43 protein-coding genes (2 of these 43 only partly in view) are annotated in these 57,671 nt (G+C 60.1%); 22 read left to right on the top strand and 21 right to left on the bottom strand.

Features of this window, described 5'->3' with window-relative positions:
* From J1G33_RS01895 to J1G33_RS01905, 3 genes are all read left to right on the top strand, one after another.
* Positions 1–332, top strand: partial view of an RNA polymerase sigma factor gene (locus J1G33_RS01895; RefSeq protein ID WP_032877628.1) — the 3' portion only. 247 nt of this gene lie to the left of the window's left edge; the window shows 332 of its 579 coding nt (coding positions 248–579); its start codon lies off the left edge, out of view; it ends in the stop codon at positions 330–332.
* Positions 329–1,306, top strand: coding sequence for a FecR family protein (locus J1G33_RS01900; RefSeq protein WP_078820358.1), 978 nt, complete (start codon positions 329–331; stop codon positions 1,304–1,306). The genes J1G33_RS01895 and J1G33_RS01900 overlap by 4 nt, the downstream gene beginning before the upstream one ends.
* 149 nt (positions 1,307–1,455) lie before the next feature.
* Complete coding sequence (locus tag J1G33_RS01905; protein WP_223017624.1) at positions 1,456–3,696, top strand: TonB-dependent receptor; 2,241 nt, start codon at positions 1,456–1,458, stop codon at positions 3,694–3,696.
* 136 nt (positions 3,697–3,832) lie between these two features.
* Here J1G33_RS01905 and J1G33_RS01910 read toward each other — a convergent pair whose 3' ends face one another.
* Together J1G33_RS01910 and yejK are read right to left on the bottom strand one after the other, a co-directional pair.
* A complete protein-coding gene (locus J1G33_RS01910) occupies positions 3,833–4,183 on the bottom strand; it encodes a glutaredoxin family protein (RefSeq protein WP_032877625.1) in 351 nt (116 codons plus the stop codon).
* Positions 4,183–5,187, bottom strand: coding sequence for a nucleoid-associated protein YejK (yejK, locus tag J1G33_RS01915; protein WP_003171997.1), 1,005 nt, complete (start codon positions 5,185–5,187; stop codon positions 4,183–4,185). The genes J1G33_RS01910 and yejK overlap by 1 nt, the downstream gene beginning before the upstream one ends.
* Positions 5,188–5,583: 396 nt before the next feature.
* Here yejK and J1G33_RS01920 point away from each other — a divergent pair, with 396 nt between their 5' ends.
* Positions 5,584–5,865 carry an HU family DNA-binding protein gene (locus J1G33_RS01920; protein WP_005785131.1) on the top strand — a complete coding sequence of 94 codons (282 nt, stop codon included), beginning with the start codon at positions 5,584–5,586 and terminating at the stop codon, positions 5,863–5,865.
* A gap of 78 nt (positions 5,866–5,943) precedes the next feature.
* Here the strand turns inward: J1G33_RS01920 and rlmF are convergent, their stop codons facing one another.
* The 5 genes from rlmF to J1G33_RS01945 all read right to left on the bottom strand — a co-directional run bounded on the left by rlmF (position 5,944) and on the right by J1G33_RS01945 (position 12,579).
* The gene (gene rlmF, locus J1G33_RS01925) at positions 5,944–6,963 is read right to left on the bottom strand and encodes a 23S rRNA (adenine(1618)-N(6))-methyltransferase RlmF (RefSeq protein WP_005785132.1); all 1,020 of its coding nucleotides are present in this window, start codon (positions 6,961–6,963) and stop codon (positions 5,944–5,946) included.
* A gap of 203 nt (positions 6,964–7,166) precedes the next feature.
* Complete coding sequence (locus tag J1G33_RS01930; RefSeq protein WP_032877623.1) at positions 7,167–10,013, bottom strand: valine--tRNA ligase; 2,847 nt, start codon at positions 10,011–10,013, stop codon at positions 7,167–7,169.
* Positions 10,014–10,225: 212 nt separating this feature from the next.
* Positions 10,226–10,600 carry a hypothetical protein gene (locus J1G33_RS01935; protein WP_005785135.1) on the bottom strand — a complete coding sequence of 125 codons (375 nt, stop codon included), beginning with the start codon at positions 10,598–10,600 and terminating at the stop codon, positions 10,226–10,228.
* Between the two features lie 8 nt (positions 10,601–10,608).
* Entirely contained in the window at positions 10,609–11,037 is a 429-nt protein-coding gene (locus tag J1G33_RS01940) for a DNA polymerase III subunit chi (RefSeq protein WP_005785137.1), read from the bottom strand.
* 51 nt (positions 11,038–11,088) lie between these two features.
* Positions 11,089–12,579: a leucyl aminopeptidase gene (locus J1G33_RS01945; protein WP_032877622.1), complete on the bottom strand. Its 1,491-nt coding sequence runs from the start codon at positions 12,577–12,579 to the stop codon at positions 11,089–11,091.
* A gap of 284 nt (positions 12,580–12,863) precedes the next feature.
* Here J1G33_RS01945 and lptF point away from each other — a divergent pair, with 284 nt between their 5' ends.
* The 10 genes from lptF (at position 12,864) to tadA (ending at position 23,373) form a co-directional block, all read left to right on the top strand.
* On the top strand, positions 12,864–13,982 hold the full coding sequence (gene lptF, locus J1G33_RS01950; RefSeq protein ID WP_032877621.1) for an LPS export ABC transporter permease LptF: 1,119 nt from the start codon (positions 12,864–12,866) through the stop codon (positions 13,980–13,982).
* The gene (gene lptG / locus J1G33_RS01955) at positions 13,975–15,054 is read left to right on the top strand and encodes an LPS export ABC transporter permease LptG (RefSeq protein ID WP_032877620.1); all 1,080 of its coding nucleotides are present in this window, start codon (positions 13,975–13,977) and stop codon (positions 15,052–15,054) included. The genes lptF and lptG overlap by 8 nt, the downstream gene beginning before the upstream one ends.
* Before the next feature lie 151 nt (positions 15,055–15,205).
* Complete coding sequence (gene lepA, locus J1G33_RS01960) at positions 15,206–17,005, top strand: translation elongation factor 4 (RefSeq protein ID WP_223017625.1); 1,800 nt, start codon at positions 15,206–15,208, stop codon at positions 17,003–17,005.
* A gap of 5 nt (positions 17,006–17,010) precedes the next feature.
* Entirely contained in the window at positions 17,011–17,865 is an 855-nt protein-coding gene (lepB, locus tag J1G33_RS01965; RefSeq protein WP_032877618.1) for a signal peptidase I, read from the top strand.
* Positions 17,866–18,017: 152 nt separating this feature from the next.
* Entirely contained in the window at positions 18,018–18,707 is a 690-nt protein-coding gene (gene rnc / locus J1G33_RS01970; protein ID WP_005785145.1) for a ribonuclease III, read from the top strand.
* Positions 18,700–19,602 carry a GTPase Era gene (gene era, locus J1G33_RS01975; protein ID WP_005785147.1) on the top strand — a complete coding sequence of 301 codons (903 nt, stop codon included), beginning with the start codon at positions 18,700–18,702 and terminating at the stop codon, positions 19,600–19,602. The genes rnc and era overlap by 8 nt, the downstream gene beginning before the upstream one ends.
* A 157-nt stretch (positions 19,603–19,759) precedes the next feature.
* On the top strand, positions 19,760–20,449 hold the full coding sequence (gene recO / locus J1G33_RS01980) for a DNA repair protein RecO (protein WP_005785148.1): 690 nt from the start codon (positions 19,760–19,762) through the stop codon (positions 20,447–20,449).
* Between the two features lie 51 nt (positions 20,450–20,500).
* The gene (gene pdxJ / locus J1G33_RS01985; RefSeq protein WP_148853384.1) at positions 20,501–21,244 is read left to right on the top strand and encodes a pyridoxine 5'-phosphate synthase; all 744 of its coding nucleotides are present in this window, start codon (positions 20,501–20,503) and stop codon (positions 21,242–21,244) included.
* A 249-nt stretch (positions 21,245–21,493) separates the two neighbouring features.
* Positions 21,494–22,876: a multicopper oxidase family protein gene (locus J1G33_RS01990; protein ID WP_032877616.1), complete on the top strand. Its 1,383-nt coding sequence runs from the start codon at positions 21,494–21,496 to the stop codon at positions 22,874–22,876.
* Positions 22,876–23,373 carry a tRNA adenosine(34) deaminase TadA gene (gene tadA / locus J1G33_RS01995; protein WP_078820361.1) on the top strand — a complete coding sequence of 166 codons (498 nt, stop codon included), beginning with the start codon at positions 22,876–22,878 and terminating at the stop codon, positions 23,371–23,373. Before J1G33_RS01990 ends, tadA begins: the two co-directional genes overlap by 1 nt.
* 128 nt (positions 23,374–23,501) lie before the next feature.
* On the opposite strand, the gene cmoB is transcribed toward tadA, so the two are convergent.
* From cmoB to lon, 6 genes are all read right to left on the bottom strand, one after another.
* Positions 23,502–24,458 (bottom strand): tRNA 5-methoxyuridine(34)/uridine 5-oxyacetic acid(34) synthase CmoB, encoded by a 957-nt coding sequence (gene cmoB, locus J1G33_RS02000; RefSeq protein WP_032877614.1) that lies wholly within the window; start codon positions 24,456–24,458, stop codon positions 23,502–23,504.
* Positions 24,455–25,198 carry a carboxy-S-adenosyl-L-methionine synthase CmoA gene (gene cmoA, locus J1G33_RS02005; protein ID WP_223017626.1) on the bottom strand — a complete coding sequence of 248 codons (744 nt, stop codon included), beginning with the start codon at positions 25,196–25,198 and terminating at the stop codon, positions 24,455–24,457. The genes cmoB and cmoA overlap by 4 nt, the downstream gene beginning before the upstream one ends.
* Positions 25,199–25,233: 35 nt before the next feature.
* Positions 25,234–25,890 carry a lysoplasmalogenase gene (locus tag J1G33_RS02010; protein ID WP_103733385.1) on the bottom strand — a complete coding sequence of 219 codons (657 nt, stop codon included), beginning with the start codon at positions 25,888–25,890 and terminating at the stop codon, positions 25,234–25,236.
* A 1-nt stretch (position 25,891) separates the two neighbouring features.
* Positions 25,892–26,281, bottom strand: a complete 390-nt coding sequence (locus J1G33_RS02015) for a protease inhibitor I42 family protein (RefSeq protein ID WP_223017627.1) — start codon at positions 26,279–26,281, stop codon at positions 25,892–25,894.
* A gap of 337 nt (positions 26,282–26,618) precedes the next feature.
* Entirely contained in the window at positions 26,619–27,029 is a 411-nt protein-coding gene (locus J1G33_RS02020; protein WP_148853380.1) for a hypothetical protein, read from the bottom strand.
* Between the two features lie 147 nt (positions 27,030–27,176).
* Positions 27,177–29,597, bottom strand: coding sequence for an endopeptidase La (lon, locus tag J1G33_RS02025; RefSeq protein WP_032877610.1), 2,421 nt, complete (start codon positions 29,595–29,597; stop codon positions 27,177–27,179).
* Between the two features lie 312 nt (positions 29,598–29,909).
* Between lon and J1G33_RS02030 the strand changes: the two genes are divergently transcribed.
* A complete protein-coding gene (locus J1G33_RS02030; protein ID WP_032877608.1) occupies positions 29,910–32,246 on the top strand; it encodes a GGDEF domain-containing phosphodiesterase in 2,337 nt (778 codons plus the stop codon).
* A 35-nt stretch (positions 32,247–32,281) separates the two neighbouring features.
* Here the strand turns inward: J1G33_RS02030 and J1G33_RS02035 are convergent, their stop codons facing one another.
* The 4 genes from J1G33_RS02035 to J1G33_RS02050 form a co-directional block, all read right to left on the bottom strand.
* Entirely contained in the window at positions 32,282–33,706 is a 1,425-nt protein-coding gene (locus J1G33_RS02035) for a pyridoxal-dependent decarboxylase (RefSeq protein WP_223017628.1), read from the bottom strand.
* 34 nt (positions 33,707–33,740) lie between these two features.
* A complete protein-coding gene (locus J1G33_RS02040) occupies positions 33,741–34,586 on the bottom strand; it encodes a 2OG-Fe(II) oxygenase (protein WP_032877604.1) in 846 nt (281 codons plus the stop codon).
* Positions 34,587–34,829: 243 nt separating this feature from the next.
* Positions 34,830–37,247 carry a glucose/quinate/shikimate family membrane-bound PQQ-dependent dehydrogenase gene (locus J1G33_RS02045; protein WP_223017629.1) on the bottom strand — a complete coding sequence of 806 codons (2,418 nt, stop codon included), beginning with the start codon at positions 37,245–37,247 and terminating at the stop codon, positions 34,830–34,832.
* A 372-nt stretch (positions 37,248–37,619) separates the two neighbouring features.
* Positions 37,620–39,638, bottom strand: coding sequence for a TonB-dependent receptor (locus tag J1G33_RS02050; RefSeq protein ID WP_223017630.1), 2,019 nt, complete (start codon positions 39,636–39,638; stop codon positions 37,620–37,622).
* 171 nt (positions 39,639–39,809) lie between these two features.
* Between J1G33_RS02050 and J1G33_RS02055 the strand changes: the two genes are divergently transcribed.
* On the top strand, positions 39,810–40,043 hold the full coding sequence (locus J1G33_RS02055) for a VF530 family protein (RefSeq protein WP_003188882.1): 234 nt from the start codon (positions 39,810–39,812) through the stop codon (positions 40,041–40,043).
* Positions 40,044–40,047: 4 nt separating this feature from the next.
* Entirely contained in the window at positions 40,048–40,671 is a 624-nt protein-coding gene (locus J1G33_RS02060; RefSeq protein WP_032877598.1) for a Pr6Pr family membrane protein, read from the top strand.
* 1 nt (position 40,672) lies between these two features.
* Here J1G33_RS02060 and J1G33_RS02065 read toward each other — a convergent pair whose 3' ends face one another.
* The gene (locus J1G33_RS02065; protein WP_223017631.1) at positions 40,673–41,440 is read right to left on the bottom strand and encodes a siderophore-interacting protein; all 768 of its coding nucleotides are present in this window, start codon (positions 41,438–41,440) and stop codon (positions 40,673–40,675) included.
* Complete coding sequence (locus J1G33_RS02070) at positions 41,437–41,946, bottom strand: PadR family transcriptional regulator (protein WP_005785185.1); 510 nt, start codon at positions 41,944–41,946, stop codon at positions 41,437–41,439. The genes J1G33_RS02065 and J1G33_RS02070 overlap by 4 nt, the downstream gene beginning before the upstream one ends.
* A gap of 493 nt (positions 41,947–42,439) precedes the next feature.
* Here J1G33_RS02070 and J1G33_RS02075 point away from each other — a divergent pair, with 493 nt between their 5' ends.
* The 5 genes from J1G33_RS02075 to J1G33_RS02095 all read left to right on the top strand — a co-directional run bounded on the left by J1G33_RS02075 (position 42,440) and on the right by J1G33_RS02095 (position 48,138).
* On the top strand, positions 42,440–42,937 hold the full coding sequence (locus tag J1G33_RS02075) for a CS1 type fimbrial major subunit (protein WP_032877593.1): 498 nt from the start codon (positions 42,440–42,442) through the stop codon (positions 42,935–42,937).
* A 108-nt stretch (positions 42,938–43,045) separates the two neighbouring features.
* On the top strand, positions 43,046–45,568 hold the full coding sequence (locus J1G33_RS02080) for a CS1-pili formation C-terminal domain-containing protein (RefSeq protein WP_032877591.1): 2,523 nt from the start codon (positions 43,046–43,048) through the stop codon (positions 45,566–45,568).
* 19 nt (positions 45,569–45,587) lie between these two features.
* Complete coding sequence (locus J1G33_RS02085; protein WP_032877589.1) at positions 45,588–46,832, top strand: hypothetical protein; 1,245 nt, start codon at positions 45,588–45,590, stop codon at positions 46,830–46,832.
* A gap of 59 nt (positions 46,833–46,891) precedes the next feature.
* Positions 46,892–47,650, top strand: coding sequence for a pilus assembly protein (locus J1G33_RS02090; RefSeq protein WP_032877587.1), 759 nt, complete (start codon positions 46,892–46,894; stop codon positions 47,648–47,650).
* Positions 47,651–47,655: 5 nt separating this feature from the next.
* Complete coding sequence (locus tag J1G33_RS02095) at positions 47,656–48,138, top strand: CS1 type fimbrial major subunit (RefSeq protein WP_032881089.1); 483 nt, start codon at positions 47,656–47,658, stop codon at positions 48,136–48,138.
* Here J1G33_RS02095 and J1G33_RS02100 read toward each other — a convergent pair whose 3' ends face one another.
* Together J1G33_RS02100 and J1G33_RS02105 are read right to left on the bottom strand one after the other, a co-directional pair.
* Positions 48,139–53,319: a DUF6543 domain-containing protein gene (locus J1G33_RS02100; RefSeq protein ID WP_223017632.1), complete on the bottom strand. Its 5,181-nt coding sequence runs from the start codon at positions 53,317–53,319 to the stop codon at positions 48,139–48,141.
* Positions 53,320–53,526: 207 nt separating this feature from the next.
* On the bottom strand, positions 53,527–57,671 hold the 3' portion of the coding sequence (locus J1G33_RS02105; protein WP_223017633.1) for a DUF6543 domain-containing protein. It continues 934 nt past the right edge of the window; the window shows 4,145 of its 5,079 coding nt (coding positions 935–5,079); its start codon lies off the right edge, out of view; it ends in the stop codon at positions 53,527–53,529.

The raw sequence follows: 57,671 nt of genomic DNA on the forward strand, positions 1-57,671 counted from the left end.
CCATTGACCATTTGCGCACTGAAGGCGCCCGAGTGCGCAGCAATGAAGGCTGGTTGCCGGAGCAACAAGACAACCAGAGGTGCGAGCCCCAGGCGGCGCTGGAGGCCGGCAATGATCTGCGCCATGTCGAAGCCGCCTTGCGCAGCTTGCCCGAGCGCACCCGGCAGATTTTCCTGCTCAACCGCATCCACGGTCGCAAATACGCGGAGATCGCCAAGGCCATGGGGTTGTCCCAAAGCGCCGTGGAAAAACATATGATGCGCGCCCTCGAAGCCTGCAAGGCCAGCCTTCGCGAACCGCCGCCTCCACGCACGCCAGGGAAAGCACCGTGAACGTTACGCCCACACCCGCCCAGGAACAGGCCGCGCTGGCCTGGCTGAGCCTGTTGCATGACCAGCCCAGCAGCGGCGACCAGGCTACTTTCAGCCGCTGGCTGCGCGCTGATCCCGCGCATGTCGAGGCCTACGCCCAGGCCCAGGTGCTGTGGGAGTTGAGCGAAGTGCCGGCACGCCAGCTGGCTGATGAGGATGCGCTGGCCTTGCAGGGCTACCTCAATAAGATCAACACCTCCAAGCATTCACGTGGGGTGCGTTGGTCCGGCGCCCTGGCGATGGCCGCAAGCCTGCTGTTGATGGTGGCGATGGGCGCCGGTTGGCAGCCGTCGCGCTGGGTTGATGAGTTAGGTGCCGATTACGTGACGGCGGCGGGGGAGGTGAAGACCTTTACCCTGGCAGATCAATCCCAGGTCACCCTCGATGCCGACAGCGCGATTGCCGTGGATTTCAGCCATGGCGAGCGGCATATCCAACTGCGTCGCGGTGCGGGATTTTTCAGTGTGACCCACACGGGTCAGCCCTTCGTGGTGGAGGCGGGCGGTGGTGAGGCGCGGGTGCTGGGTACCCAGTTTGAAGTGCGCCTGCAACCTGCCGGGGCAGAGGTCACGGTGTTATCCGGACGGGTTGGCGTGACGCCATCCAAACAGGGCCTGCAACAGGTACTGGCTGCAGGTCAGCAAGTGGCCTATGCCGACGGCGTAGCCGACACCCTGCACGCTGTCGACAGCCAGTCCCGCCTGGCCTGGCGTGACGGCTGGCTCAATTACTACAAGGCGCCGCTGGCGGATGTGGTCAAGGACCTGAGCCGTTATTACCCGGGCCGCATCGTGTTGCTTAACGATGAGATGGGCGCCAGGCGCGTCAGCGGCAGCTTTCCAAGCAAGGATCCGCAGGCGGTGTTGAATGCGCTGCAAGCGGTGCTCGGCTTTGAACAACACTCGCTGCTGGGGCGCATGATCGTGTTGCGCTAGGCGCGCTTCACCAAACCTTCATCGCAATCGCCAAAACCTGTCACCAAACGGTTACACGTGCCGTGGATCATCCCTGGGTTCCTGAACAAGTGGTCAGGAAGAGCACCTCTGCCCCATACAACACAACAATGTCAGTAAGGGATCTACACGTGAACTACAACACTCTTTATGCCCTGCTTATGGCATCGGGCCTGGGCGGCTTTGCGCCGCTGGTTCTGGCCGATGACACACAGGATGTGGGGTCGGTGAACGTTACCGGCAAGCAGACCCTGGGCAACGGCCATATGATCCGCGAAGAAAGTGCCAAGGCGCGTTCCACGGTCACCAAAGAAGCCATGGATGAAATGTCGGGCACCGCCAACGCCATCGACAAGCTCAAGTACACCCCGGGCATCAACGTTTCCAGTGATGACGCCAGCGGCACCAGCGGCACCACCTTCACCATGCGCGGCATGAGTTCGGACCAGGTCGGGGTTTCGGTCGACGGCGTGCCGATCAACGACTCGGGCAACTACAGCGTGTATTCCAACCAGCTGGGTGACCCGGAAAACCTCGCCGAAGTGTTCGCCACCCAAGGCTCTTCCGAGGCAGACGGCCCGCACATTGGCTCCAGCGGCGGCAACATCGGCATGATCACTGTCCGGCCGACCAAGGATGCCGGGGTATTCGCCAAGCAGATCGTAGGTGCCAACGCCCTGCGCAAGACGTTTGTGCGGGCTAATACCGGCGATTTTGGCGGCCTGAAAACCTGGGTCTCGGCGTCGCACCTGGAAGGCGACAAGTGGCGCGGCAAGGGCACTCTGCGCAGCGACAAGATCGAGTGGAGCAGCTTGTTCGAAGATGACAACGGCAATTCCACACTGGCCACGGTCAAGTACAACAAACAGGAAAACTACAACTACAACAGCCTGAGCAAATCACAGTTTGACACGGAGGGGCGGCGCAAGGACTACGCCGAAAGCCCGGTGTACAAGGCAGGTCTGTTGTCTGCGTCCTACAAGCTCAACCGCAACCCCTTCGAAAGCGTAAACGCCACGCTGACCCAGCGCTGGCAATTGCAAGACAACCTGTCGCTGACAGTCACGCCGTACTACTACTGGTCCAACGGCGGCAGCTTCAGCGGCCAGACCGCCTCCAACCTGGGGCCAAAGTCTGACAAGGCCGGCAACTACGACCTGAGTAACCTGCAATCGGCCAACTATTATCGCCCTTCATGGACCGAGACCTGGCGCCCGGGCGTCACGGCCAAAATGAAGTGGGACATCAACGAAGCGCACAGTCTGGACTACGGCTACTGGTATGAACGCGCACGCCAGCGCCAGACCCAGCCATTTATCGGGATCAACGGCGAGGGCGCACCCGATGATGTGTGGGGCGATTACAACAGCGGCGGGCAGGTGGTCGACAAGAATGGCGCCACTGTACAAGGCCGCCACTATTACACCGTCACCCCGGCGCAGAAACTCTGGGTACAGGACAACTGGCAAGCCACGCCGGACCTGAGTTTTGTCGCGGGCCTGGCCTACCAATACGTCGAGCGCGACGGCAACAATCTCGGCAGCCTCTACGACAAAGCGGAAAAACGTAACACCCGTTACCATCAGTTCCTGCCCAACTTCAGCGCCAAGTACCAGGTCGACGAAAGCAACCAGGCGTTCTACAACGTCACCCGCAATATGCGCACGCCTCCCAACTACGTGCTGTACAACAAGGGCGACTCCGTCAGCCTCAAGTCCGAATTGAGCTGGAACCAGGAACTGGGCTGGCGCTACACCGATGACGACATGGCGCTGAGTGCGACCTTGTTCTATATCAGTTTCAAGGATCGCCAGGTGTCGACTACCGACGCCAGCGGTGACTACATGGTGCTTAACGTCGGCAGCGTCGATAACAAGGGCCTGGAGCTGGAGTGGAGTGGCTTGTTGCCGCACAACTTCAACTACTACGCGTCGTACACCTACACCCAGTCCGAGCAGAAGGACGACCTGCTCAGTAAGAATGTGCTGCTGCCAACCTCGGGCAAGCAACTGGCCAACGTGCCGGAAAACATGTTCAACCTGGTGTTCGGGTACGACGACTCGCGGTTCTACGGCAACGTCGCGGGCAAGTATGTCGGCAGCTTCTATGGTGATTTGACCAACAAGGAGAAGATCGAAGGCCGTACGGTGTTTGACCTCAATGCCGGTATTTACTTGCCGGTGGACAAGAGGGTCATCAAGTCGGCGACCCTGCGCCTGTCGATGCTCAACGTCTTCGACAAGGAATACTTGAGTTCGGCGCGTACCGTGGCGTTCAACTCGGCGCCGGTCAACGGGTTGGGGGCGAGTACGGCGTATTACAACGTGGGCGAGGAGCGTACAGCGATGGTGTCTCTAGAGGCCAACTTCTAAGACCACCACAAAACCAAATGTGGGAGGGGGCTTGCTCCCGATAGCGGTGAATCAGTCATCATTTTCATTGATTGGCACACTGCTATCGGGAGCAAGCCCCCTCCCACATTTGATCCACGGTGTTTCAGGAATCAGGTTATTTCAGCGCCGCCATGATCGCATCCGGGTTGTAGTCGCGGATCAATGTGCCATTGACGTCCACAAATGGAATCCCACCCCCACCCAGCGCCTCATACGCCTTGCGCGCCTGGGCATCCTTCTCGATATCGACGGCCTGGTACGGGATACCTTTTTGGTCCAGAAAACGCCGGATCTGCTTGCAGTACCCACACCACTCGGTGGCATAGAGCACCACACGCGCCGAGGCGCGTACCTGCTCCGGCACCACCTGGGACGGGTTGAACACCCGCTCGATCTTGCCCCAGTTCTGGATCGCGACCACCACCAGCAACACCAGCAGGACTTTCTTTAAAACCCCGCCCAGCATCAGTTACGGCGCTTGAGCTGATCGGTCAGTTGGGTCGGCAGGCCCTTGATGATCAAGGTGCCGGCGGCTTCGTCGTATTCGATCTTGTCGCCCAGCAGGTGCGCTTCAAAGCTGATGGACAAGCCCTCGGCGCGCCCGGTGAAGCGGCGGAACTGGTTGAGGGTGCGTTTGTCGGCCGGAATCTCCGGCGACAGGCCGTAATCCTTGTTGCGGATATGGTCGTAGAACGCTTTTGGCCGATCTTCATCGATCAGGCCGGAGAGTTCTTCCAGGCCCATGGGTTCGCCGAGCTTGGCCTGGCTGCTGGCGTAGTCCACCAGAGTCTTGGTCTTTTCGCGGGCGGATTCGTCAGGCAGGTCTTCGCTTTCAACGAAGTCACTGAACGCCTTGAGCAGGGTGCGGGTTTCGCCCGGGCCGTCGACGCCTTCCTGGCAACCGATAAAGTCGCGGAAGTACTCCGAGACTTTCTTGCCGTTCTTGCCCTTGATAAAGGAGATGTATTGCTTGGACTGCTTGTTGTTCTGCCACTCGGAGACGTTGATGCGCGCCGCCAGGTGCAACTGGCCCAGGTCCAGGTGGCGCGAGGGCGTCACGTCCAGCTCGTCGGTGACCGCCACGCCTTCGCTGTGGTGCAGCAGGGCGATGGCCAGGTAGTCGGTCATGCCTTGTTGGTAATGGGCAAACAGCACATGGCCGCCGGTGGAGAGGTTGGACTCCTCCATCAGCTTCTGCAGGTGTTCCACCGCAGTGCGGCTGAAGGTGGTGAAGTCCTGGCCACCGTCAAAGTATTCCTTCAACCAGCCGCTGAACGGATGCGCGCCGGACTCGGCATGGAAGAAACCCCAGGCCTTGCCTTGTTTGGCGTTGTAGCTCTCGTTGAGGTCGGCAAGCATGTTCTCGATGGCGGCCGACTCGGACAGTTCGGAGTCGCGGGCATGGAGCACTGCGGGGGTGCCGTCGGGTTTTTTGTCGATCAGGTGGACGATGCAATGACGGATCGGCATAGGCTTCTCGGCTGGTTGAAGGGGGAGGGGGCGGCCTCCCCGAAAAGTCGCCCAGTGTACCGCACCCATTGGCCGTGACGTGCCCCGAAGGCATTTTGGATGCCCTCCGACTGCCCATATGCCTTTTTTTCACGGTTTAGAGCGATAAAGCTGACCAAATGGGTATGTTGAGGCGGATATTTCCCCGTCTCTGTGCTAGTTTTGCCCCGTCTTACGCCAAGTCTCGGCGTTAAGCGTGCATTCAGCATTTGTCAGGTCGAACCAATCCCCGTTTCAAGCATCTATAACCCCGATCTCCGTGGTTATAGCCGGGGATGCCAGGCCATGACGGTCGGGCTCGACGGCTGACACTGCACTCTGCAATCCATATGAATTTGATAGGGAAGGAACACCACAATGGCTTTGACTAAAGACCAACTGATCGCTGATATCGCTGAAGCTATCGACGCGCCAAAAACCACCGCGCGCGCTGCTCTGGACCAACTGGGCCAGATCGTTGCTGATCAGCTGGAAAATGGCGGCGAAATCACTCTGCCAGGCATTGGCAAGCTGAAAGTAACCGAGCGTCCTGCCCGTACTGGCCGTAACCCTTCGACTGGCGCTGCCATCGAAATCGCTGCCAAGAAAGTTATCAAGCTGGTTGTGGCTAAAGGCCTGACCGACGCTGTTAACAAGTAAGACGCAGTAAAAAAAACCGTGCTCCGGAGTGATCCGGGCACGGTTTTTTGTTGCCTGCGGTTTTATTGTGATGAAAGGTTAGTCGCGCACCCAGCGCTGGCGCCAGATCTGCTGCTCATTCTTGGTCTGGAACGTCCAGGCCACAAACCGGCTTTGCTTCTGCCCCTGAGACATCTCTACCACCTGGCTTTCCAGCACGCCGGCTTTTTTCAGCGCGGTTTCGATCGCAGGCAAGTTGGACGCTTTTGACACCAGGGTGCTGAACCACAACACCTTGTGGGCAAAATGCGCGCTCTCGGCGATCAACTGCGTCACAAAGCGTGCTTCGCCGCCTTCACACCACAGCTCGGCCGATTGGCCGCCGAAGTTGAGAACCGGCAACTTGCGTTTCGGATCGGCCTTGCCCAGGGCGCGCCACTTGCGCTCGCTGCCCTTGGTGGCTTCATCCATGGATGCATGGAACGGCGGGTTGCACATGGTCAGGTCAAAGCGTTCGCCCGGCTCCAGCAAACCCAGCAGGATCTGCTTGGGGTTGGGCTGCTGTCGCAGCTGGATAACCTTGCTCAGGTCGTTGGACTGCACGATGGCCTTGGCGGCGCTCACGGCGATAGGGTCGACCTCCGAGCCCAGGAAGTTCCAGCGGTACTCCATGTAGCCAATCAGCGGGTAGACGCAGTTGGCGCCCATGCCGATATCCAGCACCTTGACGATCGAGCCACGCGGGATCTTGCCGTCGTTGACGCTGGCCAGCAGGTCGGCGAGGAAGTGCACATAGTCGGCACGCCCCGGTACCGGGGGGCACAGGTAATCGGCCGGGATGTCCCAATGCTGGATGCCATAGAACGACTTGAGCAACGCCCGGTTGAACACCCGCACCGCGTCCGGGCTGGCGAAGTCGATGCTTTCCTTGCCGTAGGGGTTGATGATCACGAATTTCGCCAGTTCTGGCGTGGTCTTGATCAGCGCCGGGAAGTCGTAACGGCCCGTGTGGCGGTTGCGCGGGTGCAGGGTGGCCTCTTTGCGCGGTACCACGGGCTTGGCCGGGGTAGCGGATTTAGGCTTCTTGCGCGAAGGTTTAGGCGTAGTGGGGGCGGTCATGATGATTCTGGTGTTGGCTCAAAGTGGCGGCCATTGTCACACATCCTGAGCTCAACCCGGTCAAATGTGGGAGGGGGCTTGCTCCCGATAGCGGTGTGACAGTCAAAAATATTGAGACTGATACACCGCTATCGGGAGCAAGCCCCCTCCCACAGAGGCAAAAAAAGAGACCCGAAGGTCTCTTTCTTTACGCGACTCAAGCCTTACAGGCTGGAAATCCGCGCATGTTGCTCGGCCAGTTTGCCCAAAGCCTGTTCAGCTTCGGCCAGCTTGGCGCGTTCTTTCTCGATCACCTCCGCCGGCGCCTTGTCGACGAATGCCGCGTTGGACAGCTTACCGCCCACGCGTTGCACTTCGCCTTGCAGGCGTGCGATTTCCTTGTCGAGACGGGCCAGTTCGGCGCCCTTGTCGATCAGGCCGGCCATCGGTACCAGCACTTCCATATCACCCACCAATGCAGTGGCGGACAGCGGCGCTTCGGCATCGGCAGCCAATACGGTGATCGACTCCAGCTTGGCCAGCTTCTTGAGCAACGCGTCGTTCTCGCCGAGACGGCGCTGATCTTCGGCACTGGCGTTCTTGACGAACACGGCCAATGGCTTGCCCGGCCCGATGTTCATCTCGGCGCGGATGTTGCGCGTGCCGAGCATCAGGGTCTTGAGCCATTCGATATCGCTTTCGGCGGCCTCATCGATGCGCGCTTCATTGGCCACTGGCCAAGGTTGCAGCATGATGGTCTTGCCTTCGATACCGGCCAGCGGCGCCAGGCGCTGCCAGATTTCTTCGGTGATGAACGGCATGAACGGATGCGCCAGGCGCAATGCCACTTCCAGTACGCGCACCAGGGTGCGGCGAGTGCCGCGCTGGCGTTCGACCGGGGCGTTTTCGTCCCACAATACCGGCTTGGACAGTTCCAGGTACCAGTCGCAATATTGGTTCCAGATGAACTCGTACAGCGCCTGTGCAGCCAGGTCGAAACGGAACTGGTCGAGCTGGCGGGTCACTTCGGCTTCGGTGCGCTGCAACTGCGAGATGATCCAGCGATCAGCCAGGCTCAGCTCATAGGCTTCGCCGTTCTGGCCGCAGTCTTCGCCTTTATCCAGCACGTAGCGCGCGGCGTTCCAGATCTTGTTGCAGAAGTTGCGATAGCCTTCGACGCGGCCCATGTCGAACTTGATGTCGCGACCGGTAGAGGCCAGCGAGCAGAAGGTGAAGCGCAGGGCGTCGGTGCCGTAGCTGGCGATGCCGTCGGCGAATTCGTCGCGGGTCTGCTTCTCGATCTTTTTCGCCAGTTTTGGCTGCATCAGGCCCGAGGTGCGTTTCTGCACCAGGGTTTCCAGGTCGATGCCGTCGATGATGTCCAGCGGGTCCAGGACGTTGCCCTTGGACTTGGACATCTTCTGGCCCTGGCCGTCGCGTACCAGGCCGTGTACGTACACGGTCTTGAACGGTACCTGCGGGGTGCCGTCTTCGTTTTTCACCAAATGCATGGTGAGCATGATCATCCGGGCAACCCAGAAGAAAATGATATCGAAGCCGGTGACCAGCACGTCGGTGGAGTGGAATTTCTTCAGGAATTCGGTCTGCTGCGGCCAACCCAGGGTGGAGAACGTCCACAGGCCCGAGCTGAACCAGGTGTCCAGTACGTCGTTGTCCTGTTGCAGCGCGATGTCGGCGCCGAGGTTGTGCTTGGCACGCACTTCGGCTTCGTCGCGGCCTACATAGACCTTGCCCGACTCGTCATACCAGGCCGGAATACGATGGCCCCACCACAGCTGACGGCTGATGCACCAATCCTGGATGTCGCGCATCCACGAGAAGTACATGTTTTCGTACTGTTTAGGCACGAACTGGATGCGGCCATCTTCCACGGCGGCGATGGCAGGCTCTGCCAGCGGCTTGGTGGACACGTACCATTGGTCGGTCAGCCACGGTTCGATCACGGTGCCGGAGCGATCGCCCTTCGGCACTTTCAGGCCGTGGTCGTCGACGCTGACCAGCAAGCCGGCGGCGTCGAAGGCGGCAACGATCTGCTTGCGCGCTTCAAAACGGTCCAGGCCGGCATATTCGGCCGGAATCTTGCCGTCGATGCTGTCGTTCAACGAGCCGTCCAGGTTGAATACCTGGCAGGCCGGCAATACGGCGGCATTCTTGTCGAAGATGTTCAGCAGCGGCAGGTTGTGGCGCTTGCCGACTTCATAGTCGTTGAAATCGTGGGCCGGGGTGATTTTCACGCAGCCGGTGCCGAATTCAGGGTCGCAATAGTCGTCCGCGATGATCGGGATACGGCGGCCAACCAATGGCAGTTCGACGAACTTGCCGATCAGCGCCTGGTAGCGCTCGTCGTTCGGGTTAACGGCCACGGCGGCATCGCCGAGCATAGTTTCCGGACGAGTGGTGGCGACGATCAGGTAGTCGTTGCCTTCAGCGGTCTTGGCGCCGTCGGCCAGCGGGTACTTGAGGTTCCACAGGAAGCCTTTCTCGTCGTGGTTTTCCACTTCGAGGTCGGAAATGGCCGTGTGCAACTTGGTGTCCCAGTTGACCAGGCGCTTGCCGCGGTAGATCAGGCCGTCTTCGTGCAGGCGCACGAAGGCTTCCTTCACGGCTTCCGACAGGCCGTCGTCCATGGTGAAGCGCTCGCGGCTCCAATCCACGGAGGAGCCCAGGCGACGGATCTGACGGCTGATATTGCCGCCGGACTGATCTTTCCATTCCCAGACTTTCTCCAGGAATTTCTCGCGGCCCAGGTCGTGACGGTTCTGGCCGGTGGCTTCCAGTTGGCGTTCCACCAGCATCTGCGTGGCGATACCAGCGTGGTCGGTGCCCGGCTGCCACAGGGTGTCGCGACCCTGCATACGGCGGAAACGGATCAACGCATCCATGATCGCATTGTTGAAGCCATGGCCCATGTGCAGGCTGCCAGTGACGTTCGGTGGCGGGATCATGATGGTGTACGAGTCGCCCGCACCTTGTGGGGCGAAATAGTTCTCGGACTCCCAGGTGTTGTACCAGGAAGTTTCGATAGCGTGGGGCTGGTAGGTCTTATCCATGCGCGGCGGGACCCTAGTTGGCATTTATTCAGGAAAGCCGGCAAGTATAACGGGGGAGGACGAGGAGGGCGAGTTGAAGACGGACTTAAGGCTGATGCAAAACTAATGTGGGAGGGGGCTTGCTCCCGATTGCTGAGTGTCAGCCACCGAATCATCGGCTGATACAACGCTATCGGGAGCAAGCCCCCTCCCACAGGAAATATCAGTGTCGTTTAGGACTGGTACTGGCTGAGCAACCGCTCCATCCGGGCATCCATCCGACGCTTGATCTCGGCTTCAATATGCGGCGCAAAGTCGTCAATCACATCCTGCATGATCAATTGCGCGGCGGCGCGCAGTTCATTGTCCAGGTGCAGGAGCAGGGCATCGGGGGCTTTTTCTGCGGCGGGAGCGGGTTCTGCAACCACAGGTTCCGGCGCGGCAGGCTTGCCGCTGACCATGTCGAACAGCAGCGGGATCTGTACCTCGCCATCGGCCGTTTCGGTCAGCAGCGGCGGTTGCAGGTTGTCATCACCCAGCAACTGACGGATCGACTCCAGGTCGTCCAGCAGGTGGTCGTCTTTTTTCAGCGGGTTGGGAGTGTCCATCGTGTGCTCTAAAGTCGTTGTAGCCGGTGATCCTGCAGAGAATAGCCCTGTTCGCGATAGAAACGGAAACTCTCCCGCGCGGCCTGACGAATAGCCGGGTCTTCCACCACCACTTCCGCCACGCGGGCAAAAGCCTTGGCAAAGGCCGGTACTTTCAGGTCCAGGTTGACCAGCAGGTCATGGTGATCGCCGCAACTGTCGCCCACACCCAGGACTACCAGGCTTTCAGGTTCGGATTCGGCGGGGCCGTGGGGCACGAAGCTTTCGCCCTTGAAGCGCCACAGGCGGGCATCCAGCTCATCGCGTTGGGCGGCATCGCTGCAATGCAGGTAGATGCGGTGGCCCATGCGCCAGGCTTTTTCGGTGAGCTTGCAGGCAAAGTCCAGGCGCGCGAGGGGATCGGCGCTGGGCAATATATAGAAGTCGACTTGGGTCATTGCGGTTCCTGAGACCGGGGCGGCGGGATGGTCGCCCCGGCATCTTCAGTTTCAGGCCTTGGCGCGATCCAGCAGGTATTGGGTCAACAGTGGCACCGGACGGCCGGTTGCGCCCTTGTCCTTGCCGCCGCTGGTCCAGGCGGTGCCGGCGATGTCCAGGTGGGCCCAGTTGAAGTTCTTGGCAAAGCGCGACAGGAAGCAGGCCGCCGTAATAGTGCCGGCTTTCGGGCCACCGATGTTGGCGATGTCGGCGAACGGACTGTCCAGTTGTTCCTGGTACTCATCGAACAGCGGCAGTTGCCAGGCGCGGTCGTCGGCAGCCTTGCCGGCGCTGAGCAGTTGCTCGATCAGTTCGTCGTTGTTGCCCAGCAGTCCCGAAGTGTGGGAGCCCAAGGCAACGATGCACGCGCCGGTCAGGGTGGCGATGTCGATCACGGCCTGGGGCTTGAAGCGCTCGGCGTAGGTCAGGGCGTCGCACAGCACCAGGCGGCCTTCGGCGTCGGTGTTGAGGATTTCCACGGTCTGGCCGCTCATGGTCGTGACGATATCGCCCGGGCGGGCCGCGCCGCCGCTCGGCATGTTCTCGGCACAGGCCAGGATGCACACCAGGTTGATCGGCAGCTTGAGTTCCAGCACGGCACGCAGGGTACCGAACACGCTGGCCGCGCCGCCCATGTCGTATTTCATCTCATCCATGCCCGCGCCCGGCTTGAGGCTGATGCCGCCGGTGTCGAAGGTGATGCCTTTACCCACCAGGGCGTAGGGCTTCTCGGATTTCTTGCCGCCGTTGTATTGCATCACGATCAGGCGTGGCGGCTGGTCGCTGCCCTGGCCTACGGCATAGAACGAGCCCATGCCCAGGTCCTTGATCTTCTTTTCATCCAGCACTTCAACCTTCAAGCCCTTGAACTCTTTGCCCAATGCTTTGGCCTGTTCGCCCAGGAATGTCGGGTGGCAGATGTTCGGCGGCAGGTTGCCCAGGTCGCGGGTGAACGACATGCCGTTGGCGATGGCCTGGGCGTGGGTCACGGCGCGCTGAACTTCAGCCTGGGCAGCCTTGATGGTCAGCAGGGTGATTTTCTTCAGGGCGCGGGGTTCGGCCTTCTGGCTCTTGAACTGGTCGAAAATATAGCCGCCGTCCAGCAGCGACTCGGCCAGCAGGCGGGTCTTGCCGTAGCTGTCACGGCCCTTGATCACGATTTCGTCGAGGGCCAGTGCCGCATCGCTGCCGCCCAGGCCCTTGAGGGTGGTAAGGATGCCGCTGATGATCTTGCGCAATGGACGGTCGCCCAGTTCGGCGTCCTTGCCCACGCCTACCAGCAATACGCGCTCGGCCTTGAGGTTGGGCAGGCTCTGCAGCAGCAGGCTCTGGCCGACTTTGCCGGCCAGGTCGCCGCGCTTGAGGATCGCGCTGATCGCGCCGCCGCTCAGTTCGTCCAGTTGCTTGGCGGCGACGCCGAGTGTGCGGCCTTCGCCGACAGCGACCACGAGGGTGGCGGTTTTCAACGTTTCGGGGCTAACGCTTTTTACAACCAATTCCATGTTCGGGTCCCTTATCAAGGTCTGTGAGCCTGGAGTTTGTACTCAGGCTTGAAGCTCGGCAGCTTGGTAAACCGCCAGCGGACAAAGGCCGCAGTTTGAACCTCGCCGGCGGAGCCTGACAACCCTTGGCGCACGCTTTGTGCGTGCGCATGAGTAAGCTCCGTGACAGGCGCGGTCAATCACAGGATAATGCGCCATCTTTTTAGCCGATCCGTGATAAACGGGTCGTCTCGGTATGCTTGCTTGTTTGGCCGCCTTAGCCTGACAACCCTGGAGTGTCTGGTTTGATCGTCTTCCGTTATCTGTCCCGCGAAGTCCTGTTGACCCTGAGTGCCGTGAGTGCGGTGTTGCTGGTCATCATCATGAGTGGTCGTTTCGTCAAGTTCCTGGCTCAAGCCGCCGCAGGCGCCCTGGATCCGGGGTCGTTGTTCTTGATCATGGGCTACCGGATGCCCGGGATGCTGCAGCTGATCCTGCCCCTTGGCCTGTTTCTCGGCATATTGCTGGCCTATGGCCGCTTGTACCTTGAGAGTGAAATGACCGTGCTGTCGGCCACCGGTATGAGCCAGCAACGTTTGCTGGCCATGACCATGGTGCCGGCCGCCGGCGTTGCCCTGGTGGTGGCCTGGTTGAGCATGAGCCTGGCGCCCCAGGGCGCCATGCAGTTCCAGCTGCTGTTGAACAAGCAGGATGCGATGACCGAGTTCGATACCCTCGAGCCCGGGCGCTTCCAGGCGCTCAGTGACGGTTCGCGGGTCACCTATACCGAAACCATGACCGATGACCGCTCCAACCTCGGTGGCGTGTTCATTTCCCAGAAAAACCTCGGCCAGAACCAGAAAGACCGTGGCATTACTATTCTGGTGGCCGATAGCGGGCGCCAGGAAATACGCCCCGACGGCAACCGCTACCTGATCCTGGAAAATGGCTACCGCTACGACGGCAGCCCTGGTCTGGCGGACTACCGGGCGATCAAGTACGACACTTATGGCGTCATGCTGCCCAAGCCTGAGATCAGCGGCGAGGTCACCGACCGCGACGCACTGCCGACTGCATCGCTGTTCGGCAGCCAGGAACTGCGCTCCATTGCCGAGCTGCAATGGCGTTTGTCCTTGCCGCTGCTGGTGTTTATCGTAACCTTGATGGCCGTGCCGCTGTCGCGCGTCAACCCGCGCCAGGGGCGTTTCCTCAAGCTGCTGCCGGCGATCCTGCTGTACATGGCCTACCTGACCATCCTGATTTCCGCCCGTGGCTCCCTCGAGAAAGGCAAGTTGCCGCCAGCCCTTGGCCTGTGGTGGGTGCACGGGGTTTTCCTGTTGATCGGCCTGGGGCTGCTCTATTGGGAACCTATCCGTTTGAAAATGAAGAGCCGTCGTGGCCTGAAGGAGTTGGCCCGTGGCTAAGCTTGATCGCTACATAGGCAGCAGCGTACTGATCGCCATCCTGGCGGTACTGGGCATCATTCTTGGCCTGGCCTTGCTGTTCGCCTTCATTGATGAAGTGGGCAACGTCACCGACACCTACACGGTCACGGATGTACTGAGCTACGTGGCACTGACTGCGCCGCGCCGCCTCTACGACATGATGCCGATGGCGGCGCTGATCGGTTGCCTGATCGGCCTGGGCACCCTGGCCAGCAACAGCGAGCTGACCATCATGCGCGCCGCCGGCGTTTCCATTGGTCGTATCGTCTGGGCGGTGATGAAGCCGATGCTGCTGCTGATGGCGTGCAGCGTGCTGATCGGTGAATACGTCGCGCCCCCGGCCGAAGCCACCGCCCAGGCCAATCGCGCCCTGGCCCAGGGCTCGGGCGATGCGCAAAGCGCCAAGCACGGCCTGTGGCACCGCCAGGGTGATGAGTTCATCCACATCAACGCCGTGCAGCCAGGCGGCCTGTTGATCGGTGTCACGCGCTATACCTTCGATAAAGAGCGGCACATGCTGTCCTCCAGCTTCGCCAAGCGCGCGCAATACAATGCCGAGCAATGGCAACTGAGTGACGTCACCACCACCTACTTCCGCAATGTGGGCCAGGGCACCAAGGCCAGCACTGAAGTGGTCAATGCACCGACCGAGCAGTGGGATATCGCCCTGAAGCCGGAACTGCTCAACACCGTGGTGATGGTCCCCGAAGCGCTGCCGATCTCGGGGTTGTGGAGCTACATCCATTACCTCAAGGACCAGGGCCTGAACAACGGCCGCTACTGGCTGGCGTTCTGGGTGAAAGTCCTGCAGCCGGTGGTAACCGCCGCGTTGGTGTTGATGGCGATCTCCTTCATCTTCGGGCCGTTGCGCTCCGTAACCCTGGGCCAGCGGGTATTTACCGGCGTGCTGGTGGGCTTTACCTTCCGCATCGCCCAGGATCTGCTCGGGCCGTCGAGCCTGGTGTTCGGTTTCTCGCCGCTGTTTGCGGTGCTGGTGCCGACGGCCATCTGCGCCGTGGCCGGGTTCTGGCTGCTGCGTCGGGCCGGTTGAAGCTGCGCTTATGCACAAAAAATGCCCCGCTCTCGTGAGTGGGGCATTTTTGTTCTGGTCAGCAAAGATGACGTCTGGCCTGAGCATCAGGTACAATTCCCGGCTATTTTTCAGCGGGCAATCTGCCTGCAGCCTTTTTGAGTGTTGATCCGTGAGTGATTTGAGTCATATCCGCAATTTCTCCATCATCGCCCACATTGACCATGGCAAGTCGACGCTGGCCGATCGATTCATCCAGATGTGCGGCGGCCTTGCCGAGCGTGAAATGGAAGCCCAGGTACTGGACTCCATGGACCTCGAACGCGAACGCGGGATCACCATCAAGGCCCACAGCGTTACTCTGTATTACAAGGCCAAAGACGGCATCACCTACCAGCTGAACTTCATTGACACCCCGGGCCACGTCGACTTCACCTATGAAGTCAGCCGTTCGCTTGCGGCCTGTGAAGGTGCCTTGCTGGTAGTCGACGCCGGCCAGGGCGTCGAGGCGCAGTCGGTTGCCAACTGCTACACCGCGATCGAGCAGGGCCTGGAAGTCATGCCCGTGCTCAACAAGATCGACCTGCCCCAGGCCGAGCCTGAGCGTGTCAAGGAAGAGATCGAGAAGATCATCGGCATCGACGCCACCGACGCCGTCACCTGCAGCGCCAAGACCGGCCTGGGTGTCGACGAAGTACTCGAGCGTCTGGTGCACACCATTCCCGCGCCGACCGGCAACTACGAAGATCCGCTGCAAGCGTTGATCATCGACTCCTGGTTCGACAACTACCTGGGCGTTGTCTCCCTGGTCCGCGTGCGCCATGGCCGTGTGAAGAAGGGCGACAAGATCCTGGTCAAGTCCACCGGCAAGATCCACCTGGTGGACAGCGTCGGTGTATTCAACCCCAAGCACACCGCCACCACTGATCTGAAAGCCGGTGAAGTAGGCTTCATCATCGCCGGTATCAAGGACATCCACGGTGCACCGGTGGGTGACACCCTGACCCTGAGCTCCACGCCCGACGTCGACGTACTGCCCGGCTTCAAGCGTATCCAGCCACAGGTCTACGCCGGCCTGTTCCCGGTCAGCTCCGACGACTTCGAGGATTTTCGCGAAGCGCTGCAAAAGCTGACCCTCAACGACTCGTCGTTGCAGTACACCCCGGAAAGCTCCGACGCCCTGGGCTTGGGCTTCCGCTGCGGGTTTCTGGGCATGCTGCACATGGAAATCATCCAGGAGCGTCTTGAGCGCGAGTACGACCTGGACCTGATCACCACGGCGCCGACCGTTATTTTCGAGCTGTTGCTCAAAACCGGTGAAACGATTTACGTCGACAACCCGTCCAAGCTTCCGGATCTGTCGGCCATCGAAGACATGCGTGAGCCAATCGTGCGGGCCAATATCCTGGTCCCGCAGGAGCACCTGGGCAACGTCATCACCCTGTGTATCGAGAAGCGTGGCGTACAGCGCGACATGCTGTTCCTCGGTACCCAGGTGCAAGTGACCTACGATATGCCGATGAACGAAGTGGTCCTGGACTTCTTCGACCGTCTCAAATCCACCAGTCGCGGCTATGCTTCGCTGGATTACCATTTCGATCGTTACCAATCGGCTAATCTGGTGAAACTGGATGTGCTGATCAACGGCGACAAGGTAGATGCCCTGGCACTGATCGTGCACAAGGACAACGCGCACTACAAAGGTCGCCAACTGACCGAGAAGATGAAAGAACTGATTCCGCGCCAGATGTTCGACGTTGCGATCCAGGCCGCCATTGGCGGGCAGATCATTGCACGGACTTCCGTCAAGGCTCTCAGAAAGAACGTACTGGCCAAATGCTACGGCGGTGACGTAAGCCGTAAGCGCAAGCTGCTTGAGAAGCAAAAGGCCGGTAAAAAACGCATGAAGCAAGTAGGTAACGTGGAAGTTCCACAAGAAGCCTTCCTTGCGGTGCTCAGGTTGGATAGTTAGGTCCTATGTCACTAAATTTCCCGCTGTTGCTGGTTATCGCCGTCGCCGTTTGCGGCCTCCTGGCGTTGCTCGATCTGGTGTTCTTCGCCCCGCGTCGGCGGTCGGCCATTGCTTCCTATCAGGGCAGCGTCAGCCAGCCCGATGCGGTGGTGATCGAGAAGCTGAACAAAGAGCCCTTGCTGGTTGAATACGGCAAGTCGTTCTTCCCGGTGTTGTTCATCGTGCTGGTGCTGCGTTCGTTCCTGGTGGAGCCGTTCCAGATCCCTTCTGGGTCGATGAAGCCGACCCTGGACGTGGGCGACTTTATCCTGGTGAACAAGTTTTCCTACGGGATCCGCTTGCCGGTGATCGACAAGAAAGTCATCGAGGTTGGTGACCCGCAGCGCGGCGATGTGATGGTATTCCGCTACCCGAGCGACCCTAACGTCAACTACATCAAGCGTGTAGTCGGCCTGCCGGGCGACGTGGTGCGCTACACCAGCGACAAGCGCCTGTTCATCAACGGTGAATCGGTGGCCGAGAAGCTGCTGGGCGCCGAGCCGAACACCCTGGGCAGCGCCGAGCTGTACCAGGAAAAACTCGGTGCGGTAGAGCACGAGATCCGCAAGGAAATGAGCCGCTACCGCGCAATGCCTGATGGCCAGTGGAAAGTACCCGCCGGGCACTACTTCATGATGGGCGACAACCGCGACAACTCCAATGACAGCCGTTACTGGGATGACCCCAATATTCCCAAGGACCTGCTGGGCATGGTGCCCGACGAGAACATCGTCGGCAAAGCCTTCGCGGTCTGGATGAGTTGGCCGGAACCCAAGCTCAGCCACCTGCCGAACTTCTCGCGGGTCGGGCTGATCAAGTAATACAGGCGGCGCTGTGAACACAGCGCCGAATGCTTTTCTGGGGTTTGGACAATTAACCGTCCGGCCCCATGCAGCACCAACCAGGATGTGAATTTGAACACTGCGTCAATCGTCGATGGCCGCCGGTGCCACCAACTAGATATGGATAAACCGTGACCGTTTCTCTAAGTCGTCTCGAGCGCCAGCTCGGCTACACCTTCAAGGACCCCGAATTGATGGTCCTTGCCCTCACACACCGCAGCTTTGCAGGGCGCAATAACGAGCGCCTGGAATTCCTCGGTGATGCCATCCTCAATTTTGCCGCCGGTGAGGCGCTGTTCGAGCGTTTTCCTCAAGCGCGCGAAGGCCAGCTTTCGCGCCTGCGGGCGCGCCTTGTGAAAGGCGAGACCCTGGCCGTGCTGGCCCGAGGTTTCGGCCTGGGCGAGTACCTGCGGTTGGGGTCCGGTGAGTTGAAAAGCGGCGGTTTCCGTCGCGAATCGATTCTGGCCGATGCCCTGGAAGCCTTGATCGGCGCGATCTACCTCGATGCAGGGATGGAGACGGCCAAGGAGCGCGTGGTCGCCTGGCTGGCTTCTGAAATCGAAAGCCTGACGCTGGTCGACACCAACAAAGATCCCAAGACCCGCCTGCAGGAATACCTGCAGTCCCGCGGTTGCGAACTCCCACGCTACGAAGTGGTGGATATCCAGGGTGAGCCCCATTGCCGCGTGTTCTTCGTGGAGTGTGAAATCACCTTATTGAACGAAAAAAGCCGAGGTCAGGGTGTGAGCCGTCGCATTGCCGAACAGGTAGCGGCCGCTGCAGCACTGATTGCCCTGGGCGTGGAGAATGGCCATGACTGATTCAACCGCAACACGCTGTGGCTATGTTGCCATCGTCGGCCGCCCGAACGTGGGCAAGTCCACGCTGCTCAACCACATCCTCGGCCAGAAGCTCGCGATCACTTCGCGCAAGCCCCAGACCACTCGCCACAACATGCTGGGCATCAAGACTGAAGGCAACGTGCAAGCGGTGTATGTCGATACCCCGGGCATGCACAAAGGCGGTGAGAAAGCCCTGAACCGCTACATGAACAAGACCGCTTCGGCGGCGTTGAAAGACGTCGACGTGGTGATCTTCGTGGTCGACCGCACCAAGTGGACCGACGAAGACCAGATGGTTCTCGAGCGTGTGCAGTACGTCACCGGCCCCTTGATCGTCGCGTTGAACAAGACCGACCGCATCGAAGACAAAGCCGAGCTGATGCCGCACCTGACCTGGTTGCAGGAACAACTGCCGAACGCCCAGATCATGCCGATCTCGGCCCAGCACGGCCACAACCTCGAAGCCCTGGAGCGCGTGATCGCCGGTTACCTGCCGGAAAACGAGCATTTCTTCCCGGAAGACCAGATCACCGACCGCAGCAGCCGCTTCCTCGCCGCCGAGCTGGTACGCGAGAAAATCATGCGCCAGATGGGTGCCGAGCTGCCGTACCAGATCACCGTCGAGATCGAAGAGTTCAAGCAGCAGGGCAAGACCTTGCATATCCATGCGCTGATCCTCGTCGAGCGTGACGGCCAGAAGAAAATCATCATTGGCGACAAGGGCGAGCGCATCAAGCGCATCGGCACCGAAGCGCGCAAGGACATGGAGCTGCTGTTCGACTCCAAGATCATGCTCAACCTGTGGGTGAAGGTGAAGGGCGGCTGGTCCGATGATGAGCGTGCGTTGCGCTCACTGGGCTACGGCGACCTTTAAGAACACCGCAGGTCTGAAAAAATGTGGGAGGGGGCTTGCTCCCGATAGCGGAGGGTCAGTCACTTATTTGTTTAACTGACCCACCGCCATCGGGAGCAAGCCCCCTCCCACATTAGGTTGTGTGGTTTTCAAAATTGCATTCCAGCAGTGAGTTCCCATGTCTCAATCCCCACCTCCCAGCCAACTCGCCTACGTGCTGCACAGCCGCGCCTATCGCGAGACCAGCGCGCTGGTGGACTTCCTCACGCCTCAAGGCCGCCTGCGTGCGGTGCTGCGCAGCGCACGGGGCAAGGCAGGTACGTTGGCGCGGCCCTTCGTGGCCCTGGATGTGGAGTTTCGCGGCAAAGGCGAGCTGAAAAACGTCGGCCGCCTGGAAAGCGTCGGCACCTCTGCCTGGCTTAACGGCGATGCACTGTTCAGCGGCCTTTACCTCAATGAACTGCTGATCCGGCTGTTACCCGCCGAAGACCCGCACCCGGCAGTCTTCGATCACTACGCCGCGACGCTGCTGGCCCTGGCTGAAGGGCGCCCCCTGGAACCGCTGCTGCGCGCCTTCGAATGGCGCTTGCTCGACGACCTGGGCTATGGCTTTGAATTGCACAACGACCTGCACGGCGATCCCGTCGCCGCCGACGGCATGTACCGCCTGCAAGTGGATGCGGGCCTTGAGCGCGTGTACCTGTTGCAGCCGGGGCTGTTCCAGGGCAGCGAACTGCTGGCCATGAGCGACGCGGACTGGAGCGCGCCGGGCGCCTTGTCCGCCGCCAAGCGCCTGATGCGCCAGGCCCTTGCCGTGCACCTGGGCGGGCGACCGCTGGTCAGTCGCGAGTTGTTTCGAAAGCCCTGACATCCCCGTGTATGCTGTGCACCGATTCTTTCCCTTTTCAGGAGCGCTTCCGTGACCACCAGCAATCGCATTCTTCTTGGCGTCAACATCGACCACGTCGCCACCCTGCGCCAGGCCCGGGGCACCCGTTACCCTGACCCGGTCAAGGCCGCGCTGGACGCCGAAGAAGCGGGCGCCGACGGCATTACCGTGCACCTGCGCGAAGACCGCCGCCACATCCAGGAGCGTGATGTGCTGCTGCTCAAGGACGTGCTGCAAACGCGCATGAACTTCGAAATGGGCGTCACCGAAGAAATGATGGCGTTTGCCGAGCGCATTCGCCCGGCGCATATCTGCCTGGTGCCGGAAACCCGCCAGGAACTGACCACCGAGGGCGGCCTTGATGTCGCAGGTCAAGAAGCGCGGATCAAGGCCGCGGTGGAGCGGCTGTCGAAGATCGGCAGCGAAGTGTCCTTGTTTATCGACGCCGACGAACGCCAGATCCAAGCCTCGCGCCGTGTCGGTGCCCCGGCCATCGAATTGCACACTGGCCGTTACGCCGACGCCACCACCCCGACCGAAGTGGCCGACGAGCTGCAACGCATCATCGACGGCGTGAACTGCGGGCTCAACGAAGGCTTGATCGTCAATGCCGGCCATGGCTTGCACTACCACAACGTCGAAGCTGTGGCGGCGATCAAGGGCATCAACGAGCTGAACATCGGCCATGCACTGGTGGCCCATGCGCTGTTCGTCGGTTTCAAGGGTGCGGTTGCCGAGATGAAAGCCTTGATTCTGGCGGCTGCCAGGACCTGAGCAAACACAATATAAGCCACAATGAAGTTCACAATGTGGGAGGGGGCTTGCTCCCGATAGCAGTGTGTCAGTCAGCATGTTTTTAGCTGACCCACCGCCATCGGGAGCAAGCCCCCTCCCACATGTTGATCTTTATCGACATCCACAATTGCGCCATGCGGCAATGCGAAGCCTTACTGTTTAGGCGACGCAGGTGTATCGTATCTGCCCTTTGCGGGCCTTGGCCTGCGGCAGATACGTGAGGTTGCTGTGTCCCAATCGTTTTCCCGTCGACAGATCCTCGGTGGCCTTGCCGGCCTGGCAGTCGTCGGTGTGGGCGCCGGTGGCGCCTATCGTTACTGGCTGGGCAAGGTCGCCGATGCCAACGCAGGAAGCGACTACCAACTGATTGCCGCGCCCCTGGACGTGGAACTGGTACCGGGGCACAAGACCCAAGCCTGGGCATTCGGCCCTTCGGCGCCTGGCACCGAGTTGCGCGTGCGCCAGGGCGAATGGCTGCGGGTACGTTTCATCAATCACCTGCCGGTCGCCACTACCATCCACTGGCACGGCATCCGCCTGCCGCTGGAAATGGACGGCGTCCCCTACGTTTCGCAATTGCCGGTGCTGCCTGGGGAATATTTCGACTACCAATTTCGCGTGCCCGATGCCGGCAGCTACTGGTATCACCCCCACGTAAGCAGCAGCGAAGAACTTGGCCGTGGCCTGGTCGGCCCATTGATTGTGGAAGAGCGCGAACCCACCGGTTTCAAATACGAACGTACCTTGAGCCTGAAGAACTGGCACATCGACGAAGAAGGTGCGTTTGTCGAGTTCAGTATCCCCCGTGAAGCGGCGCGGGGCGGCACTGCAGGGCGCCTCTCCACCATCAACGGCGTGCCCCAGGCGGTCATCGACCTGCCCGCTGGGCAAATCACTCGCGTGCGCTTGCTCAACCTCGACAACACCCTGACCTATCGCCTCAACATCCCCGGCGTCGAAGCGCAGATCTACGCGTTGGACGGCAACCCCATCGAGCCGCGCCCGCTGGGCAAGGAATACTGGCTGGGCCCGGGGATGCGCATCTGTCTGGCAATCAAGGCCCCGCCGGCGGGTGAAGAATTGTCGATCCGCAACGGCCCGGTGCGCCTGGGCACCTTCCGTTCGGTGGCCAATACCGATGCGCCTACCCAGTGGCCACCGGCATTGCCGGCCAACCCGGTTGCCGAGCCGGACCTGGCCAATGCCGAGAAACTCAACTTCAATTTCGAATGGGTCGGTTCGGTGTCGGTCAATGTCGAAAACGGTAAGCCACCCAGCCTGTGGCAGATCAACGGCCAGGCCTGGGACATCACCGACAAGACCTGTGCCGACCGCCCGATTGCCAGGCTTGAAAAGGGCAAGAGCTACATCTTTGAATTGAAGAACATGACCCAGTACCAGCACCCGATCCACCTGCATGGCATGAGCTTCAAGGTGATTGCGTCGAACCGCCACAAGGTCATCCCGTATTTCACCGACACCTACCTGCTGGGCAAGAACGAACGCGCCCGTGTGGCGCTGGTGGCGGATAACCCGGGAGTGTGGATGTTCCATTGCCACGTGATCGACCATATGGAAACCGGCCTGATGGCCGCTATCGAGGTGGCGTGATGCGCCAGATTCGCCCCGGCGCGATTATCGACCGCAGCCGCGACCAGGACTTTATGCGCGAAGCCCTCGCCCTGGCCGCCCAAGGCGCCGCACTGGGCGAAGTGCCGGTGGGCGCGGTGCTGGTGCAGGATGGTGCAATCATCGGCCGCGGTTTCAATTGCCCGATCAGCGGCAACGACCCCAGCGCCCATGCCGAAATGGTCGCGATCCGCGCCGCTGCGCAAGCCATCAGCAACTATCGCCTGGTGGGCAGCACGCTGTATGTGACCCTGGAACCGTGCAGCATGTGCGCCGGGTTGATCGTGCATTCACGCATCGCAAGGGTGGTGTATGGCGCACTGGAGCCCAAGGCCGGGATTGTGCAGAGCCAGGGGCAGTTTTTTACCCAGGGCTTTCTCAACCATAAGGTACTGTTTGAAGGCGGCGTGCTGGCCGAGGAGTGCGGCACGGTGTTGAGCGAGTTCTTCAAGGCTCGCCGGGCCAAGCCATCACTCTAGCCAACACAGGAGTTCCAATGTGGGAGGGGGCTTGCTCCCGATAGCGGTGGGTCAGTTAACCAATAGGTGACTGACATACTGCTATCGGGAGCAAGCCCCCTCCCACATTTGGCTCTCTATTTGTTCAGTTACTTTTTGGCGATGATCACCGCCCGCATCGGCGCCGGCAGCCCTTCGATGGTCTTGCTGTGATCTTCGGGGTCGAGGAAGTCACTGAGCGACTGATATTTCATCCACTCTGTTCCACGCTGTTCCTCAACCGTGGTCACGCTCACATCCACGCACCGCACCTCACTGAAGCCTGCACGGCGCAGCCACAACATCAACGCCGGCACCGAGGGCAGGAACCACACGTTACGCATCTGTGCATAACGGTCTTCCGGCACCAGCACCTGCTGCTGATCGCCTTCCACCACCAGGGTTTCCAGGACCAGCTCGCCGCCCTTGACCAGGGTGTCTTTGAGCGCCAGCAAGTGCTCGATCGGCGAGCGGCGATGGTAGAACACGCCCATGGAGAACACCGTGTCGAAGCCTTCCAGGTTCGCCGGCAAGTCTTCGAACGGGAACGGCAGGTGCCAGGCTTTGGGCTCAGACAGGTAACGTTGCACTGCCTGGAACTGGCAGAAGAACAGCCAGTTGGGGTCCACGCCAATCACACTGTCGGCGCCCGCGCCGAGCATTCGCCACATGTAGTAACCGTTGCCGCAGCCCACATCGAGGATGCGTTTGCCCTTCAAGTTCAAGTGCGGCGCAACCCGCGACCACTTCCAGTCCGAACGCCATTCGGTGTCCACATGCACGCCGAACAGGTGGAACGGGCCTTTGCGCCATGGGCTCAGCCCCATCAGTGCCGAGTGCATCCGGGCGCGGGTTTCGTCGTCGCAATCGGTGTCCAGCACCAGGCCGTTCAACAGGTCGACTTCGCTGGGCTGGATCTTCGGCAGTGCGTCCAAAGCACTCTGCCAGCGCTCCAGGTCGCCATGACCTTTTTCCATCTTGCTGTCGAGCTGCGCTTGCAGGCCCTGGGCCCAAACGGCCAAAGGAGTGCCGACCAGATGGCGGGCGAGGGGGGATAAATCAATCATGGCAAGGCAATCAACGAGGCAAAGTTAAGACACTGGAACCACGGCACGACTTTCGAGAACCCGGCCGCCAGCAGGCGTTCGCGGTGTTCTTCGAGGCTGTCGGGTTTCATGACGTTTTCGATGGCGCTGCGCTTCTGGGCGATTTCCAGTTCGCTGTAGCCGTTGGCGCGTTTGAACGCGATATGCAGGTCGGTCAGCAGTGCGTGTTCTTCAATATCGTTAAAGCGCAGCTTTTCCGAGAGGATCAACGCCCCGCCCGGCAGCAGCGATTGGCGGATACGCCCGAGCAACGCCAGGCGTTCGTCAGGGGCGATGAATTGCAGGGTGAAGTTCAGCGCTACCACCGATGCAGGCTGAAATTGCAACGCGAGGATATCGCCCTCGATCACCTCGACCGGCAGCAGCTCTTGGAACATCGAGTCCTGCCCGTTGAGGTATTCGCGGCAACGTTCGACCATCGCCGCCGAGTTGTCCACCGCGATCACCCGGCAGCCATCGGTGCGCACATGGCGACGCAGGGCTTGGGTCACGGCACCCAGGGACGAGCCCAGGTCATACAGCACGCTACCCGGCTGGGCAAATTGCGCGGCCAGCACGCCGAGGTTCTCGACGATGGTCGGGTAGCCCGGTACCGAGCGTTTGATCATGTCCGGGAACACCCGCACCACATCCTCGTTAAAGGCGAAGTCCGGCACCTGGGGCAGGGGCTGGGCGAATAGGCGATCGGGTTCTTTGCTCACGGTTGTTCCGGCGACGAGGGGGAAAGGCCGGCATTTTAGCCAAGTTGGTCGTCGGATGCGCGGGTTGTCTGATGGAAAGCTGAGGCGGTGATGCCCCATTGCCCGAGCCAATAAGTAGCGATCAACAAATAGGGCGCCGCATCGAAGGCCAATACAAACCGGTTGATACCGATCAACGTATCGGAAAACACAAACGACACCGCACCCGCTGCCGCCAGCAGTGCCGAGCGTTGCGGTACCGCGCTGCCCAACCTTGCCAATGCACGCCAGAGCATGGCGCTGATCACCAGCGCGTAAACCACCACCGGTATCAGCAACTCGCCTAAACCGTGGGAGATCAGGATGCCCAGCAGGATCGCCCCGACAGCCAGGGCCAGCACCAGCGGTACTATTGCCAGGCGCCGACAGTCGCTGAAATAGGCTTTGAGGTAAGCCAGATGCGCAAACAGAAATGCGCCCAGGCCAAAGATAAACAGGTCCCCCGGCCAGGCGAGCAATACGTCGCCCACCACGGAAAAAATCAACCCCAGGCTGATCCAGCGTCGATAGTCGGTAGGCGGTGCGTCATGCAGCCAACCCAGCAGCGCCAGAACCGGCAGTGGCTTGACCAGCAGGCACAGCAGCGTCGCGTGAGTCGCCAGGCCGTAGATAAAGGTACCGGCGCCCATCAAGGCAAGGATCAGCCAAGGCATATCAGTTCACCGTAATGGTGCAGTCAAAGGTTTCGACAGGTTCGGCTTCCGGCTCCCAGGGTTGCTGGGAGGTCAGGCGCAAACGGCCTTGCCCTGGGGCGAATGCCTGGAAGCGCCAGGTCGATTGACCACCGCCGCCGATCACACCGGATTCGGCGCTGCTATAGACCTCGGGGCTCAATGCGCGCAGAACACCGCCAGCGGAGTCCTGGATGGCCCAGCGGTAGCCGGTGGTGGGATTGCTGGGCAAGGTGAGGATCAGGTTCTGATTGGTTTTAAGCTGGAGCGGGCAGGCGCTCTGGTTGTCCACGGTAACGTTTTGCTTCGGTGCACTGGCGCACGCGGCCAACAGGGCAAGGCTCAAGGGGAGAAGCAGGCGGGCAGCGGTCATGGAGGCTCCGTTTATACACGACGAAGGGCGAGCATAACCGAAGATGAGGCAGGGTGTGACAAGCAGGGTATGTGTCGCGGCCACTCACGCCATCGGGGGCAAGCCCCCTCCCACATTTGACCGCGTTGTCATTCACGACGCCGGTTCCCTGTGGGAGGGGGCTTGCCCCCGATGAGGCCGGTTCAGGCGCTAGAGCTCTATCAGAACAGCACCTTCGCCACATCCGCAAAGCGCCTGGCGAAGTGCACTGTCATGCCGTCCTTCAACTACTCCTGCAACGCCTCAACGCTCCCACGGTTGGGGCTCTGCCAGAGCAGTTCGTGATTTTTCGTATAAGTTATCGCGCAGAGAATTCGAACTTGCCTGTTGCCCGCAATTTGTTCAGCGCCCCCAGCACCACGTCAAAGGAGAGGGTGTAATCACCACTTTTATCAGTGATGATTTCGTAGGTTCCTTCAGTGATTTCTGCTGAGAAAACGGGGAGGGGGTAAAGCTCGGCGTAATTTAAACGACTCAACCCTTTGTCTTCAGGATACGAGTACTTTCCCGGCGGGGTTTGACTATTGATCACCACATGGAAGGAGCTGTACTTGGGATCGTCTGGCGAGCCGTACTCTTGAAGAGCGTTAAATTGAACGGTGTGCGCGTGGTATGCCATCGACGCGTTGGCGACTTTCATCTGCACATTACCGACAGTGGCTGTAAAGTTACCGATTACGAACTGATCAACACGTGAATTGTTAGTCATCATTTTTCCCTTTTGCTGGACAGTGATCTTTCAGATCTTGTCCAGTATTGGGAAGTGTCGGGTATTAACAACTGTTAGAGTTAACAGTTGTTAATACCCGATTTTTATTAGTGTCAGCTTATTTAGCAGATTTTATTTAGGGAAGGATCAGAACAACACCTTCGCCACATCGGCAAAGCGCTTGGCGAAGTGCACTGTCATGCCTTCCTTCAGGTACTCCGGCAACTCTTCAAAGCTGCCACGGTTGGGCTCCGGCAGGATCAGCTCGTGGATCTTCTGGCGCCGCGCTGCAATTACCTTTTCACGCACCCCGCCAATCGGCAGCACATGCCCGGTCAAGGTCAGTTCGCCGGTCATGGCCACGCCTTTCTTTGGCGGCTGGTTGCGTGCCAGCGACAGCAGCGCACTGGCCATGGTCACACCCGCACTCGGGCCGTCTTTCGGCGTGGCGCCTTCCGGCACGTGCAAGTGCACGAAGGCTTCGTCGAAGAACTTCGGATCACCGCCAAACGACTTCAGGTTCGAGCTGATGTAGCTGTAGGCGATTTCGGCGGATTCCTTCATCACTTCACCCAACTGCCCGGTGAGCTTGAAGCCGCGATTGAGCGTGTGGATACGCGTTGCTTCAATCGGCAATGTGGCGCCGCCCATGCTGGTCCAGGCCAGGCCGGTGATCACGCCGGTGCCGGACAGTACCTGCTCGTTACGGAATACCGGCATCCCCAGGGAGCTTTCCAGGTCCTTGTTGCCGATCTTGATCACGCTGTCGGGCTCATCCAGCAGCTTGACCACTGCCTTGCGCACCAGTTTGCCCAGTTGCTTCTCCAACTGACGCACCCCGGCTTCCCGCGCATAACCGTCGATCAACGCGCGCAGCGCGCCGTCGCTGATGGTCAGGCTGTTTTTCGCGACGCCGGCTTTTTCCAACTGTTTGGGCCACAGGTGGCGCTTGGCGATGGCGACTTTTTCTTCGGTGATATAGCCCGACAGGCGAATCACTTCCATGCGGTCCAGCAACGGGCCCGGAATCGAGTCCAGGGTGTTGGCGGTGCACACGAACAGCACTTTGGACAGGTCCAGGCGCAGGTCCAGGTAGTGGTCGAGGAATTCGACGTTCTGCTCCGGGTCCAGGGTTTCCAGCAACGCCGATGCCGGATCGCCCTGGAAGCTCTGGCCCATCTTGTCGATCTCGTCGAGCATGATCACCGGGTTCATGACTTCCACGTCTTTCAGTGCCTGCACCAGCTTGCCGGGCAGGGCGCCGATGTAGGTGCGGCGATGGCCCTTGATCTCGGCCTCATCGCGCATACCGCCGACGCTGAAACGGTAGAACGGTCGGCCCAGGGACTCGGCAATGGATTTGCCCACGCTGGTCTTGCCCACGCCCGGCGGGCCTACCAGCAGCACGATGGAACCGGCGACTTCGCCTTTATAGGCGCCCACCGCGAGGAATTCGAGGATGCGACTCTTGATGTCATCCAGGCCCGCATGGTGTTTGTCCAGCACCTTGCGCGCGTGTTTGAGGTCGAGCTTATCTGCGCCGTACACGCCCCACGGCACCGAGGTAGCCCAGTCCAGGTAGTTGCGCGTGACGGCGTATTCCGGCGAGCCGGTCTCCAGGATCGACAGTTTGTTCAATTCTTCATCAATGCGTTTTTTCGCCTGGGCCGGCAGCACCTTGCCTTCCAGGCGCTGCTCGAACTGCTCGACGTCCGCACTGCGGTCGTCCTTGGTCAGGCCCAGCTCCTGCTGGATGACCTTGAGCTGTTCCTTGAGGAAGAATTCGCGCTGGTGCTCGCCGATCTTGCGGTTCACTTCGGCAGACAGTTCTTTTTGCAGCCGCGCCACTTCGACCTCTTTGCGCAGCATCGGCAGCACTTTTTCCATGCGCTTGAGCATGGGTACGCAGTCCAGCACTTCCTGCAGCTCATTACCTGTCGCCGAGGTGAGGGCAGCGGCGAAGTCGGTGAGCGGCGACGGGTCGTTGGGGCTGAAGCGGTTGAGGTAGTTCTTCAACTCTTCGCTGTACAGCGGGTTGAGCGGCAGCAGTTCCTTGATCGCATTGATCAACGCCATGCCGTAGGCCTTGACCTCGTCGGTGGGTTCGCTGGGCTGATGCGGGTATTCGACCTCCACCAGGTACGGTGGGCGATGGTGCTTGAGCCAGGTTTTGATGCGCACACGGGTCAGGCCCTGGGCCACGAATTGCAGCTTGCCGTTCTCGCGGCTGGCGTGGTGCACCTTGACCAGGGTGCCGTACAGCGGCAGGGCCGAGGTGTCGAAGTGCCGCGGATCTTCAGGCGGCGTGTCCATGAAAAACAGGGCAAGGGAGTGGTGGTCGGATTTGCTCACCAACTCCAGGGTCTCGGCCCACGGCTCTTCATTGACGATCACCGGCAGCACTTGCGCCGGGAAAAACGGCCGGTTGTGGATCGGGATGATATAGACCTTGTCCGGCAGGTTCTGCCCAGGAAGCGCCAGGCCGGTGTTGGACGAGGAGGTTTCTGCGTTTTCGGGGTCGGCGTAATCGTTGAGGTCGTAATCAGGGACGTCTTGCTGGTCGCTCATGGGGCACCTGCATAAGGGAGTATGCAGGTTAGATGGGGCGGGGGAGCGGTGGTTTCAATGGTGGGGGTGAGATAGCAACATATTGCATGAAATTACCAAAATGACGCTGCCTCAGTGCCCTAGTCAATAATATGACGATAACGGTGCCGTATTTATTGGGTTTACTTATGCATTGTCCAAGCTAATCTAGCCTAAACAAAATTCTCTTTAAGGATGGACGTTTTTTTGACGCCAGCTCAGCAACCGGCAGGGATGCATATGAGAGACGCAACGCACCGCACAGAACGCCGAGCGCGGCCGGCGGGTGCGGCATTGCAGTGGCGTCACACCTTTCAAACCCGGATTGCCGGAGTACTGGCGCTGTTGTTGCTGGTGGTCGTGGCGGCCACGTATTTCGCCGTCAAGGCCGCTACTACCCGCGCCGTGGAGAACCAGGCCCAGGTGCAGTTGGACACTGGGCGGCAGGTGTTCGAGCGCTTGTTGGACCTGCGCGGCCGCCGCCTGCAATATGGGTTGGACTGGCTCACCATCGATGGCCCGTTCAAGCAGGCCGTGGCCGGTGGCGCAACCGTGCCGATCCTGGAGGCCCTGGGACGCCACGGTACGGGGGTCAATTCCAGCGAAGTGTTCGTGTTGGGCCTGGATGACAGGGTCATGGTCAGTACCTTGCTGGCGATGACGCAAGGGGAGGCGTTCCCTTATGCCAATGCATTGCGCAGCGCGCGCCGCAGCGGCCAGCAAATGCTGATCGTCGCCATGGCTGGGCGCCCCTACTTGCTGGTGCAGAAGGAAGTCCTTGAACCCGCGCCCATCGCCCGAGTGATCATGGGCTTTCCCATGGATACGCAATTTGCCCATGAGTTGCGCTCCATGAGCAACCTTGAGGTGTCGTTTCTCAGCGTACAAGGCGGCCATGTCGGCCAGCTCTTCACGACCCAGCCGGGCAGTTTGCGCCCGAGCGTTATCGACCTGCTGCTGGGTACGTCAATCGATCCGCAGGCGCGGGTCCAAGGGTTCCATGGCCAGCGCGTGCTCAGCCAGGTGTTGCCCTTGGCCAATAGCGGCGAAGGCGATGAAGTGCGCGTGTTGCTGCAAAGCCCGCTGGACCACGCCCTGGAATCCTTCGCACCGCTGGACCGGCAGTTTCTGGTGATTGCCGTGGCGGTGCTGTTGGTCTCGCTGGGGGCGGCGTTATTTCTTGCGCGGCGTGTATCACGCCCGCTCAATGCATTGGTGCGGGCCGCTGAGCGGATCGGCGCCGGTGACTACCACACGCCGGTGCGGGTGCGCAGCCACGATGAGTTCGGCCTCTTGGCCCGCGCTTTCAATGCCATGCAAAGCGGCATCGCCGTGCGCGAACGACAGTTGGCCCATAACGCTTTGCATGATGCGCTCACCGGCCTGCCCAATCGCGCCCTGGCCATGGAGCGTCTGGGCAGTGCGATCAGTGCGCGGCGGCCGGTGGTGTTGTTGTACCTGGGGATTGAAAACTATCGGGTCATCAACGAAGGCTTCGGCCCCCAGGGTGTGGAAGAAATGTTGTGCGAAGCCAGCCGCTGCCTGTCCATGAGCCTGCTGGCCAGCGACACCGCCGCGCGCATTGCCGGCAGTGAGTTTCTGCTGTTGCTGGAAAACACCGAAATCGACTCCGCCGTCGCCCGTGCCGACCGCGTGTACGGGCTGCTGACCGAACCCCAGCGCATCGGTAACGATGAAGTGCGTCATGAAGTGAGCATCGGTATTGCCGCGTATCCCGCAGACGGTCAGCAGGTCGAGGAACTGATCAACCGCGCCGCCATCGCTCGACATGACGCGGCCACCATGCCGGGGCATTTGCAGATCTACCAGCCTGATCGCGACCTCGCTCACCAACGCCAGATTACCCTGATCCGCGATCTGCGCCGGGCGGTGGTCGAAGGCGAGTTGTTCCTGTGCTATCAGCCCAAGCTTGACCTCAAGCACGGCCATGTGGGCCAGGCGGAAGCCTTGTTGCGTTGGCAACACCCGACCCTTGGGCAAGTGTCGCCCACAGAATTCATTCCCCTGGCCGAACGCACCGGCAGCATGGGGCCCCTGACCTTATGGGTGATTGAAGAGGCCATCCGCCAGATTGCCGAATGGGCGCTGCGTGGCCTGGTGATTCAACTGTCGGTGAATATCTCGGTGAACGACCTGGTCGATGACGACTTGGCCATTCGCGTCACTGCGCTATTGATCCAATACGAGGTGAGCGCCGAGCATTTGCTTTTCGAAATCACCGAAAGCGCCATCATGCACAATCCACAGCAAGCCCTCAGCGTGCTGGAACAACTGCGCGGCTGCGGCATCAGCCTGTCGGTGGACGACTTCGGTACCGGTTACTCATCACTGGCGCAGTTGCAGCGCCTGCCGGTACAGGAGTTGAAGATCGACCAGTCGTTTATACGTAACCTCGACAGCACCAGCGGCGACGGCGTGATCGTGCGCTCCACCATCGAGATGAGCCACAACCTGGGCCTCAAGGTCGTGGCCGAGGGGGTGGAGTTCGAGCACAGCCTCACCCTGCTCAAGCACTGGCAGTGCGACACGGCCCAGGGCTACCTGATCAGCCGGCCACTGAATGCCATGGCGTTCGAGCGCTGGATGCGCCGTGCGCGGGTGTCTGTTTAGACACAGCAGACGAGCATTAAACCGTGGCGAGGGAGCTACTTTGGCAGCGTTTCAGCGACCAGGCTTTGCAGCCGCGTCCATAACCGTTCGACATGCTGGCGCTCGGTGCCCAATGCACCGATGGACACCCGCACCATCCAGCGCTCTTCGAGGACGGCGGGGGTGACATAGGCATGACCGGACTGGTTGAGTTTTTCTGCCCAGGCCCGCGTGTGCTGATCCAGCGCCTCACCGTTCAGCCCTGGCGGTTCATGGCGAATACACAGGGTTTGCAGGGCTGGCGCGGCCACCAGTTTCCATTGCGCGCTGCTTTCGACCTGTTCAGCCAGCCAGCGTGCATTGGCCAGGTCGCGCCTCAGCCGCGTCTGCAAGCCGCTGACGCCTTGTTCGCGTATCAGAAACCACAGCTTCAGGGCGCGGAAGCGGCTGCCCAATGAAATCCGCCAGTCGCGGTAGTTTCTGACTTGGCCGTCGGCACTGGACTGCAAGTAGCTCGGGTTGGTGGTCATGATGCGAATCAAATGCTCGGGGTCGCGCACGAAGTACACCGAGCAATCGAAGGCCGCGCCCAGCCATTTGTGCGGGTTGAGCACCAGGGAGTCGGCTTTTTCGATGCCCTGCCACAGTGCTCGGCATTCCGGCAGGATCATCGCAGCGCCGGCCATGGCCGAGTCCACATGCAGCCACACACCGTGGCGTTGTGTCAGGTCGCCAATCGCATCCAGAGGGTCGATCGCCATGGCGGCTGTGGTCCCGGTGGTAGCAATTACTACGCAGGGGCGATTGCCGGCGGCCAGGTCCTGTTCGATGGCGTGCGCCAATGCCTGGGGCGACATTGCATTGTGTTGGTCGGTGGCGATGGTGCGGATATGGTTCTGGCCGAATCCGGCCAGGATCGCCGCCTTGTTGACCGAGCTATGGGCGTGGGCCGAGGTGTAGACGATCAGGGGTGCGCCGCTGTTTTGCAGGCCGTCATGCATCAGCGCGTAATCGGAGCTGCGCTCCCTGGCGCTGATGAGGGCCACCAGGGTGGAGGTGGACGCGGAGTCCTGGATCACGCCGCTCCAGGCGCTGCTCAGGCCGAGCATGTCGCGCAGCCAATCGGTGGTCACTTCTTCGATTTCGGTGAGGGCCGGGCTGGATTGCCAGGACAAGCCCACCACACCCAGGCCAGTGCTCAGGCAATCGCCCAGCACCGAAGACAGCTCCACGTTGGAAGGGAAGAAGCCGAAAAAACTCGGATGCTGCCAATGCAGCAGCCCGGGCATGATCAGCTTTTCGACATCGCCCATGATCTGTTCGAACGGTTCGGCGCTGTCAGGCGGGCTCGCTGGCAGGGCGGCCTTGATTTCGCCGGGCACCGTGGTGGGCTGCACGCCGCGTTGCTCGATGTTTTCTCGATAGTCTGCGATCAGGTCGATCATGGCGTAGCCATGGCGACGGAATTCTTCGGGGGTCATAAAAAGATGTCCATTTGCAAGAGGGTTAAAAGTATCAGCACCAGAAATAAAACGGTTTGCCAGCGGTATAGCCGATAAACGACTGCATGCTGATACGTTTGCCCGATTCGAATCCGCAAATGGCATGGGGACGGCGAGTATTGATGATCACCAATTCGTTCTTGCGCGGCTGGATACGCAACGGCTTTTGCAAGCGCTCCTCGGGTAGCTGCGCACCTTCGAAACGCTTGACCTCGGCATAGGCAAAGGCCTCGGTATCCCAGATGATCAACTCTCCGCCTGATGGCGGCGTTTCCAGATAAATATTGGCGCTGAATTGGTGTTCCAGTTCCGCGATCGACAGGGGCAGGCAATCAACATGGGGAACCGTTTCCGAGAGGTGCGCCGTCTCGGGAAACATGGCGCGGATAATCCCGCAGAACATCGGTTGGCCCTGGAATGCAGCGGCTTGTGCGCCTTGCGGCCAAATGCTCTGGAACTGCTCCATCAAGTCTTGAATGGGCGGTTGTTGCGGGGCGCAAATACGGTCGATCAGGCTGCGCATATGGGCAGCGTCAGCGTAATACTTGCGTTGGGCATCACTGCCCGCAACCTTGCCATAGGTGGAATTGAACGGCGTGCCCCAGCGATGCACGCCATAGAAGTGCTGTACGACGTGCCCGCCCTCGTAGGTTTCGTGGCTGTATTGTTCCAGCGTGGCGGTTTCGCTGATGCTCTGAATCAGCCGTGCGCTGGTTTTTTCGTTGGCGAAGTCGGGCACTCGAATGGCAAGCACTTGCCCGCTGATCAGCTTTCTTAAACTTGGACTGTCGAGTTGTTCCAGTTCCAGGATTTTTGTCGAGATACAAAGGTTTGGTTGTACAGCGCTATGGTCCGTCATAGTGAAAAGCTCCATTTAAAATTTCATCCGTGCGCCCAGGTATTGCGTAAGCGGTTCGCGAGCTAAAGCAATCTCGAGCGGGAGGCTAAATCATTTTTGCGCAGTTAAAACCTGTCAACCATGACAGGTTTGGATAGATATTTGCCATACCCGCTAGCATCCTGTGGCTGATGTACAGGACACGGATATAAAAAAAGGCGGCTACTGTGAGGTAGCCGCCTTTGCTTATATCGCCGGTGCTGCTTAATCCGGCAGTTTGAACGCCATCACATAGTCACCCTGCTTGGTGCCCAGTGAGCCGTGACCCCCGGCCATGACCAGCACGTATTGCTTGCCGTCCTTGCCGGTGTAGGTCATCGGGGTGGTTTGCGCGCCTGCTGGCAGGCGGCCTTCCCACAGTTGCTTGCCGTTTTTCACGTCATAGGCACGCAGGTACTGGTCCAGGGTGCCGCTGAGGAACGCGACGCCACCTGCGGTGGTGAACGTACCGCCCAGGCTAGGCACGCCCATGGTCAGCGGGATCGGGACCGGCGAGCTGTCACGCACGGTGCCGTTCTTGTGCATCCAGATGGTCTGGTGGTTGGTCAGGTCGACCGCTGCCACGTAGCCCCACGCTGGCGCCTGGCACGGCAGGCCCATCGGCGACAGCAGTGCCTCAAGGATCACACCGTACGGTGCGCCTTTGTTCGGCTGTACGCCTTCGGTTTCGCTGACGCGCGGGCCTTGCTTGGCGATGTCGGCGGCCGGGATCAGTTTCGATTTGAACGCCATGTAGCTTGGGTTCACGAACGCGATCTGACGCACCGGGTCAACCGAGATGCCGCCCCAGTCGAACACGCCGAAGTTGCCTGGGTACACGATCGAGCCTTGCAGCGACGGCGGGGTGAATGGGCCGTCGTAGCGCATCGACTTGAAGTCGATCCGGCAGATCAGTTGGTCGAACGGCGTCACGCCCCACATGTCACGCTCCTTGAGTGGCGGCGGCATGAAGTTCAGGTCGGACTTGGGTTGGGTCGGGGAGGTGCGATCACCAGCCACTGCGCCTTGCGGTACAGGGATTTCGTTGATCGGAACCACTGGCTGACCGTTGCTGCGATCCAGCACGTAGATGCTGCCTTGCTTGGTCGATGCCATCACTGCTTGCTTGACGCCGTCAGCAGTCTTGATGTCGATCAGCGAAGGCTGGCCGCCCACGTCCATGTCCCACAGGTCATGGTGGGTGAACTGGAAGGTCCACTTCACGTGGCCGGTGTCGATGTCCAGAGCGGTCAGGCCCGCTGCGTATTTCTCGGAATCATCGGTACGGTCGCCGCCGTACTGGTCGGGCATCTGGTTGCCCATCGGCAGGTACAACATGCCGAGTTTTTCATCCACGGCGAACATGGACCACATGTTCGGGGAGTTGCGGGTGTAGGTCTTGCCCTCGGCCAACGGGGTGGTGTCGTCCGGGTTGCCGCTGTCCCAGTTCCACACCAGCTTGCCGGTGTGCACGTCGAACGCGCGGATCACACCGCTAGGCTCGTCGATGGAAACGTTATCGGTCACATGACCGCCGATCACCACCAGGTTCTTGGTCACGGCCGGTGGCGAAGTGGAGTAGTAGCCGCCTGGGGCGAAGCTGCCGATGTTGGCGCGCAGGTCGACTTGGCCTTTGTCACCGAAGTCTTCGCACATCTTGCCGGTGTCGGCGTTCAGGGCGATCAGACGGGTGTCGGCAGTCGGCACAAAGATGCGTTTCGGGCAGGCAGACGGTGCCGCAGCCGGGCTAGCGCTGCCAGTCGGGCTCTGTTCGGAAGCGTAGGCGGCGTCATCGTGATACGACACGCCACGGCAGGTCATGTGCGCCCAACCCTTGAAGTTCTCGGCGCCCTGGCTGCTGATCTTCGGATCGAAGCGCCAGATTTCCTTGCCGGTGTCCGGGTCCAGCGCGATCACCTGGCTGTGCGGCGTGCACACGTAGAGCATGCCGTTGACTTTCAGCGGGGTGTTTTCCGCGGTGGTTTCACCCGGATCGTTCGGGCCCGGGATATCGCCGGTGCGATAGGTCCACGCCGGCACCAGTTTGTGGGCGTTTTCCGGAGTGATCTGTGCCAGTGGCGAGTAACGGTCACCGAAGGCCGAACGGCCATAGGAGTTCCAGTCGCCATCGGCTTGGGAGGGTGCGGCGCTGGCCATGCCGGGTACCGCATCGCGGTCCAGTTGGCCGGTCTTGACCATTTCACCTGGGTTGGTGAACTGGCTGGCCAGGGCGGTTGCGCCCGCCAGCACCACGGCCACGCTCAGCGCGCCAGTGCCCAACGGCGCGGCTTGGCCACGCAGCAATGGCCGGCGAAACCACGGCAGCAGCATGACGATGCCCAGGGCGAACAGCAGGGCCAGGCGCGGCACCAGCTGCCACCAGTCCAGGCCCACTTCCCACAGGGCCCACACGGTGCTGGCGAATAACACCAGTGCATACAGGCCCAGCGCAGCGCGGCGGGTAGCCAGCAGCAACACGCCGGTCAGGGCAATGCCGATACCGGCCAGCAGGTAGTACAGCGACCCGCCGAGCATACTCAGCTTGACGCCGCCGGCCAGCAAGGCCAGCCCCATGATCAGCAGCAAGACCCCCAGCAGCCTGGGCAACAGGCGGCTTGGGCTTGAGGCACCATCAGTGCTCATAGTGTGTTTCTCCGTTACGTTGGAATTATGTAACCCCGTGCTTCACTCACTGTAGATGACGATTCGGCTCGGGCTTGGTTCATCGTTATTTTTGGTTTTTTCTGTGGATAACTCGGTTATCCACAGGCGGGCAATAAACCCCCCGGCGCTGGTCGATTCAAGACAGCGCTGTCTTTGTGCAGGAAGAGATTCGGCAAATGGGGCGACCGGGAGGTGAAGCGTTTCAGATTGTTGCGAAGGATAATGCGGCGGGGCGTTTTGAGAAAGGGTGAATCGCAAGATGCATCATTTCAGTTTTGGTAACAGTGACAGATAGTCGCTGGCTAATAATGTGGGAGGGGGCTTGCTCCCACAAAGGGTTTTCGGTGTTGGTCAGAAGGTGGTGCGGATGCCGAACTGCACACTGCGCCCCGGTGCCGGTGCGATGTCGCGCAGGATCGAGCTGGCGTAGCGCACGGTCTGGTTGGTCAGGTTTTCACCGTTGACGAACGCCAGCCACTGGCTGCCACCGACGTTGAAGCGATACCCCGCGCTTGCTCCCAAAGTGGTGTAGCCATCGGTGCCGCTCTCGTTATCCGGCACGCGCCCTTGGCCCGCAGCATGTTCCACATCGATACGTGCCTGCCAGCGATCCAGTTCCCACAGCAAGCCGCTGTTCAAACGCAGGGGCGCAATGCGCGGCAAGGCTTCGCCGCTGTCCAGGTTGGTGGCGCGGGTGTAGTCGCCCGACAGTTCCAGAGCGAACTTGCCGTAGGCGCCTTCGCCGAGCTTCCAGTGATCCTGGGCTTCGAAACCGGCGAAACGCGCACGTACGCCGGAGTAGCCGTACTCGGGAATACCACCAGCATCCTCTTCACCCTCGTCGTTCAAAGTGCGGCCAGTGCCGAGCAAACCGATGTAGTTGGAGAAGCGGCTGTAGAACACGCCAAAGCTGCCCTTATGGGTGCCATTGTCAAAACGCAGGGCCAGGTCGCTGGACACGGCCTTTTCTTTCGACAGGTTGGCGTCGCCCAATTCATAGGTGCCGGTGGCGACGTGGGCACCGTTGGCATACAGCTCGTAGAAGGTCGGGGCGCGCTCGGTGTAGCCCAGCGTCGCGGCCACCGACCAGATTGGCGTAAGCGTGTAGACCGCACCCGACGACAGGCTGCCTGCGGTGAAGTCGTTGGATTTATCCGCAGTGGCAAAGCGCGCATTGCCCTTGCCATCCGGGTCGACGTTGGTGTGCTCAAGGCGCGCACCCAGGCTGAGTTTCAAGCGCTCGGTGGCTTGCATCTCTTCCAGGATAAACAGGGCGCCAGCGTTGGTATCGGTCTGCGGTACGAACGCTTCCTCACCCAGGGCCGAAAATTCATTGCGGGTCACTTGGGCGCCGACCACGCCGTCGAACGGGCCGATGGGCTGGTGACGCGCCTCCACTCGGGCTTCATAGCCTTTGTTCTTGAAGGTGGTGCCGGTTTCGCCGCCTTCAATTTCGCGGTGCTGATACTCGGTGTAGCCCGCGTCGATCTTCACCGAGGTAAACGGGCCCTGCAGGTTGCGGATTTCGGAGGCAAAGGCGTAATGATCCTGCTTCATGCGGATGCGTACATCCTGCTCGGCGGGGGAGCCATAATTACTGTCGTAGTTGCTGTAGGACAGGCCCGCGTAACCATCATCCCAGGTGTAGGAACCACCCACCGCACCGCCGTCCTGACGCCCGTTGCTGTTACCCAGGCGGCCGTTTTTGCCGGGGCCGTTTTCGCTATCCGGCGCGTGGCGGCTGCGCGCATAACCGGGGATTTTCAGGTCGTTGAATTCCCGCGCATTGGCGTCCAGGTGCAAGGCGAATGTGCCGTTGCCGGCCTCCAGCTTGCCCGCGCTGCTGCGGGTGGTGTCGGCGCCGCCGTAGCGCAGTTCCCCCGCACCGTGGATGCCTTCGATGGCCTCGGTGGGGATGCGGTTGTCGAAGGTGTTGACCACGCCACCGATGGCACTGCCGCCGTACAGCAGTGCTGCGGGGCCGCGCACGATTTCGATACGGTCGACATTGATCGGGTCCAGCGGCACCGCGTGGTCATAGGACAGCGATGACGCATCCAGCGCCCCCACGCCGTTGCGCAGGATGCGAATACGGTCGCCATCCTGGCCGCGAATGATCGGGCGGCTGGCGCCTGGGCCGAAATACGACGATGACACCCCGGGCTGCTTGTTCAGGGTTTCGCCGAGGCTGCCTTTTTGTTGCAGGGTCAGCTCATCACCTTCCAGCACAGTGGTGGGCGAGGCCAATTGTTCGCTACCCAGCGGGTTGCCAGTAACGACTTGGGGGGGCAGTTCCAGGGCATAGGCTTGTGAGCTGATCAACAAGGCGGCGGCGAGAGGGGACAAGCGCCAGAGAGAAGGCAGGGACATCGGATATTCCTAGGCAAAACGTCTGATAGATATAGTTACAATATAACATCTCTTTTTTCGTCTGGAAGGGGAACTTTTCCTGGCGGGCTATATTCAATGCGATGCTTCCACCTGCACGCCTCGTCGGCTAAGGTGCGCGGCTGTGTTTCCTCTTTTTGCAAAAGGCCCGGCATGACCGCGACAAGCAACGACCCGCTCCACGGCGTGACCCTGCAACACGTGCTCACCACCCTGGTGGAGCATTACGAATGGAGCGGCTTGGCCGAACGTATTGATATCCGCTGCTTCAAGAGCGACCCGAGCATCAAGTCGAGCCTGACCTTCCTGCGCAAGACGCCTTGGGCGCGGGAAAAAGTCGAAGGGTTGTACGTCAAGCTGATGCGCACCAAACGCCCGCTGGACTGATCCCATGAAGCGTTTTGTCGCGACGGCGGCGCTTGCCGGCTGGGTGGGGTTGGCGATCCAGCAGTACCTGATCCTTTATTCACGCTGGTCCATTGAAGCCAGCCTGCTGGGTGGGCTGGTGAGTTTTTTCAGTTTCTTCACCGTGTTGACCAACACCCTGGTGGTGGTGGTGTTGAGCTATGCCTGGGTCAACCGGGAGTCAGCCGGCAAACGGTTTTTCCTGGCACCTCACATCAGCAGTGGAGTCGCCGTGAGCATTGTGGTGGTAAGCCTGGCCTACAACCTGCTGCTGCGGCATTTGTGGAGCCCTGAAGGCTTTCAATTTATCGCCGATGAATTGCTGCACGACGTGATGCCGTTGCTGTTTCTGATTTATTGGTGGCGCTGTGTGCCCAAGGGTTTTTTGCGCCTCAAGCACATCGGCGCCTGGGTGATTTACCCATTGATGTACTTCGCGTATGTGCTGATGCGTGGGCATTTGCTTGGGCAATATCAGTACCCGTTCATCGATGTGGACCGCCTCGGTTATCCACAAGTGTTTGTGAATGCCGGGGGGATTCTGGCGGGGTTTGTGGCGATAGCGTTGGTGATGGTGGGGCTGGATAAATTCATCAAGCCCCGGCCCTGACTCACTCTTGCGGGCTGCCGTCGGCGCGCCAGTAACCCACGGCCTTGAGGTATTCCTCATTGACTTTGTGGGTGTCCAGCAGCACCCGCCGTACTTGGCGCGACAACCTGGTTTCGGTCGCCACGAAGCTGTACAGCGTGCCGTCGGGCAGCGTCAGGTTTTGCACCACCTCAAGCAGGTCATCGCGGCCACGCAGCGCCCAGATCACCTCCACATCGGCCGCACTTTGCAGCGTCTGTTGCTCCGCCGCATCGGCGATTTCAATCACCGCAAGCACCTTGCGCCCAGCGGGCAACTCCTCCAGACGCCGCGCAATGGCGGGCAGGGCAGTTTCGTCGCCGATCAGCAGGTAGCTGTCGAAAATGTCCGGCACGATCATCGAGCCCCGTGGCCCACCGATATACAGGTGCTGCCCGACCTGCGCCTGCTCGGCCCAGGTGGACGCAGGGCCATCGCCATGCAGCACGAAGTCGATATCCAGCTCGCCGGTTTCCAGGTCGTAGCGCCGTGGCGTGTAGTCGCGCATGGCCGGTTGCGGGCCGTCGCCCTTGATGGCGAACGTCGGGCTTTCAAGCGCTGCTTGCTCGGCGGCGTTCTGCGGGAACAGCAGTTTGATGTGATCGTCGCTGCCCAGGCTGATAAAGCCCTCCAGCTCAGGCCCGCCCAGTGTGATGCGGCGCATGCGCGGGGTGATGTCCACCACCCGCAGAACTTCCAGGCGGCGGCGTTTGATTTCGTGGGTCACGCGATGAATGGCTTGTGTGTTCATTGGTCTGTCCCGTCGGCAATGGCTTGAGCGGTGCGATTGAGCAGCGCCGCGACACGAATGATTTCTTCCGGGCTCCAGTGCCCGTTGTGCGAATGCAAGGCGTGGCGCAGGTTGTGCACCGCCTCATGGATCTGGGGTGGGCGGTCGTGGCCACGCAGCGAGCGCTTGCTGACATCCAGGCGCATGCGCACGCCATCCAGGGCAACGGCTTGTTCGCTTAAGAAGAGACGACCGGCGTCGGTGATTGTGTAGCGTTTTTTTCCACCATCGGCGTCGCCGCTGATCAGCTCGCTCTCTTCAAGAAAGGTCAGGGTGGGGTAGATCACGCCGGGACTGGGGCTGTAGGCGCCGTCGAACAGGCTCTCGATGCGGCGGATCAGGTCGTAGCCATGGCAAGGTTGCTCGGCGATCAATGACAACAGCAGCAGCTTCAGGTCGCCGGGGGCGAATACCCGTGGGCCGCGGCCGCCGCGTTTTTCAAATTCGCCGCGATGCTCGTGTTTCATGCGCAAGTCCTCTGAACGGGTTTAGATATAACTTAAGATATATCTTTGCTGAAATGGTAGTCCTTGGCGACCAACGGTCAACGGGGTAGGCACGGGTTTCGGTCATAAGTGAAACAAGTCCGATTGGATCTTTTCTATTTATAGAGTTATAACTTTAATTAGAGTCATGACTCGAATTCTTATCTGGCCCGTGGTTGTGGAGGTGCTTTTGAGTTGGTGTGGTCTGTGTCTTACAGTAACTTCTTTATCGTGTTTTTAAGTGTGTAGCCTGTTTCCTACGGATAATTTTAAAGTTTTGGCGAAATGCCATCTTTTTCGCTCAACCGCTGTTTACAAGGGCTACGCTCATTTTGGAATGCGCCTGCATACCTGCCTATAGTTTCGATTGATCATTGTTTGGCATTGCTTGTTCCAACTAATCGGCAATGTAATTCGTTGTTGGGGATCTCCTTGGCAATGAACCAATCAATGTTGTCAACTACAGGTATTGACCATGTTCAAGAAGTTTGCTGTTGCTGTTCCCCTGGCTGTTCTGGCGCTATCTTCCTCGGTAACCGCTATCGCTGCCGGTGAAGCCAGCCACACCGTCAACCTCAAGGCAAACATCCCGACCACCGTGTTCCACGCCCAGCCGCGTGATCCGAACTGGGGCCGTGACGAGACCATGACCTACAACCTGGTCAGCGGTGAATTGGCTCCCCTGAGCGCCATCTACGACATCAAGAACACCAACGGTTCGGTTGCCGCCTACATCGAAGGTGGCCCGGCGGTGCTGTTCAACGGTGATGCCGCGCAGAACATCCCGGTTACCACCACCCTCAACGGGGTGACCCTCACCGGCACGCCACAGGAAGTGGTCAACGAAGCCGACTCCACCCCAGGCGTGGGTGCGGAAATGCGCATCGCTGCCGCCAAGCCTACGGCGACTCAGCGCGGTGCCTACACCACCACCATTCCGGTGGTATTCGACGCCGTACTGCCAGCCCTGTGATGCCAATGAGTGCCTGTTAATCACGGGCATTCACTTGCAGGTCGGCTGATTCCCTTCTCTGTCCGCCGACCTGGTTTTTTTATCTCTTGGCATTCAGGGTATCCGTCCATGTTTCCGATGACGCCTATCGCGGTTGCGCTTGCGCTGTTGATGTGTACGAGTGCGCTGGCTGCACCCGCTGCCTCCGGCGCTGCAACCCCTGGCAGCTTGATTACCCAGGCCCAAGGCCTGCCCGCAGGTTTCAGTGATCACTTTTTCGACGTGCCGTTGGCGGTGCGTGTGGACCTTGACCAGCAACCGCTGGGCGAGGCTCTGATTGTGCTGTCACGGGATGATCGCGTGACCTTGCTCGAATTTACCGACACCGGCGACAGCAAAGTCCCGGCCGCTACCCGTGATACCTGGCAAGCCGTGTTGGAAAAAGGCGTGGCCCTGGGCGCCTGCACCCAGGCCTGCCCGGAAAAAATGATCTCGGCGTTCTACAACCTGGAAAACTCCCAGTTGTCGATCCTGACCCAGGACGTCGAACGCAGTGACGACATTCCGCGTTTCTATGACCAGCCCGAAGGCGGCAGCCTGGGGCTGATCATTAACAACCAGCTCAACCTCAACGGCAGCCAGGAAGACAGCCTGGGCGGTCGCTATGGCTTGCAAGCCAGTTCCAGCGTGGGTAACTGGAGCCAGGTATTCAACCTGCAACTGGCGCGTCAGAGTGGCGACAACGAACCCATGCGCCACGCGATTCACGAGCTGTACACCCAGCGCGAACTCGAAGGGCAGTTTTTCCGCCTGGGTCACTTCACCCCCAATTCCGACGGCCTGACCCGTCAACTGCGCAGCTTCGGCGCCAGCCCCGACACGGCGCTGGGCCTGATGTATGGCAGCTCCGACAGCCTGGCCATCAACAACACCAAGCCCAGCGTGTACCCGATCTACGTTACCGCCAACCGCCAAGCGGCGGTGGAGATCTACCGCAACGGCTTGCTGATCAATACCCAGGCGGTAGCGGCAGGCCTGCAAACCCTCGATACACGGCCACTGCCCGGCGGCATCTATGAAGTGGAAGTGCGCCTGGTGGAAGACGGCCTCACCACCAGCACCACCCAGGAGCTGGTGTACAAGCCCAGTAACTGGCGCAACGCCGAAGACCGCTGGCGCTACAACCTGTTCGCCGGGCGCGAGACCAAGTTGTTCAGCAACTGGGACGAACAGGCTTCGGGTGCAATGACGGCCGGTGCGTCGCTCAACTATCTGGTACACCCGCGCGTGATCCTTGGCCTGTCGGCCCGCCAGGTGCGCGAGCAACTCCAGTACGGCGGGTCGATGGACTGGACTGTGGCCAACAACACCAGCGTCTATGCCAACCTGTACCAGACCCAGGAACATGGCACCGGCATGGACCTGCAAGGGCTCTACACCTTGGGCTCAACCAACCTGGTGTTCAGCCATAACCGCAGCTGGCTAGACACGCGTGACACCTACGAAACACTGCCGGACGGTACGCGTCTGCGCCGCAATACCTTCGTGGGTGAGGCCAGCAACACCGCGTTGTCGGTCAACCACCGCCTCGACGCGAAAAACACCCTGAACATGCGCCTGTCCCACAGTGAGGGCAATATCGAGGGCGCGGGGTTGGACCTGGGCTGGAGCCGCCACGACAACCTGTTCGGCAGCGATGCCAACTGGCGCTTCTCGGTGTTCGATCGGCCCGGTAGCGCTGGCACCAACGATGCGCGCAATCGCGGCGTGGACGTGAGCGTCAGCATGAACCTGGGCCGCGATGGCCGGCAGATTTCCGGCAGCATCGGCACCCGTACCGCCCGTGATGGCGGGCGCGACAATAACGCTTCGGTGACCCTGCGCCAGGACCTCACCGACCACGCGCTGCAAAGCGTCTCGGCGACAGCGATCACCGATACCTATGGTGTCGGCCTGTCGGGCATGGCCAGCTTCAATACAGACGCGTTCAGTGGCGACGGCTTTGTGCAGCGCAGCTCCTTCAATGGCGACCTGAGTGGTGGTTTGAACCTCAACAGCACCTTTGTCGCCGGTGCCGGCAAGATGCTGCTGAGCAGCCAATACCAGGGTAACGGTGCCGGGATGATCATCGACGTGGAAACCGACCTCGATGAAATCGCTCTGCGCGCCGACGACCTGGGCGGTGGCGGCGCCATCTTGCGGCCCGGGCGCAACTACGTGCCGGTCTCGGCCTACAAGAGCAGCAGCGTGAGCTTCGATTTTGAAGGCAATCACCCGCCCGCCGCCAATATCCAGCCGACCCGCGCCAGCTATCACCTGAACAAAGGCGGCGTGGACTACCGGAAAATCACCGTGATGAAAACCGTCACCGTGCTCGGCCGCTTGTTGGATGAACGTGGTGCACCGCTCAAGGGCCATCACGTGATCAACCATGCCAGCCGTGGAGTCAGCGAAGTGGACGGGTTCTTCTCGATGGAAATGAGTTCCAGCGCACCCACCTTGCAAGTGCGCTACCAAAACCAGTTGCTCTGTCAGTTCCGCCTGGATCCTGCTAACGCACCGAATGAAAGTGACGTGTTGATGATCGGCGATTTGCGCTGCACCAAGGACACGCTCGCAGAAGCGACCCACAACGCCGAAACCGCTGGTTGATGGCATGGACTGGATTTTTATGAACGTGAAAAACGCAACAAGAACAGGCTTGAAGCAGTGTGCGTTCGCGCTCGCGCTGGTCAGTATGAGCCTGCCTGCGCATGCGCTGGTGCAAAACATCACGGCGGTGTTTCGTCCTGACCCGTCGAACCCGATGGTCAACAAGTTTCAGAACACCACGCCCCACAGTGGCGTGTGTGCGTGGCACGTACCAGCCAGGTGTGAGGCGCTGAATACCTTCAGTATTCGTGATCCGGCATTCAGGGCCAACTCGGTAGAGCCGATCGAAGCCAACCATGAAGATCCGCGAAAAGGCGCCTATTTCAAAGTGCCTTCATCTTGGCGTGATGTGCAGGTGACCCATGTCGGGACGGGTGAGGTTGAAACCGTTCAAATGCGCATTGCGGGTATTGGTACACGTTGGGATGTGCCGCGTCCTCCTGGCGTCAGCGGGTGGGCCAATGGAGGGACCGGTTGGAGCTACCTATGGACGTACGGTGCGCCTCCCTGCCAGGGGGTTAACTACTTGGCGGCATCCGCCAATTTCGCACTGTTTTTCTGGATCGTCCCGGAGGGCGTGGGGGCTTGTACGGTAAACCCGGGCACCACTTTTCCGCGCTTGGCCTACAACCACTTGGAGTACGGCTACGAACTCAAAACCCCTAACCCGCTAGGCATGGCCAGCGGCGAATACCGGGGCTCCCTGACTTACAGCATCGGGCCGGGCGGGGATTTTGATTTCGGTGACGTGATGGCGTCGACTGAAAGCGCCCTGACTTTCAATTTTCAATTGTCGGTGGAGCACGAGCTCAAGGTTGATCTCCCGCCGGGCGGCAACCGTATCGAGTTGCTACCCGAAGGCGGTTGGCAAGCCTGGCTCAACCGTGGGCGCCAGCCAGCGCGGTTGTTCCGTGACCAGACCTTCGTCATTTCCGCCAGTGGGCGTTTCAAGATGCAGCTCGAATGCAGCCTTGCGGTGGGCAACACCTGTGGCTTGCGCAACGGCGCGGGGGACCAGGTGCCGTTGCAGGTGGCTGTCAGCCTGCCATTTGGCATGCAGGACCAGGCCGGGCAAGCCGTCAACAAGCTGCCCCTGCGCCTGGATGGCGTGGGCACCGAGCTGTTCCAGCCGGTATTTTATGTGAACAACCGCTCCGGAAAACTGCACTTTGAAGTCGAAAGCGGCGACGTCAAAGACATGCTCGAGCATCCGGGCAGCACCTATTCGGGCGTGGTCACGGTGATCTGGGATTCAGAAGTCTGAGTGGGCACTGGCCGTATATCAGCCGTTGGCTGGGTTCAATCTATAAGGCGTAATCAAACATGAAACATGCAGTGTTAGCGGTGGGGCTGTTCCTGATGTCGTTGGGCGCTTATGCGGGGCCGGCGATCAACGTTGGGGTGGTCTATGACTATCTGGACGGCGACCGCAGCTCTTACCTCAAGCGGGTCTACAACGGCGGCACCAGTACCGCGTTTATCAAGGTCAATGTGCTGGAGATCGTCTACAACGCCGACGGCACGTCCCGGGAAGTGCCCGTCGCGTCGATGACCGACGCCAAAGGCAGCACCACCAATCGCGACGGCCTGATGGCCAGCCCGGCGCGCCTGATCGTACCGGCCGGTGGGCGTCAGGGCACACGGTTGCTGTACATGGGCGAACGCGACACCGAACGTTACTTTCGTGTGCGCTTCATCCCGGTGGTACCGGAAAAGGAAGATGACTTTGCCGTGACCGATCAAGAGCGTGCCGAGTACAAAGACGCGCTGGCGGCCGGGGTCAATGTCATGGCGGGCTACGGCACGGTGTTTTTCGTCAGGCCCAAGGACACCCGTTTCGATACGCAAATCAGCGAGACCAGCAGCCAGTACACCCTGCGTAATGCGGGCAACAGCGTGGTGGTGCTCGATGAGTTCCGCGATTGTTCGGTGGCGAAAAAGACCGACTGTGAGGCCACCACCAAGCACCACATCCTGCCCGGTCGCCAGTTGGTGCTCGAGAAAAAGCCGGAGCGCCAGTTCAACTTCCAGATGATCGAAGGCCGCAACAAAAAACCGATGTCGGTCAGCAGTAACGGGTGATGACTATGTTCAAGCAACTAACGGTACTGGCGGTACTGATGGCGCCTGTGCTGATGGGCGAACGGGCGCTGGCGTTCCAGGAGCGCCACACGTTTGATGTGTCGGTGACCATCCCGATCCATGAAGCCTATGTGCTGCCCTCCGAGCCCGACTGGATGGGGCAGGACCAGGTGCTGGCCTGGGACCTGGCGACTGCCCGGCTGGGACGCCTGCGCAAGAACTTCGACGTGAAGAACATCAATGGCGGGGTGGCCGCGCGCCTGGGGGATACGCCTTACCTGTTGAGTGGCCGCAACCGTATCGAACTGCAGGTGTTGTTCAACCGGGTGCCGCTGACGCTGGATTCGACCCTGGTCCTCAGCGCCGACGAGGCACGTGCCGGCCGCCGCGCCGAGCTGGAAATTGCCGCCATCGAACCGGCGGACGGTTACAAGGGCGGCGAGTATTACGGCACGGTGCACCTGTTGTTTGATTTTCCGGCGCCTTGATCAAGTCCGGTTCCTGCGGGTCCCCGCGCGGTTCAAGGCCTCGCGGGTCAGGTCCCGCAGCCACTGTGTGTGACGGTAGCCCAACTCGTTGAGTGTCGTATCGAACAGGGTTGAGCTCATGGGATCACCGGATAACACGCTGCTTTCGTCCAGCTCCAGCGCCTGTGCCAAGCTGCGCAGTTTTTCCCGCCGGGGTTCCTGATCGGCCTCGGGCAGGTCTTGCGAGTCTGCGTATTGCTGTTGCAGCGCTTGCAGTTCGTCGAGTTGAGCATATTTCAGGTCGAAGGCGGTGTCATTGTTCCATTTGGCGGTGGGGTTGTGCTGCTCAAGGTAACGCTCCCAGCCGTTGTCCAGCAGCATCTGATTCACCAGCCCGTCACCTTCTTCAAGCCTGGCGACTGCGTTGGCAACTTTCTCGATCTGTTCGTGTGTCACGTCAGCCAGGGTACGATAGGTCATATGGGTAGATAACCACGGTAGGTCCAGTCGGTCTGCCAGTGTGCTGCGATAGGCCAGATGAATGCCGGCCTCATCGACCTCTCCATGCTCGCCGTCGACGACCTGCGACCATAGCCGCTGCCCCTTCCCCCCCTGTTCTTTGGGTTTGAGGCGCTGGGCGATATCTTCACCAATGGCCTTGCCCATGTAAGCATCGCGCGCGGCTCCACGGGCCAGTACCACCAGCCTGGCCTCCAGTTCCTGTGGCGATGTGCTGGTCCGATAGGCTTCGCTGGCGAGTACTTCGATGCCCAGTTTCTGAAAGATCAGCGCGCCCGCATCGGGGCACAATCCAGGGTAGCGGGTATCCTTGAACACGCGGTCGCGCAATTCGCTGTCGGCTTCCACTGCTCTGAGCAGGCGCCAGACTCTCTGGCTCAGTTCAGGGTGATTGCTCTGGTAGGCCAAGCGGTCCTCCTCGGCTTGAAACGCATCCGGCTCCTCAAGGGACTTGATCACTTCAAACAAGCCCTGGGAGCCCGGCTCTTTTTCAATCTCATCCCAGAGTTGCCGGTGGCGTTCAACCTCTTCAGGCTTGATGTAGGTGAGCCAGGGCGTGCTCTCGCCTTTGGGGGCGTAGAAGCGCAGCGGGTCCAACCCCACGGACTCGCGGTATTCGGCGAGCAAGTCTTGAAAGTCCGAGGTGAGCTTGTCCTGGTCCAGGCGTGTACGAGCAATGATGTCGGCATCATCCGAGCCTGGCGCCACATGGGGTAACTGGGTGATCGGGTTCTCGCTCAGGTCCAATTGGAACCCCCGTGGCCGGGATTGGCCCACCAGCCCGGCAGGCCAATCCTTGATGTGTGTGTCGCGCAGGTTCAGCAAGGTCAAGTTTGGCATCTGGCTGATATCCGGCGGTTGCCCCAATGGGTTGCCGGCCATCTCAAGTTGTTTGAGGCGCTTGAGGCGTTTGAGCGTGGCAATGGCCGAGTCATCCAGCACCAGAGCATTTTTTTCCAAGTGCAATCGCCGCAGGCGTTTGAGGTTGCCGAGAGTCTCGGGTAACTGGGTGATGCGGTTATGGCTCAGGTCGAGGTCGCGCAGATGAGGGAAGTTGTTCAGGAAGGCGGCGTGACTGTCTGCAAAATCGCAACCGCGCAGGTCCACGTCGCTGATGTGGTTCAGCGGCACGCTAAGGGTAGGTAGCTCATCGGGCATGTTGGTGTTGAATAAATCGAGGGCGATGCCACCTCGGTGTTCGAAACTCTCGTCCAGGTGAACAGTCAGGCCATTGCTCCAGCCGTCGTAAAGACGGATTGCTACTACGGCCCGACGCTTGCGTGCTTCTGACTCCAATGGCGTGCCTTCCCAGCGGGTCGGGCCTTTGATGTAGGTATCGAGCTGATGGAATAACTGTTGTTTTTGTGCCTCCATTTGCGTCAGCGTTTGCTCGCCTTCAATTGTTCCCAGCGTGTTTGATAAGCGGCGAATACCCTCTCTGCTCATGGCGGGAAGTAGCTGTTTGATGCGCTCCTCAATGGTTTTTGGTTGCATGTCGTAGCTGTCGGTGCGGCTCATTTTGCACGATGCGCCTCCACCCAGAAGTACCTCGACCTCTGGGGCGGGCTGCCTGCTCACAGGCGGTTCGGCCAACGCCTGGCGTCGCTCGGACGGTGTCTGATTGTGCTCGATCACCCATTGCCTGAACCGTTCACCTTCGCCGACGGCATAGGGCGGGGTGCGCTCCGGAACCTGCGCCAGGGTCCAGAGCACAGACTCGTACAGATCGGCTGTGTGATTCAGCGACTTGGGTTCGGCATCGAATACTTCATAAGCCCCTTGAGCGTTACGCACCAGGGTACGTACCTGGGGTGCATCGTGTTCACCGACACTACAGCGCAGGGACCCACTGGGGCTGTTGTCACGTATATCGATTTTCAGGCAGCTGAATGAGTCGCTATGCAAGCGCAGGGTATTGAGTACCAACCGTTCGCTTTGCGCTGACGGTTGCAGGGGAGGGTAAAGCCCTTCGACTGCACGGCAGGCCTTGTTGTCGAAGGACAGTTCTCGAGCCAGGCCCTTGAGGCGCAAGGGCAGGCGCTGTTCGTCCGTCATTGCCTTTAATTCTTCAGGCCATGCCTGTTTGAGCAAGGCGTTGGCGCTGCTCAGCGGCAGCTCGGGAAAGGTCTGGCGTAGCAGGGCTATGTGCGGATCGCTGCTGGCTTGGCCCAATTGATAGTGACTGCTGGCAATGTGGCCGCCAAAGCCATCGACGTAACTGGCTAATTTGTCGCGCAGTGCCTGGGCCCGTTGTGCCTTGGGCAAGGTTTCGCCCAGCAGCGTATTGACCTGCTGTTCTTCGAGAAAACCCAGCACACGCTCCGGCAGTTTGGCCGCCATCACGTCGGCCAGGCTGATGGTCAGGGTATTGGCCGGCAGGGCGGTGGCATCGCCATACTTGCGCGAGTCGCCGCTCAGGTCGCTGTTGTGAAACACCTCCAGGGCTTTGCTTGGCGGCCAGCCGGGGAGTTCTGTGACGGCCTGTTCGAACCAGTAGGAATACGGCTCAAGTACCTGACCTGTGCGTATCCTGCCGGCCGATTCTTCGGCAAATCGGCCGGCGCGAAAGCGTTCGAGGGTATCGACCAGCAACGGCGGAGACGGTTGGTTGTGCACATACATATAGCGTAGATGGTCGGGCTCGCTGCCACTGATGATGCGGATCTGTTCGAGCTGTTCGGTGGTGAGCGTATGGGTGGCGGAGCTGATACGGCGCATCAGCGTGTGCTCGTCCCAGCTGCGCGGTTGTTCGCCTTCATGCACCCAGGCACCGTTGCCATTGAAGCGTACTTTCGGTCGGTAGGCTTGCGGCCGGTTGGGGTGCACGATCCGGTGGTGGGTCAGGTGCGGATCCGGCTTGACCTGATAGTGTTTGTCAGCATGTACCAGCCAGTGTTTTTGAGCATGCTGATACAGGCCTTGTGCGTCTGGCTCAATGCCTTTGGGCAGGCTGATGCTCTGCTGGTAAGGCGAAATATCCGGGTTCCACAAGCGTTGTTCGCCGCTGGCAAGTTCCACTGGGCGCAGGCTCTCGACGAATGGCGATAGCTTGAGGGTGAGGGTCTGGCCGACAGTTCCTGCCGCCGCCCAAGCCCCCAACTGCACCACCGCCTCCACTACCTCCATGACGTGACCGATGGCTTCCAGCCCTTTGCCCTGTGCCCAGTCAACGATGCCTTCGAACACATCGTTGGCCACCTGGTAGGCGGTGTAGGCGAGCATCAGCTCCCCCAGGAATGGCACGAATGGGGTGACCACCAGTAGCGCGGCATTAAAGATGTCCGACAGGATCTTGCTCAGGTTGTCCCACCAGGCCCAGCGTGCCATCAGGTCTGCATAGGCGGTGGTGATGGCAATTTCCCGGGTATCGTTGACGATCTTGTTGAGTTTGACCCGGTACAGGTAATGCCACAGCGTATCGGGCTCGGAGCGGCCTGAGGGCGGGCGGTTCTGGTAATCGTCAAAGATGTTTTGCACGCTGAAGTGCAACTGCGGCGTGTCGACCTTAAGGGTTTGCCAGCTGGGGCCGTTGTCGGTGCGTGCCTTTTGGTGCCACTGCACTTTGTACAGGCGGCTTTGCAATTCAGCGAAAAAATGTCCGCGTTGTTTGTGGTCGATAAATTGACTGAAGAACTGGCGGTAGGTCGCCTTGTTCGGCGTTTGGCCTGTTGCATCGAGGGGCGAGGGGTTGTCGCGCAATTGGCGCGTCAACTCGTTCATGAACGCGACCGGCGAGGCGTATTCCTTCAACGGATGCTCGGGGTCCTCGGGGATATAGGCAATCAAGCGTTCGATGTGTTTGTCGCGGCCTTGGGGCGCAGCAATCAATAGGACACCGCTCAACCGGGCATCCAGCAGGCTCAGGTTGTAGTAATCCACCGGTATGCCACCCAGGGATGGGGTGGGCTTGCCTTCGACGATATCAAAGAGCAAACGCCTCGCATCGGCTTTGATGTGCTGCTGTGCAAAGGCGATGCAGGCTGCATTTTTAAGCGAGGCTTTGTCGCAGGCAATCACTTTGAGCCGTAAGGAATCGGCCTGGACCGGATTGCTGAAGCCCAGGGTACTCAATAACCGTGTCTGGTATTGCCGGCCGATATCGAGCGAGCGGCACAGGTTTTTGAAACCCAGTGCCGTCAAGGGTTGACCACTGGTGCCGGAGGTCAGCGTCAGGATGTTTTGCTGGCCACGAGCGTCGACGCGGGACAAGAACGCATAGTCGGCAAACTGCTCACTGGCGCAAAAGTTATGCAGTGCGGCATCCAGCAACGACACGGTTCGGCTGGTCACACCTTTGTGCACCCCAATGACCCACCAGCTTTTCTTGGCGGGGGCATAAAGACGGATAAAGGTGTTTCTCACATCAATGTTGCCGTATTCCCGTAAGGCTTTTTTGAGCAGGCGCTCGGCGAATGAATACACGTCCTTCATGTATTTGAGTTGTTCATCCAAGGCGTTCCTGGCTGCCCAATGTTCGGCCATCGCTTCTCTGGGGGCAGGGTCTGCAGGCGCGTCCACAGCCTTGAGGCGGGTATAGACATAAGGGCTGGCGCCCCGCACTGCGCGAACGCGTGTCAGCGTGGCAGTGCGGAGCCAATCCGGAATTGCACGCTGGATAAAGTCAAAATGAATACCCTGGCTGGCGTGGCTCGCAGCGTGTAGGTAGGGGCGTTCGAGTAACATGGTTTTGATGCCTTTAAGTGAACAGTCGGATGATCAACCCGATCTACACTAATCACCCTCACGAGGAGGGCAGGCCTACATAACCACTACATCGTCCTTGCTGCTGACGCACCGTCTGAGGTCGGTGGTGCCGGGTTGCGATGGAGGACCGATATGCCCCTCAACGCTCATGCTGAAGGATGAGCCATTGTGCAATGGGAGTGAGGGTTAAAAACCGGCGGCAACCATGGCCTCGCGGGTCAAGCGGCGGCCCAGTTCCTGTTCGTCGTAGAAACTCTTGAAAAACAGGCTCAAGTACCGTTCTTCCGTCATAGGCTCGCCGGTCAGGACTTGCTCATGGGGGACATTCAGCGCGTCTGCCAGGTCGAGCAGACGCTGCCGGAGTTGGGTACTGGTGGTCGAACTCTTGCGCTCCGGTGGCAGTTGTTCATGGGCGGCCCAAGCGTTTTGAGCCAGGCGCAAGTCGTCGATGCTTTCGCTGGCCTGTTCATGCTGGCATTTGATCTGTCGGAACGCCTCGGGACGGGTATTGAGCAAGTAGTCGCTCCAGAAATACTGCTCAAGCATCTGGTTCACCAGCCCGTCGCCTTGCTCCTCCTCGATGACCTTGTCGTAAGCATTGGCCAGCTGCCAGTCTGCGACATTGCCGGCATCGCGGTACAGCATGTGGTCCGCCAACCAAGGCAGATCCAGGCGTTCCTTCAGTCCGGTCTGGTAGGCGCTGTACACTTCGACTTCATCCAGAGTGCCCGGAACACCGTCGACGACATCGGTGGTCAGCCGCAAAGAGGGGCCTTCGCTGCCATCCTCATTGAGTGTGGGGGTGTTGAGGCGAGTCTGGATGTCTTTCCTGGCGATCTGGTTGACCTTGTCCAGCCGGGCCTTTTGCTTGGCCAGCCTTACCAGCGCACCGGTCCGGGCTTGAGGGGTAGGCTCGCGCCATGCCTCCAGCTTCATGGCTTCGATACCCATGGCGTTGAACAGCTGGGCGCCCGCATCGGCGCAGTGGGTCGGCATGGCGCTCAGGTTGAACAGCGCCGTGCGGGTTTGTTCGTCGCTGTCGGCGGCCCTTAGCAGACGCAAGACATTGGTGCGCAATTGTCTGAGGTTTTGGTTGTAGCGCAGAAGGTCGGCTGGGTCGTGGACGATGTCGGGGGTGGGTTGTCGCTGGCTTCTGATGACTTCAAAAAAACCCTGTGAGCCATGTTCCCGTTCGAGATCGTCCCAGATTTCCTGCCATCCCTGGCGTATTTCGGGTGTCAGGTGTTCGAGCCAGAATTGACTGTCCAGCTCGCCTCGGGGGGGATAGGTGCGATAAGGATCCAGACCCGCGGCGCGCCGGTAACTGACCAGTCGATCCTCGGCGTCGCGCTCCAGCTTGTTGTTGTCCAGGCGTGCGCGTGTCACCAGTTCGGCTTGCACCGAGCCGGGTTCGACGATCGGTACTTGGGTGATCGGCGTATTCAACAAATTCAGGTTGAAGTCGGGCGAGCGCGGCAGCTCGAACAGCCCTATGGGCCAATCGCGGATTTGTGTGTTGTTGAGCGCCAGTATGCGCAGCTCCGGCATGCGGCTAATGTCCGCCGGTGTGACCAGGTGTTCATTGTGCGAGAGGATCAATACCCTCAGGTGGTGCAATTGCCTGAGGTGTTCCAGGTTCTGCGCACGCCAGCGAATCGGGTTTTCGGACAGGCCCAGATGGGTGAGTCGACGCATACCGCTGAGGGCCGATGGAAAAGTCTTCAGGTGCTTGCCGGTGATATCCAGCATACGCAGGTTAGGGAAATTGTGCAGGAACGGGCTGTCGGCGTCAGTGAAGTCGGTGCCTGCCAGGTTCAGGTTGGTGATGTGGTTCAACGCGGTGTCCAATCGAGGGAAGTTTTGTAGAAACCCGTAGATGGTTTCTCCACGCAGGTCCAGTTCGCTACCCACTCGACGCTCGCCGAAATCCGTTTCGTAGCCCTTGGACGATTGCTCCCAACTGCTTTGTATGAGCGCAGTCACTCGCTTCCTGAACAACTGCTCCGGGAGTGTTGCGCGACGTCTTTGGGTGCCGGCAGCCGGTAGGTCCTGCCAATTTTTGAGGGCGCGGAGCAGGTCTTTTTTCTGGGTTTCAAGCTCCGTGAGTAGACGCTGTCCCTCGGCCGAGTCCAGCGACAGGGCGTAGGCCGCTACATCTTCTTCGCAAAGCGTCGGATAAAGCGACTTGAGGCGCTCGTCTACGCTGGCGCGCCCCAGCCTACGGCGCAGGGCGCTGAACATTGGCTTTTGCAGCAGATGTTGGGTCTCCAGGGGGGCGACTGTGAAGACCGGCGGTTCGGCCAACACGGTGCGGCGTTCGGCGGGTGGTTGCAAGGTGCGTGTGAGCCACTGGCGCAACGCCTCGCCATCACCCGGCGCAAAACCCAGGGTGCCAGGGGGGACGGCTTGCAGCACGGCTTCATACAGGTCCCAGGTATTCTCGACGCCGGCTTTGTGAACTGCATATCGCCCTGGTGCTGTGCGTACCAGCAGCGTCTCGGTCGCTGCCTCGTCCGGACCGACATGGCAACGCAGTTGCCCGTTCGGCACTTGCTCGCGGATGCTCAGGCGCAGGTTGGCGAACGCGTCACTGTGGATTCTCAGCGCGTTGAGCAGCAGCCGTTCGGTATCGGGTGTGGGCGCGTTGCCCGGGTAGAAACCTTCGTAGGCGTGGGTGGTTCGCGCTTCGAACTGTAATTCCCGGGCCTGATGCTTGAGCCGTAGCGGCAAACGCTTCTCGTCATTCATCAACTGCACTTCCGCCGGGCGGGCCTGGTTCAGTATCACTTGGGCCAGGGTGTCGGGCAGCTCGGGGAACTGGCGTTGCAGCAGTAACCCGTGGGCGCTTTTTGACTGGCGTTTGAAACCGTACAGGTGCTCGAAGATGTCCTCCTTGCGTGTGGTGATGTAGCGGCTCAGCTGTTCACGCAGGATTTGCACCCGCGCGTCATTGTCGGCGGGCAAGGGCTTGTCGAGTAGAGCGGTAAGCTCGGTTGTGTCCAGAAAGTCTACGACTCGTGGGATTAGCCGGCCTGCCAATAACGCTTCACGGCTGATGGCCAGCGTCGACTCCTGAGTTGCCTGCATTGCGCCATGGTGCATCGGCTCGCCGCTCAGGTCGGCGGCTTCGAACACCGCGACGGCTTTATCGGCCGGCCAGCCAGGCATTCGCGTTACCATGTCGGCGGACCAATAGGCGGCTTCACCGTTGTCGGCGGAGGGTTCGCTGAGAGCGTCGATCTGCTGCCGCAGTTCCAAGCGATTCAGGGTATCGGTCAATAGCGGCGGCGGGGCCTGGTTTTCGGCGTACATATGCCTCAACGCGCCGGGTTCGGTGCCACTGATATCGTATAACTGTTGCAGGCGTGCAGGTGGCCAGGTGGCGGTGATGGGGCTCAGGCGCTGGAGCAGTTGTGAGTCGTCCCAGGCCCTGGGTTCTTCGCCCTCCAGCACCACGGCCCCCTGACCGTTAAGCACCACCTCGGGACGATAGGCGTGCGGGCGTTGTGGGTGGATGATCCGGTGCCGGCCGGTGTCGGGTTCCTGGCTGACCTCGTAGTGCTTGTTCTCCAGGCGCAGGATTTTTTTGCCTGCGTGCGAGTGAAACCCATGGGCATCGGGTTTCGAACCGGGGGCCAGGGTTACGGCTTTTTGTTCATAGGGGCTCAAGTCCGCATGCCATAAACGGGTTTTGCCGTCAGCCAGCATCACAGGCTTCAAACCCTCGACAAAGGGGGACAGCTTAAGATGGGCCAGTTGCCCGGCGGCGCCGAACGCGATCAGTTGCACCACGTTCTCCGTCACCCCTGCCACATGTTCAATGGCCTCTATGCCCTGGCCTTCGGCCCAATCCAACAATCCTTCGAACACCTCGTCGGCGAGTTGGTAAGCGGTATAGGCCAGCATCAATTCGCCCAAAAACGGAATGAAGGGGGTCACCACTAATAGCGCCGCGTTGAGAATGTCCGAGAGGACTTTTTCTAGATTGTCCCACCAGGCCCAACGTGCCATGCGGTCGGCGTAGGCGGTTGCGATCGCCAGTTCACGGGCATCGTTGAGGATTTTATTGAGACTTTGCTGATACAGGTGCTCCCACAGTGGCGTGCGTACACGCGTCACGCTGAACTGCAGGTTGGGGTTGTCGCGGGGTGTTTCACGCCAGGTCGGCTGTGGATCGCCGGGCGCGTATTGATGCCATTTCACCTGGCTCAAACGCGTGCCCAACTGGTTGAAAAAATGCCCCTGGTACTGATGCTCGACAAACCGGCTGAAGAATTGCTGGTAGTCGGTTTGCCGCAGTTGCCCGGTCAGTGCCTGCATGAACTCCACCG

This window comes from Pseudomonas sp. P867 (assembly GCF_019891455.1).
GTDB lineage: Bacteria > Pseudomonadota > Gammaproteobacteria > Pseudomonadales > Pseudomonadaceae > Aquipseudomonas > Aquipseudomonas synxantha_A.

What these genes read in the sequence shown, in the direction of transcription:
- recO (WP_005785148.1), top strand. Translation starts at nt 19,760, where the DNA reads ATGTCTCAATCCCCACCTCCCAGCCAACTCGCCTACGTGCTGCACAGC.
- J1G33_RS02070 (WP_005785185.1), bottom strand. Translation starts at nt 41,946, where the DNA reads ATGAAACACGAGCATCGCGGCGAATTTGAAAAACGCGGCGGCCGCGGC.
- J1G33_RS01945 (WP_032877622.1), bottom strand. Translation starts at nt 12,579, where the DNA reads ATGGAATTGGTTGTAAAAAGCGTTAGCCCCGAAACGTTGAAAACCGCC.
- J1G33_RS02060 (WP_032877598.1), top strand. Translation starts at nt 40,048, where the DNA reads ATGAAGCGTTTTGTCGCGACGGCGGCGCTTGCCGGCTGGGTGGGGTTG.
- J1G33_RS02065 (WP_223017631.1), bottom strand. Translation starts at nt 41,440, where the DNA reads ATGAACACACAAGCCATTCATCGCGTGACCCACGAAATCAAACGCCGC.
- J1G33_RS02085 (WP_032877589.1), top strand. Translation starts at nt 45,588, where the DNA reads ATGAACGTGAAAAACGCAACAAGAACAGGCTTGAAGCAGTGTGCGTTC.
- J1G33_RS02090 (WP_032877587.1), top strand. Translation starts at nt 46,892, where the DNA reads ATGAAACATGCAGTGTTAGCGGTGGGGCTGTTCCTGATGTCGTTGGGC.
- J1G33_RS01920 (WP_005785131.1), top strand. Translation starts at nt 5,584, where the DNA reads ATGGCTTTGACTAAAGACCAACTGATCGCTGATATCGCTGAAGCTATC.
- J1G33_RS01935 (WP_005785135.1), bottom strand. Translation starts at nt 10,600, where the DNA reads ATGGACACTCCCAACCCGCTGAAAAAAGACGACCACCTGCTGGACGAC.
- J1G33_RS02015 (WP_223017627.1), bottom strand. Translation starts at nt 26,281, where the DNA reads ATGACCGCTGCCCGCCTGCTTCTCCCCTTGAGCCTTGCCCTGTTGGCC.
- J1G33_RS02035 (WP_223017628.1), bottom strand. Translation starts at nt 33,706, where the DNA reads ATGACCCCCGAAGAATTCCGTCGCCATGGCTACGCCATGATCGACCTG.
- J1G33_RS02045 (WP_223017629.1), bottom strand. Translation starts at nt 37,247, where the DNA reads ATGAGCACTGATGGTGCCTCAAGCCCAAGCCGCCTGTTGCCCAGGCTG.
- J1G33_RS02075 (WP_032877593.1), top strand. Translation starts at nt 42,440, where the DNA reads ATGTTCAAGAAGTTTGCTGTTGCTGTTCCCCTGGCTGTTCTGGCGCTA.
- J1G33_RS02055 (WP_003188882.1), top strand. Translation starts at nt 39,810, where the DNA reads ATGACCGCGACAAGCAACGACCCGCTCCACGGCGTGACCCTGCAACAC.
- J1G33_RS01910 (WP_032877625.1), bottom strand. Translation starts at nt 4,183, where the DNA reads ATGCTGGGCGGGGTTTTAAAGAAAGTCCTGCTGGTGTTGCTGGTGGTG.
- J1G33_RS02040 (WP_032877604.1), bottom strand. Translation starts at nt 34,586, where the DNA reads ATGACGGACCATAGCGCTGTACAACCAAACCTTTGTATCTCGACAAAA.
- J1G33_RS02010 (WP_103733385.1), bottom strand. Translation starts at nt 25,890, where the DNA reads ATGCCTTGGCTGATCCTTGCCTTGATGGGCGCCGGTACCTTTATCTAC.
- J1G33_RS02095 (WP_032881089.1), top strand. Translation starts at nt 47,656, where the DNA reads ATGTTCAAGCAACTAACGGTACTGGCGGTACTGATGGCGCCTGTGCTG.
- J1G33_RS01940 (WP_005785137.1), bottom strand. Translation starts at nt 11,037, where the DNA reads ATGACCCAAGTCGACTTCTATATATTGCCCAGCGCCGATCCCCTCGCG.
- era (WP_005785147.1), top strand. Translation starts at nt 18,700, where the DNA reads ATGACTGATTCAACCGCAACACGCTGTGGCTATGTTGCCATCGTCGGC.
- lepB (WP_032877618.1), top strand. Translation starts at nt 17,011, where the DNA reads ATGTCACTAAATTTCCCGCTGTTGCTGGTTATCGCCGTCGCCGTTTGC.
- rlmF (WP_005785132.1), bottom strand. Translation starts at nt 6,963, where the DNA reads ATGACCGCCCCCACTACGCCTAAACCTTCGCGCAAGAAGCCTAAATCC.
- yejK (WP_003171997.1), bottom strand. Translation starts at nt 5,187, where the DNA reads ATGCCGATCCGTCATTGCATCGTCCACCTGATCGACAAAAAACCCGAC.
- J1G33_RS02100 (WP_223017632.1), bottom strand. Translation starts at nt 53,319, where the DNA reads ATGTTACTCGAACGCCCCTACCTACACGCTGCGAGCCACGCCAGCCAG.
- J1G33_RS01930 (WP_032877623.1), bottom strand. Translation starts at nt 10,013, where the DNA reads ATGGATAAGACCTACCAGCCCCACGCTATCGAAACTTCCTGGTACAAC.
- J1G33_RS02020 (WP_148853380.1), bottom strand. Translation starts at nt 27,029, where the DNA reads ATGACTAACAATTCACGTGTTGATCAGTTCGTAATCGGTAACTTTACA.
- cmoB (WP_032877614.1), bottom strand. Translation starts at nt 24,458, where the DNA reads ATGATTGATTTATCCCCCCTCGCCCGCCATCTGGTCGGCACTCCTTTG.
- tadA (WP_078820361.1), top strand. Translation starts at nt 22,876, where the DNA reads ATGCGCCAGATTCGCCCCGGCGCGATTATCGACCGCAGCCGCGACCAG.
- lon (WP_032877610.1), bottom strand. Translation starts at nt 29,597, where the DNA reads ATGAGCGACCAGCAAGACGTCCCTGATTACGACCTCAACGATTACGCC.
- J1G33_RS02050 (WP_223017630.1), bottom strand. Translation starts at nt 39,638, where the DNA reads ATGTCCCTGCCTTCTCTCTGGCGCTTGTCCCCTCTCGCCGCCGCCTTG.
- J1G33_RS02080 (WP_032877591.1), top strand. Translation starts at nt 43,046, where the DNA reads ATGTTTCCGATGACGCCTATCGCGGTTGCGCTTGCGCTGTTGATGTGT.